This window comes from Pauljensenia sp. UMB3104 (assembly GCF_030217285.1).
Classification (GTDB): Bacteria; Actinomycetota; Actinomycetes; order Actinomycetales; family Actinomycetaceae; genus Pauljensenia.
The window spans coordinates 57,672-115,342 of record NZ_JASONN010000001.1 but is presented as its reverse complement, the minus strand read 5'-3'; the positions used below and the strand labels follow the sequence as shown (position 1 = coordinate 115,342).

Below are 57,671 nucleotides of genomic sequence, written 5' to 3'. Positions count from 1 at the left end.
ACCTCGGAGCCGGAGGCCAGCAGGATCACGTCGGGTGTGCCCTCGGTGTCGGCCAGGACGTAGGCGCCGCGGGCGAGGTCCTCGGTGGTGGCTAGGCCGGTGCCTTCGCCGCGTGCGGGGTTGGGCAGGTTCTGGCGCGACAGGACGATGGCTGCCGGGTGGGACTGCTCGAGGATGGCCTTCCAGGATGCGGCCGTTTCAGCGGCGTCAGCGGGACGCACGACAGCGAAGTTCGGGATCGCACGGTAGGAGGCGAGGTGCTCGATCGGCTGGTGTGTCGGGCCGTCTTCGCCGACGCCGATGGAGTCGTGGGTCCACACGTAGGTGACCGGCAGGTCCATGAGGGCGGCGAGGCGCACAGCGCCGCGCATGAAGTCGGAGAACACGAAGAACGTGCCGCCGTACGCGCGGGTGAAGCCGTCGGCGGCGATGCCGTTGAGGGCCGCGCCCATCGCGAATTCGCGCACGCCGAAGTGGAGGTTACGGCCGAACTCGTTGCCGCTGAACGCCGACGAGGAACGGTGCGCGGGCAGGAACGAGGGCTCGCCCTTGAGGAACGTGTTGTTCGAACCGGCGAGGTCGGCGGAACCGCCCCACAGTTCGGGCAGCACCGGGGCGATCGCGTTGAGGACCTGGCCGGAGGCGGCGCGGGTCGCGATGGCCTTGCCCTCTTCGAAGGTCGGCAGCGCGGTCTCCCAGCCGTCGGGCAGGCGGCGTTCGAGGAGGCGCTCGAGCAGGGCGGCCTGTTCGGGGTGCGCGGCCTTCCACGCCTCAAAGCGCGCGTCCCAGTCCTTGCGGTACTCGGCTGCGCGAGCGGCGGCGCGGGCGCGAACCTCGTCCACGACTGCCGAATCGGCATCGAACATCTTCTCGGGATCGGCGCCCAGGGCCTCCTTCAGGCCCTTCAGGGCCTCGGAGCCGAGCTTGGAGCCGTGGATGCCACCGGTGTTCTGCTTGCCGGGGGTCGGCCAGCCAATGATGGTGCGCAGCGCGATGAGCGAGGGCTTCTTTGTTTCGGCCTTGGCGGCCTCGAGTGCGTCGTTCAGAGCCGCCGTGTTCTCCTCGTAGGAGCCGTCCTCGCCGAGCCAGTCGACGCGCTGGACGTGCCAGCCGTAGGCCTCGTAGCGGGCCAGGACATCCTCGGTGAAGGCGATCGAGGTGTTGTCCTCGATGGAGATGTGGTTGTCGTCCCAGATGACAGTGATGTTGCCGAGTTCCTGGGTGCCTGCCAGGGAGGAGGCCTCGGCGGAGACGCCCTCTTCGAAGCAGCCGTCGCCGGCGATGACGTAGACGTTGTGGTCGAAAACGGACTCACCGAGCGGAGTCTCGGGATCGAGCAGGCCGTGGACGCGGCGGGCGTTCATGGCGAAGCCGACGGCGGACGCGATGCCGGTGCCCAGGGGGCCGGTGGTGATCTCGACGCCTTTGGTGTGGCCGTACTCGGGGTGGCCGGGGGTGAGGGAGCCGGCGGTACGCAGCGTCTTGATGTCGTCGAGTTCAAGACCGAAGCCGGAGAGGTAGAGCTGGACGTACTGGGTCAGCGAGGAGTGGCCGGCCGAGAGGATGAAACGGTCGCGTCCGATCCAGCGCGGGTCGGCAGGATCGACGTTCATGACCTTGTTGTAGAGGAGGTAGGCGGCGGGGGCGAGCGAGATCGCAGTACCGGGGTGGCCCGATCCTGCCTGCTCGACGGCGTCGGCGGCGAGGAGCTTAGCGGTCTTGACCGCTTCGTCATCAATGTGATCCCAGTGAAGTGACACGGTGGTCTCCAGGTGTTGGGCCCCAGCGTTGGGGCGGAAATGGTTTACCGCGTCACAGTCTAGCGAATATGTGCGAATGCCGATAGCGCTCACGCACATATGTTGCACAGTCGCTTACCCTGTCACCATGACGTCTCTGGAAGCTCTCGTCCGCGACTGGGTGGATTATCTGCGCGTTGAAAAGGGGGCATCCGCGCATACAGTTTCAAACTATCGCCGGGACGCCATCCGATACGCGTTTGACATGAAGGATCGCGGAAAAATTGATATTGGGGACGTCAGCGTGCGCGACATCGAGGACTACATGATGCGTCTGGCATCTGGAGCGGTCACGGGAACTCCTGCCGCCGCATCGTCCGTGGCACGTGCGTCGGCTGCGATCCGCGGGCTGCACAAGTACGCGCTGACCGAAGGAGTGGTCGCGACGGACGCGGCCGCTCAGCTGCATGCCCCGCGTCAGGGGCGTCATCTGCCCAAGGCTCTCTCCATCGATGAGGTCGGGCGTCTGCTCGATGCTGCTCACGCCGACGATTCACCGATCGGCCTCCGTGACGCGGCGCTGCTCGAGCTGCTGTACGCAACCGGGGCGCGCGTCTCTGAAGCGGTGTCCCTGAGCGCGGATGACCTCGATCTCGATGGCGACGTTCCCGTTGTGCGCCTGTTCGGCAAAGGGCGTAAAGAAAGGATCGTTCCGGTCGGTTCTTTCGCCGTCGACGCGCTCCACGCATACGGGGTGCGTGCTCGACCGGCTTTGGCAGCACGAGGCAGGGGAGAGACGGCATTCTTTCTGAACTCACGCGGTGGTGCGCTGTCGCGACAGAGCGCATGGACGGCTATCCGACGCGCGGCTCAGGCCGCTGATCTGGGGGATCGTGTTTCTCCGCATACGTTGCGGCATTCGTTCGCGACGCACCTGCTCGAGGGGGGCGCGAGCGTACGCGAGGTTCAGGAGCTTCTCGGGCATGCGTCGGTCGCAACGACGCAGATCTACACCCAGGTGACCGCACAAGCGCTGCGTGAGGTTTTCACCCTGTCGCACCCGCGGGCGCGTGGCACCGATGCATCCGCGCGGTGATGAATTAGGATGGGGGCGTGACCACGAACTCGCATCCTACGCTGACGCCCGACCTGCGCGAAGAGCCGGTCGATTTCCCTGTGCCCGCGCCGCTGTCGGGGCACGGTCCCGCTCGCGTGATCGCGATGTGCAATCAGAAGGGTGGCGTCGGCAAGACGACGACGACTATCAACTTGGGCGCCGCGCTGGCCGAGTACGGTCGACGGGTCTTGATCGTGGACTTCGATCCCCAGGGTGCCGCCTCCGTCGGCCTGGGCATTAATGCGCTCGACATGGAGCAGACGATCTACACGCTGCTCATGAACCCGAAGGCGGACGTCAAGGCGACGATCTGCCACACATCGACGGAAAACCTCGACATCATTCCAGCAAACATTGACCTGTCCGCGGCTGAAGTGCAGCTCGTCAATGAGGTTGCCCGCGAGAGCGCGCTGGCCCGCGTTCTACGGCATGTCGAAGCCGATTACGATGTGGTTCTGATCGACTGTCAGCCGTCCCTCGGTTTGCTCGCGGTCAATGCCCTGACCGCGGCTCATGGAGTGATCGTCCCGGTGGAGGCGGAGTTCTTTGCACTGCGTGGCGTCGCGCTGCTCGTCGAGACCATCGAGACGGTGCGCGATCGCATCAATCCGCGTCTCAAGATTGACGGCATCGTCGCCACGATGGTTGACTCGCGCACGCTGCATTCGCGTGAGGTCCTCCAGCGCCTGCAGGAGGCATTCGGCGACCTCGTGTTCGATACGCGCATCGGCCGCACCATCAAGTTCCCGGACGCGTCTGTGGCGACCGAGCCGATCACCTCCTATGCTCCCAACCACGCGGGCGCACACGCCTACCGTCGACTCGCGCGGGAAGTCATTGCCCGTGGTGACGCGGCCTGACAGTCTCGAGGTCCAGGGGGAGTTTGACCTTTTCGCCGTTTCGCTCCCGGTTTTTGAAGGCCCCTTCGATCTTCTCCTGTCGCTGATCGCCCGCAAAAAACTCGACATCACTGAGGTTGCACTCGCCCAGGTGACCGATGAGTTCATCGCCTTCATGCAGGCGTCTCCGGACTTATCTCGTACGACGGAGTTCTTGGTCGTGGCAGCGACACTGCTCGACATGAAGGCGTCTCACCTGCTGCCGGTTATCGACGAGGAGGAGAATGCCTCGCAGGCCGATCTGGAGGCCCGCGATCTGCTCTTCTCCCGGCTCCTTCAGTATCGCGCGTTCAAGGAAGCAGCGAAATACCTTGATCAGCGGATGGGGGAGTACAGCTCGTACGTCGCCAGGGATGTGCCCCTGGAGGCGCATTTCGCAACGCTTCTTCCCGAGCTGCGTTGGTTGACAACGCCCGAGGACCTCGCTCGGCTCGCCGCCGATGCGTTATCTGCCGCAACGCCGATGGTGCAGGTCACGCACTTGCACGATCCTGTTGTGCCCGTGCGCGAGCAGGCGCTCCTCGTCAGTGCGATGCTCGCGCAAGCGGGTTCTATGACCTTCCACGAACTCGTTGAGGACGCTGCCACGCGTGCCGTGGTCGTCTCACGTTTCCTCGCCCTGCTTGAGCTCTATCGGCGAGGCGCTGTTGAGTTCGATCAGGAGAACGCGCTCGGGGCGCTCACGATTCACTGGACTGGCACACAGGGCCGCATCGATATCGATGTGGATGACTACTCGGGAGCGGGCGACGAAGACCTTGCCCCGGCCTCGTCGAACAGCGCCACACGATCTGACGGCGAAGGAGATAACGCTGATGAGTGAGCACATGCTGCGCGGCCCCATCGAGGCGATTCTGATGGTGGCATCGGAGCCGGTTGATGCATCCGAACTCGCCGACGTCCTCGGCGTCAGTGCTGACGACATTGATGCCGAACTGCGCGCGCTTGCCTCTGAGTACCTGGGCGAGGGGCAGGATCACCCGCGCGGTTTTGAGCTGCGCGAGGTGGCGGGTGGCTGGCGCATCTATTCCGCTCGCGCATACGCCGACGTCGTCGGCCGCTTCGTCGTCGGATCGTCTCACGCCCGCCTGTCGCAGGCCGCCCTGGAAACATTGGCCGTCATTGCCTACCGCCAGCCCATTTCACGGACTCGGATCTCCCGTATCCGTGGAGTCAACGTGGATGGTGTCGTGCGCACCCTCATGGCTCGAGGCCTTGTAGAAGAGACGGGACTGACACCATCCGGTGCGCGCCTGTACGGGACGACCGGCGAATTTCTTGAGAAAATGGGATTAACGAGCCTGTCGGAGCTGGTACCGTTGGCACCCTACCTGCCAGACGCCGACGCGCTGGATGAATTGGAGGAAGAACTATGAGGGCTAACCCCTACACCGAGGGTGGAGTGCGCCTGCAGAAGGTGCTCGCCCAGGCCGGCGTCGCATCCAGGCGCGCATCCGAACAGATGATCGCCGACGGTCGCGTGAGCGTCGACGGCACCGTTGTGCGCAGCCAGGGCGTGCGTGTCGACCCCACAAAGCAGGTCATTCACGTGGATGGTGAGCGGCTGATCCTCGACGAGACCAAGCACATCGTCCTGGCGGTCAACAAGCCGATCGGCACCGTGTCGACGATGAGTGACCCGGAGGGCCGTCCCACGATCGCGGACCTCATCGCTGACTATCCGGAGCGTCTGTACCACGTCGGTCGCCTGGACATCGACACCTCCGGCCTCCTCCTGCTGACCAACGATGGTGAGCTGGCGAATCGCCTGACTCACCCGTCCTACGAGATTCGCAAGACCTACGTGGCGCGTCTGCACGGCGAGGTGAAGCCGGGCGTCAAGCGTGCCCTCATGAACGGAATTGAGCTGGAGGATGGCCCGATCAAGGTTGATTCCTTCCGCATCGTCGATACCTACGGCGACATCACGACCGTCGAGATTGTTGTGCATGAGGGGCGTAACCGACTGGTGCGCCGCATGATGGAGGCCGTCGGATACCCGGTGCGTGAGCTCGTGCGCACCGGTTTCGGCCCTATCACGCTTGACCACCTCAAGCAGGGGACGACTCGACGCGTCAAGGGCAATGCTTTGACTGCGCTGTACGGAGCCGTCGGACTGTGAGTGGCGAGAGCGGGGCGCTCGGGCAGCGAGTCGTATCGACTGTCGGTCCGGTTCTCATCATCGGCTCGGGTTTGCTCGGTGCGTCGCTTGGCCTTGCGCTGCGGGCCGGGGGAGTGCGCGTCTACCTGGAGGATGCCTCCCCCACGTCGCTACGCTTGGCCTGCGATGTCGGTGCGGGTGAGGCTTTTGGTGACGTTCTCGCCGAGGCCGGGGTGCGCCGCTCCGGGTGCGGCTCGGATCGGCTCGGCTACGAGGCTCCACGTCTCGTCATCGTCGCGACACCCCCGGATGTCGCCGACCGCATCATCGTCGAGTCGTTGCTGCGTTTCCCCGACGCGATTGTCACCGACGTTGCGTCGGTGAAGGATGCTGTCGTTGCCGATGTCCTCTCTGGTTTGCGCTCTGAGGGATGTCTTGACGCGGCGTCGCGCTACGTCGGTTCGCACCCGATGGCGGGTCGCGAGCGCAGCGGAGCCGGGGCTGCCGATGCGGACCTGTTCTACGGACGCCCGTGGGTGATCGTCGCTCACGAGACGACGTGGCCGCGCGCGGTGCTGACTGCACGAGCGTTGGCGACGGACGTTGGAGCCGTGCCGCTCGAGATGAACGCTGGAACGCACGATCATGCGGTTGCCCTCGTGTCGCATGTCCCGCAACTTGTGTCGTCGATGCTCGCCGCACGCCTTGTCGATGCTCCCGCCCAGGCTCTCGGCCTGGCCGGCCAGGGATTGCGTGACACTGCGCGTATCGCGGGCTCTGACCCTCGTCTCTGGACCGCCATCTTGGCGGGCAACGCAGGGCCCGTCGCATCGATTCTGCGCGATCTGAGAGGCGATCTTGATGACCTTCTCACGCACCTGGATGCTGCCGCCGACTTGGGGCCGCTACGCGGTGGGAGCGTTGGGGCCATCAACCGCGTCATGACCGCTGGTAACCAGGGGGTGTCCCGTATTCCTGGTAAGCACGGCGGTGCTCCGTCGCGCTACGCGGAAATTGAGGTTCTCATTCCCGACGAGCCGGGCGCGCTTGGGCGACTCTTCAGCGAGCTTGGCGAGTCTGGCATCAACATTGAGGACCTCGTCCTTGAACATTCGGCGGGTGCACAGGCTGGTGTTGCCCGTGTCATGATCGACCCCGCGGTTTCCGACCGCTGCGTCGCAGACCTGCAGGAGCGGGGCTGGCGACTCATCACCCACTCAACACCTCGATGAGGAGAATGCAGCAATGAACGACTCGATGCGTCAGGACGCCATTTCGCGCGTCGGTATCACGATCGCTATCGACGGCCCGGCGGGCTCTGGCAAGTCCACGGTCTCGAAGGCTCTGGCGGCCAGGCTTGGCATCGGATATCTCGACACGGGCGCGATGTACCGTGCGCTCACGTGGTACTGCCTGGATCGCGGCATCGACCTGGCCAACAAAGCCGCAGTTGCGGCTGCGGCAAACGAGATGCCGCTGCGCTTGGTCTCTGACCCGTCGGATCCACACGTGTGGGTGGAGGAGCGTGAGATCACTCAGGAGATCCGTGAACCGCGCATCGCGCTGGAGATCAAGCACGTGTCGACGAATCTTGACGTGCGTGCGTGGATGGCGACGGAACAGCGCAGGCGCATGATGGAGGCCCGAGAGCAAGGCTCCGGGATGATTGCGGAGGGACGCGACATCACGACCGTGGTCTGCCCTGACGCTGACGTGCGTATCCTTCTACTTGCCGATCAGGAGGCGCGTCTACGTCGCCGCACGCTCGAACTCTATGGTGATGCGACCGAGGAACACATGGAGATTGTGCGCGCTCAGGTAGAGGGACGCGACAAGGCGGACTCCGCAGTATCAGAGTTCATGGTCGCGGCACCCGGCGTCGCGACTGTCGATTCCACGGGTCTCGATATCGAGGGTGTGTGCGAGGCTGTTCTCGCCTACGTCGATGAGGACCTGGTGCGCCGCGACGCCCAGTAATACGCGCAAGTGAGCATGAGTGTGCCCCGCACGATAGGTGCGGGGCACACTCATGCTCTGCGTCAGTAGCCGGGTTGTTCTATCCCTGCGAGATTCCTCTGGGGGGTTGCGTGCCGTAGCCATAGGTCGGTCCCTGGTCGGGCGCTGTGCCGTATGCCGGACCTTGAGCTGTTGGCATGCCGTAGCCCTGTCCCTGCGTCGGATTGGTGCCGTAGCCATAGGTCGGCCCCTGGTTGGGCGCTGTGCCGTATGCCGGACCTTGAGCTGTTGGCATGCCGTAGCCCTGTCCCTGCGTCGGATTAGTACCGTACCCGTTGCCGGGGAACGATCCGGGTGAGCTCTGCCGTCCGGTGTAGGGATGCTTGTACGACCACGGCGGGCTGAATCCCGTATACCACGAGCGACCGGGGGCCTCGGTGCCTTGAGGATAGCCCGTGACACCGTACTGGGGGCCGTTGGCGCCGGTGTAGTTCGGCATGTCGTGGATATCCTTGCGTGCCCGTCGGTAGACGATCACCTGGATGATGCAGGCCGGTAACAAGATGACGAAGAAAACCCCGATCATGATGAGGACCGCGATGGCGGTCGCCCCTGATTCCGAACTCGTCGAGGTACTACGGCGTGCGGGAGCAACGGTGCTTGAAGTCACGCTAACTGGGGGAGTGCGGGGGACAGATGCCTCGTTGCGGTCGCTCGTGCCACCAGGTGCAGGCATGACGGTACTTGCGACGGTCGATGTGTGTGGTTCGGCAGACGCGTGCGTCGCAGGACCGATGAGAGCGGTCGTCGCGCAGGCGAGGGTGGCTCCGCAGATGAGGAGCCGATGAGACAGCATGTGGTGTTTCCTCCCAGCGTGATCTGGCGGTCCAGCGCGATGGAGCGGTCTAGGACCCCGCCTAGTGTAGTGCGTGACGGAAGAATCGACGTGGACTCTGTTGCGTGGTGGATACTGACGACTCGAGGTGTGCGCGTGCACCGGCTTCGCAGATCGTCGAGCGGTCGAGGCAGACGCGAGACGTCAGTAGCCGTTTCCGTACGTGCCGTTTGTGCCGGTTGGCGGGTAGCCGCCCTGCTGATTGCCGTAGTAGTTGCCGTAGTCGCCCGCCGGATAGCCGCCTCCCGCCTGCATCGGCGTGTTCATGGGAGCTCCGGTTTGTGGATACTGCGGGCTGCCATAGCTTCCGGCCGTGACGCCGTACTGCGGTCCACTGGGGCCGTTGTAATTCATCATCCGTGATTGCCGACCCCCGTTTTGGGAAGAAATGTATCGGAACAGGTAATAGCCGCCGGCGAGCAAGGCGAAAATAATCAAGGAGATGAGGAGCGCTACCGGGTCATGGGAGGTCGTCCGTGAGCGGAAACGTCGACGTGTTGGTGCTGGCGCCGATGAGCTTGCCTGCGCTGCATGACCGGTAGTTGCAACGCTTGAGGGGGCGCTCTGAGTGGCGACGATGACTGAGCTTGCCTGTGCTGACGAGGCATCCCAGGTCCCAGCAGATGGTGCCGCGATACCCGTGAGAGCGAGTGCGAGGGAAGCTGAGATTGTCAGAAGGCGACGGGTAGCCATAAGGGGTACTCCCACGATGCTTGTTGTCGGTAGATAAGTATCAGTGTAATCGCGTAGACACGTCAGGACCGCTTGTTCCGTGTGGTGATACGTGCACGCAGTCTCAGAAGACGGGGTGCGTGTCCTCGTTCGGTGGCGGTGTGTCGTGGCGCACGCCTGTCGGCTTGCTTCCTGATCGCCGGGTGCGCTATAGTTCTACAGGTCGCCACGGCGACGAATTAAATACGGGCTGTGGCGCAGCTTGGTAGCGCACTTGACTGGGGGTCAAGGGGTCGTGGGTTCAAATCCCGCCAGCCCGACGAAAGAACCGTGAGGGTATGTCCCTCACGGTTTTTTGTCTGTCCGAACAGGTCTCGCCTGCATTGTTTGCGACGGAAGGGACCTCTGTCCTTAGTGGTGTGCGTGCCCACAATTTGTAACCGAAATGTGATCCACATTTAGTCGCTTTTATTTCGCCCGGTAAAACGTGTTTTTCGGAATAGATCGGCCGATTTTCGCAGGTAGAGGATGGTCGTTCGATGTGCGTGGGCAGTCACAAGTACTTCAACGCCTGGAGTAAACTGTTTCACAGGTCGAAGTCGTCAACGGGGATGATTTCGACCTGCTTACTTTCATCGGGCGCGCAGTGGATACCTGACCGCGGGTGGCTTCCGTGTTTGTTCGTCAGCTGCCGCTTGTGAGTGCGCGGATGCGTGATCTTTCCTCTTCGGGCGAAGAACCCCGGCCTCGTTCGGGGTGGAACGAGGTCGGGGCTACGCTGCGTGCAGGGCTATACGACAATCATTCAGAGCCAGGAGTGGCCTTGTCCGTGCCATCCACGGCGAAGTCCTCGAGCGCGGGAGTCTGAGAATCGGGATTTTGAAACTCGGTCACTGTCGTCACCTCGTGGACGGCCGGATCCGAAACCGTCAACCCAGTTGTGTTCCCCGCTTGATCGACGATGTTGAGGCGGTTATCGGCGTCGAGCTCAACGATGAACAGGTCTTCGAGCTCACCAGCACCAGCTGAGGAGAGTTCACCGCGCAGCCATTCCTCATCGCGATGAGCCAGCTCGAGGTTGTCGGCCACCGCCTGACCGTTAGAGACAAGAACGTAGTTAACGCCGCCCTCGCCCTTGCGGCGCACAGTCAGGGAGCCGTTTGCTTCACGCTGAACGAGCTGGAGATCGTGGAGCGAGAAGATGCCCATCCCGCGCAGCTCAGCCAGAAACTCGACCGGGTCAAGCTTGTGATCAGTGCTGTCGAGCGCATCTTGGGTGAATCGTCCACCTTCGATAATCGTGTATGCCTTTCCCATGACGAGCGAGCGCGTCGACATGAATTTCGACGTTAGGTAATTGAGTCCGGAAACGATCGCGAAGGTGATGAGCAGGAAGCTGATGTACTCCGCAAATGAGATGGCGTGATTGTAGATGACGCCGCCGATAGTGCCACCGAGGATAAAGTTCCCGATAAAGTCGATCGGCGTCATCTGGACCGTCTGCTGCTTGCCCGTGAGGCGCAGGTGGAGGACGATCAGGATGATACCGATCAGGAGCTTAAAGACCGTCATTTCGAAACCGTGAATATCGAACATGACATCACTCTATCCGCAGGTGGGAACCTTTAGTCCCACAGTGTGATTAGCTCGTCGGATCTGCGTCGATTGCGCCCTGAATGTCGTGGAAGATCAGATTAGAAATCTCCACCTGCACCTTCTCAACCTTCGGCACGTCACGCAGGAGCAGCGGGTCGTCTGCGGAGGTCTGGAGGGCAAGCGTGCCGCAGCCGAAGATGCGGTCGTCGAAGTCCTTTTCGATTTGGATGTCGGAAATGCGCGTGAGGGGCAGATCGTGGCCGGTGCGCTTGATGACGCCCGTGCGGGTGATGACTCGCTTCGTCGTCACCGTGTAGGTCGTCGTTATCCACTTGATCCAGGGAACAAGGATGAGTGGAATCGACAGGAGGAGCACAGCGATCCAGATGGTCGCGAGTGCCCAGTAGCGCGCGTTCTCGGGGACGTAGAAGGAGCCAACTGCGGCGGCGATCACGAGGATGGACTCGACGATGATCGCGGGCAGCAGCTTCTTGATGTGAGTATGCATGTGGCGGACGACGATCTCGTCCTGGCTGAGAAGCTTCTGTGACAGTGCCATGGGACCATCATGCCAGATAGAGCCAGCCAGTGAGTATGTGCGAGTGATAGGTGTGCCTGCCGTGTTTCGATGCTAGACCGGGCGCCGATGCGTTCCGACGATGTCCGTGTTGACGATGCCGATCGCGGCCATGAGCGCGAGCATCGTGGTCGGACCGACGAATCGAAATCCTCTGCCTTTCAAGTCGGCGGCCAGAGCCTGCGACTCCGGCAGCTGCGTGGGCACCTCCTCCTGCGAGCGGGGACGCGGATCCTGCACAGGACGGTAGGACCAGACGAGGTCACCGAGATGCGACGGACCGTTCGGATCGGCGTCGCCGCGCAGGGCGACTGTCGCACGGGCATTCGTTATCGCCGCCTCGATCTTCCGACGGTTGCGAATAATGCCCGGCTCGGTGAGGATGCGCTCGATGTCTGCGTTGTCGAACGCTGCGACACGATCGGGGATGAAACCTCGAAAAGCAGCGCGAAATGCGTTGCGTTTGGCCAGTACCGTGCGCCAGGAGAGCCCAGCCTGGAAGCCTTCCAAGACGAGGCACTCAAACACTCCGACCTCGTCGTGAACGGGGAGTCCCCATTCACGATCGTAATAGTCACGGATGAGTTCGTCGTGGGACGCCCACGTAGGACGTACGAGGCCATCGTTGCACCGTACGAGCCCATCGGGAAGGGGGAGGACAACAGGGCAGTGGTGTGAAGTAGTCATAACGCGATCCTGCTCCTCGGCGAGGGGTGCGTCAACGCGTCAGGGCAGACCTGTGGATACTCGCACGGATCAGTCATGGCCTGTGGATAACAGCGTAGACGGGCACAACTGGGCGCGACAGATAGCGGGGCGGGATACCACCGATGTGGTATCCCGCCCTTACTTGTGACCTGTCGTGAAGACTACTTGCGACGCCTCTCGCGCACGCGCACCGAGATCTGGATCGGTGTCCCGGCGAAGCCGAAGGTCTCACGCAGACGACGCTCGATGAAACGACGGTATCCGGGGTCGAGGAATCCGGTTGTGAAGAGGACGAAGCGCGGAGGTTTGCTCGACGCCTGTGTGCCAAAGAGGATACGAGGCTGCTTGCCGCCGCGAAGCGGGTGCGGATGAGCGGCGACGAGCTGACCGAGGAATGCATTGAGCTGCCCCGTGGGGATACGGGTCTCCCAGCCTTCGAGCGCAGTGTCCAGAGCACGCACGATGCGATTCGTGTGCCATCCCGTCTTAGCGGCGAGGTTGATGCGCGGCGCCCACTGGATCTGCACGAGCTCACGCTCAAGCTCGTTCTTAATCTCCTTTTGGCGCTCCTCATCGACGAGATCCCACTTATTCGTGACGACAACGAGAGCCCGTCCTGCATCGATCACCTGCTGAACGACGCGCACATCCTGCTCGGTGAGAGGGGCCGAGCCATCGATGAGGACCAGCGCGACCTCCGCCTTTTCGATAGCGGCCTGAGTGCGGATCGACGCATAGTAGTCGGCACCCGTCGTCCGGTGCATCTTTCGGCGGATGCCAGCGGTATCGACGAACCACCACGAGCGGCCATCCAGCTCGATGAGCTCGTCAACGGGGTCGCGAGTCGTACCTGCAAGCTCGTTGACGACGACGCGCTCGCCGCCGGCAAGGGCGTTAAGAAGAGACGACTTGCCGACGTTCGGCCGCCCCACTAGGGCAACGCGCCGCGGGCCGCCAGAGGGTAACGCCGTGGCGACGGCAGACTCGGTGGGCAAGACCTCCATGACGACATCGAGGAGGTCGCCGGTACCCCGTCCGTGCAAAGCAGAAATGGGGTAGGGTTCGCCCAATCCGAGGCTCCACAGGTACGCAGCGTCTGCTTCCTGCAGCGGCGAGTCGACCTTATTCGCGGCGAGGATAATCGGCTTCTTCTTCGACCGAAGCATCTCGACGATGCGTTCATCGGAGGCGGTCACGCCGACGGTCGCATCAAGGACGAGCACGACAGCGTCCGCTAGGTCGACCGCAATCTCTGCCTGCTCAGCAACGGAACGGTCCAGACCTTTGACGTCAATCTCCCAGCCGCCTGTGTCGACGAGCGTGAAGTCGCGACCCGCCCATTCGGCCGGGTAGGAGACGCGATCTCGAGTCACGCCGGGCGTATCTTGCACAACGGCCTCGCGCCGTCCAAGAATACGGTTCACGAGCGTGGATTTTCCAACGTTTGGGCGACCGACGACAGCGAGAATGGGAAGCCCTGCGGCCACATCGCCTGCTTCCGCGAGCGCGGCTTCACCGGCCAGAAGCGCCAGGTCCTCCTCATCGAGGTCGAACTGATCGAGGTTGGCGCGCATGACGCGAGCACGCGCCTGCGTCTCCTCGTCGCTCAGGTCGAGCGCGAGAGACGAGGCCACGGCCTCGTCAGCACTGTAGTTCTCGAGGCTGTCCGCCTCGAATGCGGCGGGCGCGTCGGGCTGATTGTCAAAGTCATTCACCCGCCCAGTCTACGGCGTGGCGCGCCGCAAAGGCCCGATGGGAGCCCCGGCGGCGCGCCAGTTCACAGATAACGGTGCGTTACTCGTGCGCGCGCACGTCGCCTTCGAGGACCTCGGCGGCGACGGGAACGTCGTTGTAGCGGTGGTGGATCCTTTGGATCTCTTGATACCACTCAGCGCCCTTGCCTGTGATGATGACGGTGTCACCGGGCTGGGCAGCGAGGATAGCGCGGCGCACGGCGTCGCGTCGGCAGGTCGTGACCTCGGTGACGTCGGCCATGTCTGGGCGCACGGAGGCGATGCCTCGGAGGAGATAGTCGCGAATCGACTGGGGATCCTCGGTGCGTGGATTCTCATCCGTCACCCACAGGACGTCTGCCTCGCGGGCAGCGATTGCAGCGAGCTCCTCACGTTTCGAGGCATCGCGGTCGCCATCTGTGCCGAAGACGATGACAACCTTGCCCTCCGTGAGCTCACGTGTCGAGCGCAGCGTCCACTCGAGCGCCTCCGGCGTGTGCGCGTAATCGACGATCACGAGCGGTTGTCCACCCGGCGTGGGGTTGACCTTTTCCATGCGGCCGGGGATCTGGGGAGCATCCTCGATGGCGGAGATGACATCGGCGAGTTCGATGCCCAGGCTGACGGCGCTGACGATCGCGACGGCGGTGTTTTGGATATTGACCTCGCCGAGGATAGGCATCGCGACGCGATGGCCGACGCCCGACGGGTCGACGAGGGTAAAGACGGTGCGACCGATCGCCTTATCGGGCGTCACATCGCGAACCTGCCAGTCGGCGTCGTTGTCTGTCAGTGCGGACACCGTCGTCACCGGGACGGTGGCCTGCTGGGCGAGACGACGGCCCCACTCATCGTCGACGCACACGACGCCACGGCGAGAGTGCTCAGGAGTAAACAGCAGAGCCTTCGCCTGGAAGTAGTTCTCCATGTCGCCGTAGTAGTCGAGGTGGTCGTGCTGCAGGTTTGTGAAAGCCGCAACGTCGAAGACGATTCCGTCGACGCGGTGCAGCGAGAGAGCGTGAGCGGACAGCTCAATGACACCGGCTCCGCAACCGTACTCCTCGGTGGCTGCCAGGAAACGGGCGATGACGGGGGCCTCGGCGGTCGTACGGACGGCCTCGAACGAAATTGGGCCGACGTGCGTTTCTACGGTGCCGCACAGTGAGGCGTTGGGGAAACGTGACGCGATGGCTGCGCGCATCAGATACGAGGTTGTGGTCTTGCCGTTCGTGCCCGTGACGGCCATCGTCGTCAGACGCGTCGCAGGGGATGCGTAAACGTTGGCACACAGCTGCGGAACGACTCCTCGCGGGTCGGCCACCTGCACGACGGGCACGCCCAGGCCTCGTTCACACGCCTGCGTGCGCCCATCCTCATCCGTGAGAATCACGCTTGCCCCGGCCTCGATCGCCGCGTGAGCGAAACGGATGCCGTGTTGCTTGAGGCCGGGAATCGCGACGAACAGCCAGTCCGGCTCGCAGTCGTCGGAGGACACGGTGATGCCGCGAAGGCGCAGCGCCGAGTCCGCAATCGACGCGGGGCTGCCATCAGGGGCGAAAAATCCGTGGATCTCCAGGCCCGACAGTGCGGTCGCTAGTGACACGGGGGCAACCGTGGGGCGAATATCAATCACTGAAGTCATGTCCCTACTGTAGTTCGTCGCTGCGGCGGCGCGCGCCACACGGAGCGGCCGTGACACAGTAGGATAGGTGTCATGCAGATTTTGACACGCAACGAAGCAACACATCGCGCTGCCCATCTACACGTCTCAGCCATCGACGTCGTGGTCGATATCCGAGCCGCCCAGGACACGACGATTCCCACCTATCCTGTGACGTCGACGCTGACGATGACGTCGGACGAGGAGCGCACCTTCATCGACATCGTGGGTGATGTCACCGAGGTGCTTCTCAATGGCCACCCTCACCCGTTCGAGGATGACGAAGACCGAGTCTGGGTCGCTGGACTTCCTGTAGGGGAGCCCATCACCCTGGAGGTGCGCGCCCTCGCGCGCTACTCGCGCAGTGGTGAAGGCCTGCACCGCTACACCGATCCCGAGGACGGCGAGGTTTACCTCTACACCCAATTTGAGCCCAACGATGCTCACCGCGCATGGCCGTGCGTTGACCAGCCGGATGTGAAGCCTGAATGGACATTCCACGTCATCGCACCGGCGGGCTGGGTTGTCTCCTCCAACGGGATTGAGACAGGCGTTGAGTCCGTGGATGAGACGGGCGCGCTCCGCCATGACTTCACGGCGACCCGCCCGCTCTCCAGCTACATCACGGCGATCGTTGCTGGCCCGTGGGCGGTCATCGAGGGAGGCACCTGGAGCGGAGGCGCGTCCGATGGCGGGCATGCTGAGCTGGCGCTGCGACTCCTGTGCCGTCGTACGCTTGCGCGTTACCTTGACTCCGATGATGTCTTCGAGGTGACCCGCGCCGGACTCGACTTCTACCACGCGCGCTACGGCGTCACGTTCCCGTGGGGTTCCTACGACCAGGTCTACGTGCCCGAATACAACCTCGGTGCGATGGAAAACCCGGGCTGCATCACCTTCAACGAGAACTACATTTCGCGTTCGGCGCCCACGTTCTCCGAGCGTCAGCGCCGCGCGAACACAACGCTCCACGAGATGTGCCACATGTGGTTCGGAGACCTCGCCACGCCCTCGTGGTGGGACGACCTGTGGCTGAAGGAATCGTTCGCGGAAAACCAGGGGGCCAGCGCTATCGCCACCGCCACGCGGTACGTGGGCGAATGGGCGAACTTCGCGATGAACCGTAAGATCTGGGCCTACACGCAGGACCAGATGCCGACCACGCACCCGATCGCCGCAGACATTCCGGACGTCGCAGCTGCAAAGACAAACTTCGACGGAATCACATACGCCAAGGGCGCGTCCGTTCTCAAGCAGCTGGTTGCCTGGGTCGGTGAGGACGCCTTCTACGAGGGAGCGCGCCGCTACTTCGCCGAGCACCAGTTCGGTGCGACCAACCTCCAGGACCTCCTTGTCGCGCTTGAAGGGGCCTCGCGCCAGGAACTGTCCTCCTGGAAGAACGCGTGGCTGGAGACCTCTGGTCCGTCGACGCTGTCCGCTTCGTGGACGACGGATGCAGTTGGTGCGATCACAGACTTCACACTGCATCAGAGTGGCGAGGCCTGTGGGGGAGTTCTGCGCCCCCACCGCGTCACGGTGTCCACGTGGCGCGTCGCTGCCAGTGCTCTTGAACGTACGCACAGCTTCGACGTGCGCATCGAGGGGGAACAGGCCCCGATCGATCCCGATGGAGTCCTTGCAGTTCCCGGTGGCGCCGCCTCCGCTGACCTTGTCGTCATCAACGATGACGACCTGACCTACGCGATCTCGCGCCTGGATGAGCGTTCGACAGACGTCGCGCTGACCTACGTGGCGTCGATCGATGTTGCGCTCACGCGTGCGGTCATCTGGGCGTCGTTGTGGAACGCGGTTCGCGACGGCTTGCTCGACCCGCGCCGCTTCATCGTCGCTGTCCTCACGGCCGTTCCCGCGGAGACTGAGCCAGCCATCCGCGACCGTCTGCTTCTCTTCGTCGCCGAAGCGATCTCGTCATTCCTGCCGGGTAGCCTGCGCACAGACGTGCACGATCAGGTCCTGGCGACCACGATCCGGCTGTCTCGTGAGACGCAAGATGCTGATGCCTGGCGCTCCTACACGCGTGCCTTTATCGCCGAGTTTGCGGCACGCGGTGGCGATGAGTACGAAGCGACGGTGCGCGGCTTTGCGGCCAGCGATAACCCCGACATTGCCTGGCGTGCGCGCCGAGCGTTGGCGGCACGAGGCCTCGTCGATGCTGGCGCGGTCGAGGCGTGGCGCAGCGCCGACGGCTCGGGCGAAGCAGCGCGTATGAGCGTCGAAGCGCTCGCCTCCCTGCCCATTGAAGAAGCTCGTTCCCACGCGTGGGACTCGGTCTACTCAGAGACCCTCTCAAACGATTTCCTAACGGCGACGCTCGCCGGTCTGCAGGCCTCGTCGTGGGATGGCGAGACAGGTATTGAGGCCGCCGTTGATCGTCTGCGTTCCTACTGGGAATCCCACACGATTGGAATGGCGCTGCGCTACGCCAATGGGGTGCTTGCGTACGGACTCGATATCGATCGAGACGGCAGCGTCGAGCGCTCGGTGGGTCTGCTGCGCTCGTGGCTCGACACGAATGGCGATGCGCCCGCGCAGCTGCGCCGCATTGTCATCGAGCATCTCGATGCTTTCGAGCGTGACGAGCGCGTGCAGCGCCGTTGGAAGCAGGACCAGTGACACGCGGGGGACATCGAGGCGACGCGGCGGGGGAGGCAACACGGGCCACCCAGGCCGTCCCTGTCGACCCTGCTGCCTCGATGTCCCTCCTGAACTCCCTGCTCGCCAATCCTCTCGATGCCGGCTACGAGCACTATCGCGCCGATCATGGTTCGAGGCCGACGAGCCTCGCCGGCAAGATCGGTGTGTTTGCGGTTGCCGTCGCACTCGGTTTCGGGTCGATCGTTGCGACCTCATCGCTGCGCGCGCCGGCAGGGGACGTGAAGTCCGATCTCAAGACTCAGGCATCCCAGCGTTCGGCGACCGTCGAAGCCTTGAATGACGACGTGCAGTCGCTGGGACGCGCCATCGATCAGTACTCCCAATCAGGCTCGGGCGCAGCCTCCGACCCAGCGCAGGACATGGTGACCGCAACGACCCCGGTACACGGCCCCGGTATCACCGTCACGCTCACGGATCGCAGCGGTCCCGGCAAGGGGAGTGGAACCGTGCGCGACCAGGATCTCGCGATGGTCGTTAACGCCCTGTGGGCTGCCGGCGCTGACGCTATCTCCATCAACGGCCAACGGATCGGCCCCGACACATTCGTACGCACAGCCGGTTCCGCCATCCTCGTCAACGTCACCCCCGTGTCCTCGCCCTATGAGGTCCGCGCGATTGGCGACTCGAACGCTCTGTCCGTCTCTCTCGTACGGGGTGCCACGGGTGACTACCTGTCGGCTGCGCAGTCGGTGACCGGTATGACCGTCTCTTCGAAAGTCTCCGACAACATCACAATGGAGGCGCTCACGCTCACGGACTCCCACTACGCAACACCGGTGGGGGCATCCAACGAAGGAGGTTCTTCATGATTGCCGTCATCGGCTTGATCATCGGCATTGTCCTCGGTGTGCTTCTCGATCCGACGGTGCCAGCGTGGCTTGCCCCGTTCCTGCCCGTGGCCGTTGTTGCGGGTCTCGACGCTCTTTTCGGCGCCGGGCGGGCATGGCTTGAGGGCCGCTTCGCCGACAGAGTATTCGTCACATCCTTTTTCTGGAATGTTGTCGTGGCCTGCCTCCTTGTGTTTCTGGGGACACAGCTCGGTGTTGGCTCGGCAATGACGACGGCAGTTGTTGTCGTTCTTGGCATTCGTATTTTCTCCAACACGGCATCGATTCGCCGCCTACTGCTGAAGGCTTGACATGAACGAGGAACCCACGACAGCTCCCTCAAACGACGAGATAGCTAAGGAACGCACTCGCGCGCATGGCGCCCATCGCGAAGAACGCGTCCACCCCCGTTTGTGGACGCGCGCTCGCCAAGCATTCTTCGCGCTTCCCCGCGGACTCCATGTCGTGATGCTCGTGATCTTCATGATTCTTGGATTTGCCCTGGCGACTCAGGTGCGCGCACAACGCTCGGATCCGCTTGAGGGCCTCTCGGAACAGGATCTCGTGACTGTTCTCGATGAGCTCAGTACGCAGGAGCAAAACCTGCGCAACCGACGAAGCGAGCTGAGCAGTGAACTTGACGACCTGCGCAGCGCGGCCAGCGATGCCGACGCTCGCGAGCAGGCGACACGTAAGGCGCAGACTCAGGCGCAAATTGCAGCAGGCACCGTCGCTGTGCACGGTCCCGGTGTGACGGTGGGCGTGACAGATCCCGGCGCGAACCTGACAGCTACGCAGTTCGTTCAGACTCTGGGGGAGCTGCGCAACGCCGGGGCCGAGGCCATCGAGCTTAACGGCGTGCGTCTGTCAACGCGTTCGGCCTTCACCGGCCAGGCTGGCGCGATCGTCGTTGACGGAACCCCGATCGCCTCACCATATACGTGGAAGGTGATCGGCGATGGTCAGACGATCGCGACGGCACTCGATATTCAAGCGGGCTCAGCGGCGCAAATGCGCGCCAAGGGGGCGACGGTGACGATCACGCCTGTTGATGATCTATCGATTTCGTCGACCGCCACTCCGAAGCCCCCGCAGTTTGCTACCTACGGATGAGGACGTTGGTTGTGGGCGTTTCACCCTGGCGTTCCCGCGCCTGATACAAGGCAAACGTTTACACTTATCAGAGTCCATCTTCTTACTTATTGGAGCGCACAATGTCTGACAACCAGCCGTTCGATCCGACTGCAACCTCAGTTTTCGGCTTGGCGCCTGTGGTTGATGAGGTCGAAGAGGCACCCGTTGCGCTGTCCGCTCGTGATCGCGAAGCAGTGGAGGCGCTGCCTGCAGGCTCGGCGCTGCTCATTGTTCAGCGCGGGCCGAACACGGGTGCGCGTTTCCTCCTTGATCCAGAAGTGACCAATGCCGGTCGCTCTCCCAAGGCTGACATCTTCCTTGATGATGTCACCGTGTCGCGTAAGCACTGCCAGTTCATCGCATCCGAGGGCGGGCACATCGTGCGCGATTCGGGTTCCCTCAACGGCACGTACGTCAACCGTGAGCGCGTCGATTCCATCGCGCTGCATGCCGGTGATGAAGTGCAGATCGGAAAGTACCGCTTGACCTATCAGCCGTCGACCAAGCAGGCCTGACGTGTCCGCAGCCGTTGCGCATGCGCGGGCGGTGCCCTCATCTCGTGAGGCACGCTCATGGCCGCACGACGTCGATCACAGCCCTGAGCTGTCGATCGGCCGCGTTGTCGACGCGCTGAAGGAGGAGTTTCCTGCGATCTCGCTGTCTAAGGTGCGCTACCTGGAGAGCGAGGGGCTAGTGACGCCCGCGCGTACGGGTTCGGGCTACCGCAAGTACTCGGCCGCTGATGTGGAGCGGTTGCGCTACGTGCTGACGGAGCAGCGTGACTCTTTCACTCCGCTCAGCGTGATCCGCACGCAGCTCGATGCTCTCGATGCTGGGCATACACCGGCCAAGCGCAGGGTGGCCCAGGTCGTCTCGTCTGAGGGACAGACCGTGTCGCTGGGCGGACGTCGGGCTATCCCTGCTGCCGACTTGGCTGACTTGACGGGCGTCGATATGGAGACGCTCGAACGCTACACGCGCCTGGGGCTGATTACGCCGGATCTGGCTGGATACTTTCCTGCGCGCTGCGTTCAGACAGTGTCTGCAATTGCGCGGCTGGAGTGCGCTGGTGTCGACGTGCGCGTGCTGCGTGCGGTTCGTCAGGGTGCCGAGCGTAGCGCTGACATTATCGATCAGACCGTTTCCTCGCAGCGGGGACGAGGCCGTGGCGCGGACCGCGAACGGGCGCGTGCTCGGGCGGTTGAGCTGGGAGAGCTGTTCGCCGAGCTGCATCGTGAAATGTTGACGGTTGCTGTGTCAGCACTCGCGGACGATGGTGACTAAGTCTCATGTTGAACATGAAGGTTAGACTCGCCGCTTCGGTCATTGACCACCGTTCATCGGTGCTCTACCGTAGTCCTGTTCTCATCAAGTACCACCTGCAAGGAGCCCGACAGTGAGCGCAGAAGCGAACGCCGTTAGCCGGCAAGGCATGCTTTTCGGCGACCCGCTCGAAGGCCTTGATACCGACGAGATGGGCTACCGTGGCCCGGTTGCATGTAGCGCCGCTGGTATCACCTATCGTCAGCTCGACTACTGGGCTCGCACCGGCCTTCTCCAGCCGTCTATCCGCGCTGCACGCGGTTCTGGCTCCCAGCGCCTCTATTCCTTCCGTGACATCCTCGTTCTGAAGGTCGTGAAGAAGCTTCTCGACGCGGGCGTGTCGCTGCAGCAGGTGCGCGTCGCCGTGTCGTCGCTGCAGAACAGGGGAGTCGACGATCTCGCATCGATCACCCTGATGAGCGATGGGGCCTCTGTGTACGAATGCACGTCGACGGACGAGGTGATTGACCTCCTTCAGGGCGGCCAGGGCGTTTTCGGCATTGCCGTCGGTCGTGTCTGGCGCGAGGTTGAGGGGTCTCTTGCCGAGCTGCCGCTTGAGCGTTCGGAACCGGCTTTCGTCGACGAACTGGCGGAGCGACGTCGCTCCAAGCTTTCTGCATCCTGACGAGACCGAGACGACGAGAAGGTGTGGGGGCCAGGCTGAGCCTGGCCCCCACACCTTTGTCTTGCGTCGGTGAGGATTAGCGGCGCCCGAGCGGGCGGCTCACCGTGTACGACGACTCGACGTCGGTAATCTCAACGGTGACCAGACCGTTCTCGTCGACGATGTAGGACTCTTCGATGAGGGGCCCATCATCGGTGCGTACGACGGGGATCGTGGTGAGGTCGATATCGTCGCGACGCAGCGCGCGATCGAAGGGAACGATGACCTCGCCGTAGGGCTGTAGGTCGCCGCGCGGCACCCCGGCCTCGTCGAACGACGAGTATTCGACGAAACGGAAATAGCCGATGTTGTGTGCCGCCCGGTAGCGGCGCTTGATGGTCAGCGTTTCTCCCGGGGCTAGCTCTGTGTTGGGCTCCAGGAGGGTATCGAAGGAGATGAAGCTTCCTGCCTCGCGCTCACGGAACACGCCAACGCCGCGCGAGAGTTGTTCGCGCACGGTGTAAGCGGCCTCGGGATCAGCACCGATGGCAAGTCCAATTGCTGTTGACGCTGCGGTGTGTGGCGACCGGTGGACACGGCGCCCAAAACGCGACCGCAGGACGCGCGCCACGAGCGGAAGCTGCGAGCCACCGCCCACAACGTAGAGACCGGCGATATCTCCGCCCAGCTGACCGACGCCTGAAGCGTCAGGGACCAGGAGGGGTTCCATGGCGGCGACGGTTGAGTCGACCAGGGGAGTGGCAGCCTCGTAGAAGTCAGCGACGGGGATAGTGACGGGTTCGCCGTCGACGGAGACGGTAATGAACTTCGTCGAGGGGGAGAGGGTCTCCTTCGCATCGCGCGCGTCCTCGACGAGGCGTTCCCACGCCTCGTCGCCGAGCTTGCCGGAATCAGTGCCAGCTGCGGCAGCGAGCCGGTTAGCGAGCACGACATCGAAATCGTCCCCGCCGACCATATTGAGTCCACGCGATCCCATGACCTCGTGCAGGGTTCCTGTGGCCGATACGATCGACGCGTCGAATGTGCCGCCGCCCAGGTCGTAAACGAGGATCGCGGTGCGCTTCGAGTTGAGCGTTCCCGCGTGACGGTGGGTGTACTCAAAGCCTGCGGCGGAGGGCTCGTTCACCATTGCGAGGACGTCCCAGCCAGCGCGTCGGAAGGCCTCGAGGGTCAGGAAGCGTTGCGCAGACCATGCGTGTGCGGGGACGCCGACTAGAGCCTCAAGTGGCTCGGACGCAGGCAGGGAAGCAACGGAAGAGTTGGTGCGCAGCTGACGTGCGACGTAACTGAGGAAACCGGTGAGCGCGTCGAGGATCGAGATGCTGTGGTTGCCCAGGCGCAGAGTGGATGTGTCAGTCACCGACGGGTCGGAGAGCAGGCGCTTGAAAGAACGCAGGTGAGGAGCGCCCTCGCGGGCTGCATCTTCTGCGTCGAAGCCGTAAACCAGGTGGTCGCCGTCAAGCGCGATAATTGACGGAACAAAATCGACCGTATCGTCGTTGTTGTTGACAAAAGAGACGATGGGATAGTTTCCCCGGTCAACGATAGCGATCGCGGTGGTTGTGGTGCCAAAATCAACTCCGAGTCTCATGACATCCACCCTAGCGTTTATTGAGGGGCGCTCCTAGGACGTCTCGCCGGTCGTTCGCACATTCCTGGGTAACGCCCTGTTCGTAATGGTGACAAAGAGCCAGGCAAGCAGGAAGTACATGCAGCCGGCAATGGCGTCAACCACATAATGATTGCCAGTTGCGACGATTGTCACGATCGTGATCGCTGGATGAAAAGCGAGAAGGAGTCGCGCCCACCACGAGCGCCACACGTATGTTCCGAGCATGACGGCAACCCACACGGACCAGCCGGTATGCATCGATGGCATCGCACCGTAGGGATTGGCGAGCGTACCGAACAAATGCGAATAGGCTGATGTATGGGCGGCGACGGCGTCGACGAAGCCGAGATCGGGGACGAGGCGTGGGGGAGCCAAGGGGTAGGTCCAGTATGTGATGAGCGCACCGATCGTCATGATGACGAGCGTCCAACGAGCCCGGCGGTAAGAGGCTGGGGCCTTACGCCAGAGGACGACCAGGGCGAAGCCGGTCATAGCAAGGAACGAAACCGCGTACTGTGCAGATGCGAGCGAGGCGAGCAGCGGGTGGGCGGTCAGCCATGCGTTGGCCGAACTTTCGATAAAAAGGCCGATGCGCGACTCGAATGCGGCGACGTCATGCGCGTGGGTCATTGCGACAGACTCGGGAGCCTTAGCCAAGAATGAAAGGACGGAGTAGGCAAGGCACGCCAGTGAGAGAGCGATGACCTCGCGAAGAGCGGGTGGGTGCTGGGAGCGTGCTTGTCGGTCCGTCGTCATGACAGCAACTGTACCGCGTGCTCGGAGAGGGGTCGATAAAGAAAAACGGACATAATGTACATTATCGGATCGTGGGGATGGGGCGGCGACGAGGCCGTGAGCGCATTCCGCTTGACGTGTCAGATAGAATGGTCCCGTTTCTTATCTACGTCCAGGAGGCTGTTATGGCTGACCGCGCACTGCGTGGCATGCAGATCGGTGCGAAGTCCCTCGAATCCGAGGATGGCGTTGTCTTCGCCGACCGTTTCATTGTTCGTTATGCGTGCCCGAACGGTCATGAGTTTGAGGTCACGCTCTCCAGCGAGGCAACGGCCCCTGCAACCTGGGAATGCAAGTGTGGCCAGCAGGCCGATCTGATCGGCGAGACCGTCGAGGACGAGGAGAATAAGCCCGTTAAGCCTCAGCGCACCCACTGGGACATGCTGCTCGAGCGCCGTTCCATCGAAGAGCTTGAGGTCGTTCTCTCCGAACAGCTCACCGCTTACCGTGAGGGCCGCCTGCGGCCCGAGGGCTCCTATCGGAAGGGCTGATTACTTCGAGAACACTTGACGGGCGGCTTGGGTCACGCGACCCAGGCCGCCTTTCGTGACCATCACGAGCTCCTCAACGAAGATGGATGAATCCAGCTTCGACTCGCCAGCGATGCGCTCGTCGAAGGTGATGGGCACTTCGGCGATCACCGCTCCCAGAGATCGTTCGAGTTCGGTCATTTCCACCTGGAATCCAAAGCCGGTGGTCGCTACCCGATTCAGGACCTCGTTTTCCTGTAGGAAAGCGGCGCGGTGTAGGCGTAGGCCCGCTGTTGCGTCCTTGACCGGTGTTCCCAGGCAGAATCGGACATAATAATTGCCCGCCTTTGAGAGCGCGACGCGCTTGTGAGACCAACCGTTAATACGTCCGCCCGGGACCCATCGTGACCCGATGACGAGGTCCGGTTGATCGGGTCCGGCCATGCGTGTCAGCAGCTTCGGTAGATCCACCGGCCGGTGTGAACCGTCCGCGTCCATCTGGAGAATGAACGGGTACTTGTGCTTAATGCCCCAGCCCATACCGTCAACGTAGGCGGTGGCGAGGCCGGATTTGGCAGGTCGATGGAGGATGTGTAGGCGGTCCTCGTTCTGTCGGCGAGAGTCAACCCACTCCCCCGTCCCATCCGGCGAGGAGTCATCGACGATAAGGATGTGCGCGTGGGGCACATGAGACCAGATCTGCGTCAGAATGCCTGGAAGCGTCTCCATTTCGTTGTATGTCGGGATCACAATCAGGGTGTGGTCCCCCTGCGGAGAAGGAACGAGGCGCTCAGAAACAGTCATGGGTCACATTTTGCCGAACTTAGTCGTGCGATGCACGCCTGGCGCGCGCTCTGGCCCTGATACGTCGCCCGACAACCGTGCCAAGGGCGGACAAACAGATGACCAGTGTGGCAGCCATGACGATGTTCGGGATCCTCTCCCCCGCTCGCGCGGTCAACGTCAGCGACGTACGAAGTGGAATATCGGCGGTGAGTGTTGCCGCCTGCTCGGTGCCGGTTTGCTCCAGGATCGAACCATCGGGACGAATAACGTAGGAATGGCCCGTCGTCGATGCCTGAATAGCGCTGCGCGAGTACTCCATCGCTCGCATGCGTAGGAGCTGGCCCTGCTGTGCGGACTCTCCTGAAGACTGGAAGTGATAGTTGTTTGACGGGACGATGATGGCTTGGCCGCCGCGAGCGACACCGTCGCCAATCACCATGGGATAAGCCGCTTCGAAACAGATGCCGACCGCGAGGGGGACGTCGCGTCCGTCGCGTGCGTGCACTGTCATGAGGGGTGGCTCTGCCCCCGCTTCCATGTCTCGGCTTGACTGTGCCACTTCGGTCGCGAAGGACGCGATGACTGCACGGAACGGGATGAATTCACCAAAGGGCACGGGGACGTGTTTCGAGTATCGAGCCGATTCCTCCAGCCCCTGACCGGGCTCCCAGATCGCGAGCCAATTTTTGACGCGATCGTATTCGTTGAGATTGGTGTAGCCGATCAAGACAGGTGCGTCGAGCGCCGTGGCTGCACGATCGACTGCCTGTCCGATGGCAGGGAACGCGATGGGATCACGGTCGACGGATCCCTCGCCCCAGATCGCCAGATCAAGTGGGTGATCGACCAGCTCCGGGGAGCTCGCGAGCTCGAGGGAGGCGCGAACGTTGTTGCCAGTCACCTCGCCCTCGTGCTTGTAGGCCTGTGCACCCGGCAGAGCGATATCACCTTGGACGACACCGATCCGTAGCATTCCGTTCTCTGCCTGGTTCGGCAGCGTCAGAGCGAGGGGCGCGGCGTATGCAGCCACAACGATAACGGCGAGTGCTGGGCGCGAGAACCAGTGCTCGCGAATCACTGACGCATCGCGAGCCGCGAATGCGCGGCGAACGAGAACTGCGAGCACGATGACGACCGCAGTGATCAGTGTCGTTCCGCCGTACGGGGCGAGGTGCCCGAGGGAGGAATCCACCTGAGGCAACGCCACGGAGCCCCAGGGAAAGCCTGACCAGGGCCACCGGGAGCGCGCGGCATCGACACCGGCCCACGTGAGGGCAAAGAGCAGTGCCTGGATGATCGGACCACGCGCCCATGCCCACAGCTGCGTCCACCTCGCGAAGAGCGCCCAGGCCATCAGGAACAGCGTCTGCACGAACGCAAGCACAAACCACGGGGGCGTCGTACCAACGGCGAGCGGAATCCAGTCGATGAGCGGAAGCCAGAAACTCATACCGAACACAAACGTGACCGTCAACGCCCGTGGCGCCTTGGCCTCGTCGATGCGCGAGATGTACAGCGCCAGTGCGGGTACCGACAGCCACCACCATCCCACCGGCGCAAATGACGCGTACAGCGCGAGGCCCGCGATCGCAGCGATGAGCGAGTCACCGCACACGTGCGCAAACGAGGCGCGCTGCAAGATATCGTGATGCCCCACAAGCCCTCCAGCTCTCTAGATAGTCGACCAGGCCACGATACCGCGACCGATACGGTCCTTCGCAGCCTCGGCCTTGCGCGTCAGTTCGTTGCTCGACGCGGCGGACGCGATCTGCCCGAGACAATCCATGACCTGGCGCATCCAACGGACGAAATCGCCGGCCTGAATCGGCGTTGCATCGATCGCCGTGGCCAGCGTCGACCCGTGCGCCCAGGCGAGCGTCGCCGCCATGAGACCCGCGTCCAAACTCGGGGTAAGCTCGCATCCGCATGCTTTCTCAACACGATGCACGCGCTCAAGGATCGCGAGGCTCTCATGCCAAGCCTCCTGAAGGCGAATGCCAACCCCTGAAGGTGCAAGCTGCTGAGCATCGTCGTCGGAGCGAGAATCGTAGACAAGCGCGGACACCATTGAGGCAAGCTCTGCCTCGTCGAGCTCGTTCCACGTGCCCTCATTCATCGACATGGCCACCACCAGGTCACGCTCGCCAAAAATCCGACGTAAGCGCTGGCCCGCATCGGTGACCTCATCTCCAGTGAGGAAACCGAGGCGTTCGAGTACCCCGCAGACGCGGTCAAACTGAGCTGCGACCGACCCTGTCTGGGAGTCGATGGATGAGCGCAGACGGTCAATCTCGCGCGCCACGCGTGCCCACTGGGCGCCCGCCCGAGCGTGTTCCTCGCGATGCGGGCAGCGGTGGACCGGATGCTGGCGCATCGCAGTGCGGAGTGCACTCACCGGATCAGAAGCATCCGGCGAACCGGTGGGGATCTCATAGAGTCCCTTGGACGACCCGGAACGCAGCTCACCAGCGATACGCGTACGTTCCTTTGTACGGCGCAGTGCGGAGCCCCCCGGGATCGACATGTGGCCGACGACGACAATCGTCCCTCTCACGTCTTCGGGAGCAAGGGCACGCCACGTGGAATCCTCACCGATGACGGATACTTCCACACGGCCCGAGGCGCTGGTGGCCTTCGCGCCGACGACGCACAGGCGGGACTTGCGCCCTCGCGTCAGGGCGAGAATGTCTCCCGGGCGCACCCCGGACAGGACGCGTCGAGACTCGTCGCGCGTCTCGCGCTTGCGCGCTCGTGCCCCCGATTTTTCTGCCTGACCGAGCTGGTCACGCAGGGTGAGGTACTCGCGGACGTCACCGTGCGTGCACGACAGGTCCTCGACCATCGCGTCTCGCTGCGCCTCCAGCTCGGACAGCCGCGACGCGAGCGCAACGACGGCGGAATCCGCCTGATACTGCGCGAAAGACGACTCCAACACTCTGCGTGTTTGGGCGCGCGTTGAGCGTGCGAGCAGATTGACGACCATGTTGTAGGTCGGCGTGAACGCAGAAATCAGGGGGTACGTGCGCTTGGAAGCAAGGGCAGCGACTTCCTCGGGTGCCACTCCCCCGCGGTGCGAGACGACCGCGTGTCCTTCGGTGTCGATGCCGCGGCGACCCGCACGTCCGGAGAGCTGCGTGTATTCACCGGCGGACAACGACACGTGCGCCGAGCCGTTCCACTTCGTCAGCGACTCGATGACGACCGTTCGGGCGGGCATGTTGATTCCGAGCGCGAGCGTCTCAGTCGCGTACACCATTTTGACGAGGCCCCGCGAAAACAGATGTTCGACGGTCTCTTTCATGAGGGGCAGCATGCCGGCGTGGTGGGCTGCGATGCCACGCATCAGACCACGTTTCCAGGACTCGGCTCCCAGCACGATGGCATCCTCTGGCGGCAGCAACGCAATGACCTCGTCGACGTAGCTCTCGATCTCAGCTGCCTCGGAACGTGTGGTGAGGGTGATACGGGTGGAGAGGATCTGGCGCACCGCATCCTCGCATCCTGCCCGTGAGAAAATAAACGTGATGGCGGGCAGCAGCCGCGCACGATCGAGCGAAATCAGGGTCGAGGGACGCGACTCGCGACGCACCCGGACCTCGCGGTTCCACGAGCGTGAGCCGCGCCCGCCGCGCATCCCGGAGTCTCGCGTCGCCGCCACGAGCTCGGGATTGAGCTTTCCTTTCCCGGTGGGCGCGTACAGGTCGAAAATGTCCTCGCCGACGATCATGTGCTGGTAGAGCGGGACGGGGCGCTTTTCGGAGACGATGATCTCGCAGGTGGAGCGAACCTCACGGATCCACGCGCCGAACTCCTCGGCGTTCGACACCGTGGCCGACAGCGCGATGATCGCGACGTGAGCGGGCAGGTGGATGATCACTTCCTCCCACACCGGGCCGCGCATCTTATCCGCTAGATAGTGGACCTCGTCAAGGATGACGACGCCCAGGTCGGTGAGGGGCGTGCCCGCATAAATCATGTTGCGTAGCACCTCGGTTGTCATGATGACGATCGGCGCACTGGAGTTCACCGACGTATCACCAGTTGCGAGGCCGACGTTGTCCGCACCGTACAGGTCGCAGAGCTCCAGGTACTTCTGGTTCGACAGCGCCTTGATGGGAGTCGTGTAGAACGCGCGCATGCCCCGCTCGAGGGCGACGTATGCACCGAACTGCCCGACGATGGTCTTGCCTGCACCGGTGGGTGCGGCGACGAGGACCGAATTGCCGGCTTCGACGGCATCCAATGCCTGAACCTGGAATGGATCAGGAGTGAAGCTGAGCGTCGACACCCATCGGGCACGCAGCGAGGCGGCCGCCTGAGCCTCGGCTTTGTAGGCGGCGTAGCGCTGGGCTGCGCTGCCCACCCCCAGGCCGACTTCCTCCTCGTGCTGTGCCACGCTGTGCGTATCACGGGTACGGTGTCGACGTCGTTTCGGGCTCACGATGCATCCTCTCGGGTCCACTGCGACAAGACGGTGCGCGCGTACTGCGCGGCGGCCGAACGCATATCCGGCGTGACAGTGCGCAGGTGCGGGGCGATGTCAATAAGGAGACTCAGGCCCCACTGTTCATTCCAGACAGGCAGGGTGATGCGGGCTCCCCCACTGGTAAGCTCTGCCGTGATGCGACCGTCATATTCATCGGCGATCCAGCGTGCGTCGCGATCAACCTCGAGCGTCCAGGTCGGTGCTTCTTGACGCACACGACGAGGCTCCTCAACGCGTCGACCTTCCCCGCGCACGTCACTGATCGACGCGACAGCGAAGCTACGCGCCTGCCCAGCACGCGTACACCAGCCGCGCAAGAGCCATCCGGTCGCGGTCGCCTCGAGCGACCACGGATCCACGACGCGCCGCGTCTGGACGCCCGAGGCAGACACATAGGTGAAAGACACGCGTTCTTCGCGCATGAGCGCATCACGCAGGGTCTCCAAGCTCGCACTCGACGACGAGGGAGAGGAAATCGCTTCCAGGTATTGTTCCCCGTCCGATTCCTTCAATCCGCCCAGAGCACAGACAACGAGGGCGGCGTGAGGGACGTGGGCGGCAAGATCGGCACCCAACAACGGTGTCATCGCAGACAGACCGATCAGGAGAGCCTGTGCCTCAATCGCGGACAAGCGCAGCGGGGCTGAGGCACCCAATGTCGAGCGAAGCGTCACACGTTGTTCTCGCTCGTAGAGCTCCCAATCCACCTCAAAGGAAGCGCCGGGCAGCGAATCGCCGACGGAGGCGAGATACTCGACATCGCGACGCACCTGTCGGCGGGTGCGGTGGAAGTGCGCAGCGATCTCATCGACGGTCGAGCCGGAGTGCTCGCTCATCCAGGCCACCATCGACGCCAGACGGACGACTGCTAGCTGAACGTTCTCAGGCATGGTCGTCCCCCCACGCGGCGGCTGCGTGCAGGCGCGTAAAGACGGCCTCGCGCAGAATCTGTGGAGAAATGACCACGACGTCGGCAGCCAGTGGGAGAATCCGAGCGATCCACGTGCCCAGCTCGGCGCCTTCCAGGCAGACACGCTCCCAGCCTCGCCGAGGCAAGCCCACTTCCTCGGGCACTCCCCCGGCCTCGTAGCCGTGAAGAATCGTCCGTGCGGGGCAGCCCGCGCGTACGTCGACGACGGGAGAGACGAACGAAGAGACACGAGGAGGGGTACGTCCCTCGGGGGGAAGCGATGCGTCCCCCGGCTCCCCCACGAAGGACACCTGTGAGCGGATGCGTGAGACGCGGAACGTACGCTCGGCGTTGCGGTCGAGGTCCCAGCCCCACAGGTACAGTGCTCGGCCCTGAACCGACAGTGCCCACGGGTCCACCGAACGCTCCGTCAGCTCCCCAGACCCCGGGTACTCGAAACACACCACTCGGCGTTCACGGATGGCCTGCGACAGGGTGGTCGCAGCTCCGAGGCCAGTGAGCCCAAGGCGAATCATGGGAGCGGAGACATCTTCACAGGAAGCAGCAGCAGCTTTTGCGTCGATAGCGTCGGCGAAAAACTCGCTGCTATCCCACGCGCGCGCGGCCAGTGACATGAGAGCACGGTCGGCGCTCGTCACTTCAATTCCGGGCGCGAACGAGTCCCACGCAATGGAGTAGCGCTCCCCCGCGTGAATCGTCATGTGGGCGCCGGCGTCGCGCAGCGCATCCTTATCGCGCTGGAACTGGGTCTCAAACGCGTCGTCAGCAAGCCCCTGATAGCCCGGAAGGGCCCGCAGCTGTGTCTTGGTACGCCCGGGACGCGCGCCGAGGAGCTCCACGAAAAGCTCAAGGACGCGCACGTTGGCGTTGACGGCGGTACTCACCCGCCTACCCTACGCGAAGCGCGCGCGTCCCGAGCGTGCGGCGCACCGGTTAGGACTGAGGCGACGGTGAATCGTCGGCGCTCACGTAGTCGTTAGTCGCCAGGGCTGTCGCATCCACCGACCCCTCGAGCTCACCGAGGGAGGCAAGGAAGGACACCATCTGCGCCCACGTGGCGAGATCCTGCTTGCCCGTCGCGCGGCCGGTATCGCCCAGCCAGAGAGGAACGGTCGCGGTCAGAACAGCGTTGGCTGCGGACAACGTGGACTCATCGGTCAGCGAGGTGTCCCACGGCTTCGTCGCCTCGATGGCGATCTGTGGATCAGCAGCGATATCGTTCATCGCCTTGGTCGTCGCCGCAACGACTGCGCGAGCCTGATCCGGGTGCTCCTGCGCCCACTTGTGCGTCGTGATGAAGGAGGCGCTCACCAGCGGCGTCGACGTGGGATTTAACGTGATTTCGCGGATCTCGAGGCCAGCAAGACGCATCTGCACTGCATCATTATTCGTAAAGCCCACAACCGCATCGACCTGGCCGGAAGCGAGGGCGGCCTGCTGCGTGTAACCGATCGGCGAGATCGTCACGTCCGACTCACTGAGTCCAGCTTCCTGCATAGCGGCGCGCGTCGCGTAGTAGTTCGCGCCGTGCTCGCCCGGGATGCCCACCGTCTTACCCTTCAAATCGGCGAGAGAATTGATGTCGGAATCAGCTGGAACGATAACAGCGCCGGGATAAGACGCGTAGTACTGGCCGATCGACACGATATCGAGGCCCTGCGAGGCGGCAACGGCTGCTTCGTCACCCGAGGCGATGACGACGTCCTCCTCGCCAGCCAGGAGCGCCGTGAAAAAGCCTTCGTGGGATCCGTGGTGACGAATCGTCGCGCTGATACCGTTATCCGCGTACGTTCCCTGTGCGTCGGCTACGTACACGGGAGAGAACTGGATGTTGGGAATGTAGGTCAGGCCAATCGTCACGTCTGAATTGCCCGACGCGCCCGACTGGTTCGCAGAGCCGCTCGGCGTGCATGCCGCGAGGACAAGCGAGGCACACGCGCCGACGACCGCGGCACGAACAATGGTAGAAAGCTTCAAGAGATTCTCCTTCACTGCGTGATCTCATAACGCTTCGACCGCTCGATCCTGTACACGATCACGTACAGGAGAGTCGCCATCGAGCACAAAATAATAATGATGACGAACATGCCGGCGGTGTCTACGTTGTTTCTCATCTGAGTGAGTACCTGCCCGAGCCCGGAGCCACCCATCACCATCTCCCCGACAACAGCGCCCGTCACCGACAGGGCGAAGCCATTACGCAGGCCACCCAGGATCGCAGGTGCTGCCAGGGGAAGCTCCATGTACACCGCCATCGTCCATCCTGTGGCCCCGTCCAGTGCAGCAGCTTCGAGAAGCTCACGATCGATATGGCGCAAGCCAACGACCGTCGAGACGAGGATTGGAAAGAAAACCATCAGAGCGCACAAGACGACGATGGACATGAATCCATAGCCGACCCACAGCACCAAGATGGGCGCGACAGCGATCGCGGGCAACGCCTGGGTCGCCCCGAGGAAAGGCTCGACGGCAGCGGCCAAAAGACGCGAACGATAGATCACATACGCGGAGGGCAAGGCGACAAGCGAACCGAGCAAACACCCGGCGACGGCCTCGGCACCCGTCACCGCGACCTTATGCCAGGTCGACGGAAGTGCCAGGATCACCGAACCCTTGGAGATGACAGACATGGGGTTTGGTAGGCGCCAGGCCTCGATGCCGGTCAGCGCGGTCGACAGCCACCACCCCGCCAGCAACAGGGCGAGGAAGATAATCGGTGCCGCGACGGTGAGAGTACCGCGAGGCTTGTTCCGAGTTGCCACGACTTACTTTCCGACACCGGGGGTACGCGCAGCACAGCAGACGCACGAATGCGCCTCATGCACTCCTCCCATCCGGACTTTCACCGTCGGTGCCGGAATTTCACCGGCTCAACCGTCCTCGTTCTGTGAGGGCGGGTCGCGGACTATCACCGCCGGTTCGGACTTTCACCGACCCCGGAGTACTCGTGTGCCATTGTGCCACCGCCGGGCGCACCGCGCGAGGCGTATCCGCTAGAGAAGAAAAGAGGCGGCCGGTCAGTGGCTATGCGCGTTGGCGAGTTCGCGCAGCACCTCAACCTCGCGGTGCGCGTCTTCCGCGCGGAACACTGCGGAGCCCGCGACGAAGTTGTCGGCACCGGCCTCGGCCGCTCGCTCAATGGTCGCGCGGGAAATGCCGCCGTCGACCTGGATCGAGACCTGAAGCCCTGCGGCATTAATCGCCGCACGCGTTCGCTCAATCTTCGGAATCATCTGTTCGATGAAGGACTGTCCGCCGAAACCAGGCTCAACCGTCATGATGAGAATCATGTCGAATTCGTTCAGGATGTCCACGAAGGGCGCGATATCGGTTGCTGGTTTCAGCGCAAGGCCGGCGCGCGCACCGATGCGGTGCAGCTCGCGTGCGAGGCGCAGTGGTGCCGCAGCTGCCTCAGCGTGGAAGGTGACGGACTCGCAGCCGACCTCCGCGTACTGCGGCGCCCAGCGATCCGGATCCTCGATCATGAGGTGTGCGTCAACAGGCAGGATGCCGGACTTTACGACGGCTTCTGCGACGGGCAGACCCCACGAGAGGTTGGGGACGAAATGGTTGTCCATGACGTCGACGTGAGCGATATCCGCTCCTGCGATCTTGGTGAGCTCACCGCGCAGATTGGCGATATCGCAGTTGAGGATCGACGGGCTAATTGTGGCGTTCATAACGCATATGCTAGCGCCTGCGCAGGCAAGCCACAAACATAAGATCCGTACCGAAACGGTGGTCCCACAGCTGCAGCGTACGGCCGTCGTAGCCCTTGATGATACCCGCAGAGGCCGGTACATCCAGCGCCTCGGGTGCGCATTCGTTAGCCAGTGCGACGGTGTCAAGCAGCTCGACCTCACCGCTTTCCAGTGAACGCGCGACCTGGTCACGTGTCTCGGCTGCATGGGGCGAGCACGTGATGTAGGTGAGGACGCCACCGGGGCGCGTCAGGGCGATTGCCCGGTCGAGCAGTTCGCGCTGGAGGACCGTTAGTTCTTCGACGTCTGCGGGGGTGCGATTCCACCGGGACTCCGGACGGCGACGCATGGACCCCATGCCCGAGCAGGGGGCATCAACGACGACACGGTCGAAGGACGCCAGCGGCCATGCACTGCGGCCCCCACCGAACGAGCGACCGTCTCCGCTCACGACCTCGATGGAGTCGAATTGGCGCGTCGTGCGCTCCACGAGGCGGGCTCGGTGCGGGTGGACTTCGTTAGCGGTTACGCGCGCACCCACGGCGGCGGCGAGGCCAGCCAAAAGCGCGGCCTTGCCGCCGGGGCCCGCACACAGGTCGAGCCAACGTTCGTCAGACCCACCCACCAGTGGTGCTGATGCGGCGATCAGCGCCGCGAGCTGCGAGCCTTCATCCTGGGCGCCAGCGCGTCCATCACGAATCGAGGGCAGACGCGCGGGGTCGCCGGATTCGAGGAGGACCGCGTACGGAGACACGGCGCCCAGGGCAACGCGGGTGTCGAGGATATCCTCGGCCTCGTCGGCGAGCTCGTCAACACTCATCAGCGACGGGCGGGCTACCAACGTGACCGTGGGAACCTCGTTATCGGCCTCAAGGACGTCGATAAGCTCGTCCTCGGGATAACCGTGGGCCTTGAGGGCGTCGCGGAACGCGGCAACCATCCACGCCGGGTGTGAGTAGCGCACGCCAAGAGCCTCGTCCTCGTCGGCAATGGCGTCCATGGCTGCCTCGCGCTCGCCAGGATCCTCGCGGGTGATCGAGCGCAAAACAGCATTGACGAAGCGGACGGGGCCGTCCGTCAGATGTTCGCGCGCGACATCCACGGTTGCCGACACAGCCGCGTGGTCGGGCACACGCATATCGAGAAGCTGGTGAGCACCCATGCGCAGGATGACGAGGGCGCGGGGATCGAGATCTGCAAGAGGACGATCGATGTGGCGTGCAATCACCCAATCGAGGCGCCCGATCGCGCGCAGTGTACCGTGGACGAGCTCGGAGGTGAAAGCGGCATCGCGGTCAGAAAAATGTCCGTCGCGCCGGGCCTGGCGCAGTGCCTTCGGCAAGATGATGTTCGCGAACGCACCCTGCGTCGCGACCTCGTGCAGAACCTCGTAGGCAATGCGACGAGGTTCGTCGGCTTTGCGTAGCTTGCGGTAGCCGTCCGCGTAGCGCCTCTCACTCATCGCTGATCCTCCAGGTCTCCACCGAGGCGCAGGTCGTCGGAAGGCCGCGCTCCCCTGGCCCAGGCGGCAGCGTCCATCCAGGACTTACCGGCTGGTGCCACCTTGCCGAGCACGAGAGCACCGCTCGTGCACCCCACGGTGACCTGCTTCTTCGTGACTTCAAGCTGCCCGGGTGCCAGATCATCTCGGTCCACGGGTGTTGCCTTGTCGAGCTTCATGCGGGCCCCACCGGGCAGCACCGTGTAGGCCCCGGGGTTTGGAGTCACAGAACGGATGACACGATCCTCGTGCGTGGCATCGTGCGTGAACGACACATAACCGTCGACGTGCTCGAGGCGACGCGCGTGCGTCACACCTTCCGAACGCTGCGCAGTAGCGGTTGCGCTGCCGTCAGCGAGCGCATCGACGACACTGAGCACCTGGGGCGCTCCAGCCTCGGCCATCGATGTGAGCAGCTCTCCCGCGCTCTCGTGTCCAATCGGAACTTCGACGCGTGAGTACACGTCGCCAGTGTCCAGTCCCTCCTCGAGATTGAAGACGCACGAGGCGGTCGTCGTATCACCTTCGCGGATCGCCCACTGGACGGGCGCCGCACCACGCCACCTCGGCAGGTCCGAGAAATGTAGGTTTACCCAGCCATGCGTGGGCATCGCCAGCACGTTCGGAGGAACGAGGCCGCCGTAGGCGACGACGACACCGAGGTCAGCCTGGACGCCCTCGATGCGCCGCGCGATGTCGGGAGTCTTGAGCGTGGTTGTCTCCAACAGTTCAACGCCACACGCTGCGGCTACTTCCGCCACCGGTGAGGGGTACATCGTCTTTCCGCGACCGCGTCGAGCCGGCGGACGCGTAATAACGAGAGCGACCTCGTGGGACGACGACAACAGGGCCTTCAGCGTGGGGACTGCGGCCTCCGGGGTACCAGCAAAAATAATGCGCACGGCCGCCAGTTTACGGCACTGGGCAGGCCCTCACTCAGAAGAGCTCCGGTGGGTTCACGCTCATTTTGACGAGCGGAACCTTACGTGCGCTGCGGGAACGTCGAATATCGGCAAGAACAGCTAGCATCGCCGGAGCTCCAGCCAACGGGGTACGAACGAGCGTGCGCACCTCGTTCTCCTCGCCCTCGCGCGTCGCCGGGCGCACGACCGTACCCACCAGTTCCGCGCCGCCCTCACGAATAACTTGCTCGGCAACTTGGCGTACCTGAGCTGACGGTCCGTCCAGAGCGACCATCGTCGTGGCCGGGAAGAAGCCAAGTGCCTCACGCTCATCGAGGAGCCGGTCAGCGTAGTCAGTGGGAGCCCAGCGCACGAGCGCCTGACCCAATGCGTCGGGAATCGTCCCCACGATGAGGCCGGGGTGACCTGGCCGGACGAGGGACAGCGCGTTGAGCCAGCGCCGAGCGGCCTCCTCCGGCGCCCATAGCTCGGTACGACCGGCAAGGGCATGGGCATCAAGGATGATGGCGGCAGCGTATCCCCCATCAACGTCTGGCTCAGCACCCGGTGTCGCAACGACGACCGTCGGACGTTTCGGCAGCTGGCGGCTGATCCTATGCGCGGCAGAGGATTCGAGCACGGAGGCATCAGGAAGGTTGCGTGCAATCTCCTCAGCTGTGCGCGTGGAGCCGACACGGGCTGCACGTAGCTCCGTGCCGGAGCAGTACGGGCAGCGCCACGAGACGGACGCGCGCGCACACCACGAACAGGTCACCTCTCCCCCGCGCACCACGGCGAGAGGGCCGGAGCAATGGCGGCAGCGTGCGCGCTCGCCGCAGCGGCGGCACACAACCGTCGGCCAATAGCCAGATGCAGCGACCTGGATGAGCACGGGGCCTTCGCGCAGACCCTGACGGATAATGCGCAGGGCGGCCTGGGGGATACGCAGATGGCCGCTCGCCCCCTCGCGTGCAGCCTCGGTCACCCCGTGCAGGTGGACGCGTGGCGTTGCGTCGCGCAGCGCATGCGGGAGCGGATCGAGGCTGACCGCCCATCCGGAGCGAACAAGGGCCTGGGCCTTGACGGAACGAGCGTACGAGGTGACGAGAAGTCCCGCGCCCTCCACAGCGCAGCGCTGCACAGCAACATCAAGGCTGTCGCAGCGCGGGAACCGCCGCTCACGTAGTCGATCATCACCATCATCGCAGATGATGATGAGTCCGAGCTTCGTGCACGGGACCCACACTGCGGAGCGCGTACCGACGACGATGGGAACATGACCGAGTGTTGCGGCTGCGTGGATACGGTAACGCTCTTCGGGCGTGACTTCGCCGCCCGTCACCGCGACAGGCACGCCGAGGTCCTCCTCGAGATTTCGGGCGTATCGTGAGGCTTCCTCACCGGTGGACGTGACGATAATGACGCTACGACCTGACGAAACCGTCGCTGCAACGGCATCCGACAGACAGCGGCGCATGAGAGGGCGCAGAGCGGTCACGACCGCGCGAGGCGATTGACCAGACGAGAGCCGGTTCAGCAGGGCCTGGCCAGCAGAGTATGCTCCCCAGCCAGCGGAGACTGACGGAGCCTCCAGAGAAGGCCATGGTGGGGGTGTTTGCTCCAATACGTGCTTTTCAGCCCGTGCGTGCCGCGGAGGAATCGCGAGAGAAAGAACCTGCGAAGTCGTGGCAAGGAAACGCCCGGCAATACGCCGAGCAGTCTCATAGAGTGCGGGCGTCAACACCGGTATCGACGAGGCGACGGACTCAATATGGGCACTATCGTCGAGCATCTCGCGCTGGGTGCACTCAACGATCCAGCCGTCAACGCGCGCGCCGGAGAAGCGCACCCGAACGAGTTGCCCGACCGTGGCCTCATCGATCAACTTGTCCGGGACGACGTAGTCGAGCGGCCGGTCCATGTGAGGCAGATCGACGTCAACGAGCACGCGAGCGATCTCCACGCTGCGAGAGCGCGGCGGATCGAAACCGTCAAGCATGCCCTGTTGGGAAGTCATGATCCTAGTGAATCACGGCCCGCACTCATCTGTGTCCCGCGCTCAGCCGAGAAGCTTCAGGCCGTACTTCGCGACCACCATGGCGAGGACACCGAACACGATGAGACCCCATAGGGCCCAGTCGAGTCCCTGGGCGACAGCGCGCCGCAGCCCCTCGGGCGCCTGGATGACGCCGTCACGGATATTGATGCGGGTAATGCCGCCAAACACGAGCGTCGTCGTCAGGGTGATGAGCAGGCACCACGGGCACAGCACTTGAATGATGAAATACGACTGTCCGAAGAGCCAGAACGCGAAGAACAACGCGACCGTATACAGCAGGTTCGTGCCCAGCATGTACCAACGCGGAAACTTCACGCCGGAAAAAATCGCTACCGAAATAGCGAGAACAACGGCCTCGAAAAAGATGCCAAGGAAGGCGTTCGGGAAGCCGAGGATACGAGCCTGCCACGTCTGAGCAACCGTCGAACACGACAGGACGGACGAAATGTCACAACCGAAGCGCGTCGATGAGTCGGCGGCAAGCTGCCACGCCTCGATCGACAGAACGAAAGACGTGAGGAGACCAATGCAGCCAGAGATGATCATCTCCAGGCTTGTGCGCCGACGCCATGCCCGGCGAGCGTCCTCGGTCTCGTACGAGGGCAGGTAGTCCTCGGCTTCCCATGCCTCGCTCATGCGAGCGCGGCCTTGAGCTGCTCGACGCGGTCGGTGGCCTCCCACGGGAACTGGCCGCGACCAAAGTGACCGTAGGCAGCAGTCTCGCGGTAGATCGGACGCAGCAGATCGAGGTCCTCAATCATGCCGAGGGGACGCAGGTCGAAGACCTCGCGGATGGCATCCGCGATGCGTTCCTCGGGCACCGAAGCGGTTCCAAAGGTATCGACGTACAGGCCAATTGGGCGGGCACGCCCGATCGCGTATGCCAGCTGAATCTCGCAGCGCTGGGCGATACCTGCGGCCACGACGTTCTTGGCGACCCAGCGGGCAGCGTAGGTTGCGGAACGGTCGACCTTTGACGGATCCTTGCCGGAGAATGCGCCGCCTCCGTGGCGTGCCATGCCACCGTAGGTGTCGACGATGATCTTGCGGCCAGTGAGACCGGCGTCTGCCGCGGGGCCTCCCAGGACGAAGCGTCCCGAGGGATTAATGAGAGTATTCATCGAACCCGTCGCAAGCGCGAGGTCCGACTCCTCAACGACGGGGGTAATGACGTAGTCGCGCACGGCATCGTAGATCGCCGACTGAGACAGGGCTTCGTCGTGCTGGGTGGACACAACGATTGTGTCGATACCCACCGGGCGGCCGTTCTCATAGGCAAGAGTCACCTGAGTCTTGCCGTCGGGTCGCAGCCCCTCAACGATGCCCTGCTTGCGCACGTCGGTCAGGCGCTTCGCAAGGCGGTGAGCGAGCCAGATGGGGGCAGGCATGAGATCGGGGGTGTCGGAGGAAGCGTAGCCGAACATGATGCCCTGGTCGCCAGCGCCGAGGCGGTCGCGGGGGTCGCCGCCCTGGGTACCGCGCACCTCAAGGGCCTCGTCGACGCCACCGGCGATGTCAGGGCTCTGGCCATCAAGCGACACAGAGACGCCACAGGACGCGCCATCGAAGCCAACACGCGACGAGTCGTACCCGATCGAGAGGATCTCGCGGCGCACGATCTCAGGGATCTCAACGTACGCCTCGGTCGTCACCTCACCGGCGACGTGAATGAGGCCGGTAGCTGCCATCGTCTCGACGGCGACACGCGAGCGAGGGTCGGCGGCGAGTAGTGCGTCAAGGATTGCATCGGAAATGCGATCACAGACCTTGTCGGGGTGACCTTCGGTAACGGACTCAGAAGAAAAAAGCTGTTGACTCACCGCTTTAGATTATCAAGGAATGAGGCCATATGGCCGACGAGACCTGCGGCTACTTCATCCTTCGAGCCGACGTAACGGCCGACGATGTGACCGTTGGCATCGAGGATGTGGATGTCGTTCGAAACATCGCCGAACCCGACGCTCTCCCCCACCCGGTTCAGGCAGATGAAATCGGCTCCCTTACGCGTCGCCTTATCTGCACCGTACACGAGAATCTCCTCATCTGTGCCGGTTTCAGCCGCAAAACCAATGACGAGGGGTGGGCGCTTCTTGCTGTGTCCGATTTCAGCGAGGATGTCGGGGTTGCGCACCAGGCGAATAGTGGGTGCTTCCTCGTTTGTTGGGTCTTTCTTGATCTTTGACTGCGATGCGGCTTCGGGACGGAAGTCAGCGACGGCGGCCGTCATGACGAGAGCATCGGCGTCTGCGACCTGGTTGACCGTCGCTTCTCGCATTTGCAGGGCGCTACCCACACGAGTGACCTGTACGCCTGACGGAAGTCCGGCGAGGAGCGCCGACTCGATATTGGCAGCAATGACCCTGACCGCAGCCCCAGCTCGTGCTGCCGCCGATGCGATTGCCAGCCCCTGGCGACCTGACGACTGATTTCCCAAGAAACGAACAGGATCAATCGGCTCGCGAGTACCACCGGCCGTGACAACGACGGTGCGACCGGCAAGCGCGTGGGATGCCTGTTCGTAGGCAGAGAGCACCTCTAGGGCCTGGTGTGCGATCTCCTCAGGATCCGGAAGGCGACCAATGCCGCTGTCACCCGAGCCAAGTGCACCAGAGGAAGGATCAATAACATGGATGCCGCGCTCACGTAACGTGCGCACGTTGGCCTGCGTGGCAGGCGCCAGCCACATGTTGGAGTGCATCGCCGGGGCAACGACGACGGGCGCATGGGACGCGAGAACCGTCAGCGACACCATGTCGTCCGCGAAGCCAGCGGCAAGACGCGCCAGGGAATTCGCGGTCGCAGGCACAACAATAATGAGGTCGGCAATGCGGGCGAGCTCCACGTGCTCGGCACGCCCCTCGCCCGCGATCTCCACGGCGACAGGGCGCGACGTGATGCCCTCCCAGGTCGAACGGCCGACGAACTCTAATGACGCGCGCGTTGCAGCGACATACACGTCGTGGCCCGCGCGTTGACACTCGCGGACCACGATGGGTGCTTTGAAAGCTGCAACGCCGCCGGTCACTCCGACGACGACAGTTGCCATGTCAGGCCTCGGGGTTGGCTTCGAGAGTCAGGAGGCCTTCGTTGATCTCTCGCAGGGAAACCGCCAGCGGCTTCTCATCCGGCTGCACGTCGACGACCGGACCCACGAACTGGATCATGTTCTGCTGAAGCTGCAGATTGTAGGAGTTAATCTGGCGCGCGCGCTTCGCAGCGAAAATCACCAGCGCGTACTTGGAATCGACGTGCTCCAGCAGATCGTCAATGGGCGGGGACGTGATGCCGACGGGCTGGGCAACAATTCCGGACATGCGTGTTTTCCTCTCAGTGGCGGATTCAGATAGATATTACTCCAGGCCAATGAGCCGGGCCAGCTCATCCACCGCGCGCTCCACATCGTCGTTGATCACAACATGATCGAACTCCGAGGCAGCCTGCAGCTCGACGCGAGCAGTGGCCAGGCGTCGCGCCTGCTCCTCCGGGCCTTCAGTGCCGCGGCCGATGAGGCGGCGCTGAAGCTCCTCCCACGAGGGAGGCGCAAGGAAAATAAACTGGGCATCGGGCCTGTTGGCTCGTACCTGCCGGGCGCCCGCCAGGTCGATCTCGAGGAGAACGGGGTGACCGGCGTTGAGAGCCTCGTCGACCGGGCCGCGAGGGGTCCCATACTTGTTTTTCCCATGAACAAGCGCCCACTCCAACATGTCTCCCCGTTCGATCATCGCATCGAACTCTTCGGGGGAAACAAAGTAGTAGTGGACGCCGTTCAGTTCACCGGGTCGAGGATCGCGAGTCGTTGCTGAGACCGACACCTTCAGTGCCGGGTAGCGCTTCGTCAGCGCAGCGACAACAGTTCCCTTTCCAACGGCCGTGGGTCCAGCGAGGACAGTCAGTTGAGCCTTAGTCATGACTCAAGTGTGCCACGCTTGGACGCGTCACCCGAAACGCTCGACGAGCGCCTTCCGCTGGACGGGGCCAAGGCCACGCACGCGCCTGCTCTGGGCGATCTTGTACTCGTCCATCAGGACAGCGGCCGTGTTCGTGCCGACGCGCGGCAGCGACTCCAGTAGCGAAACGACTTTCATCTTCGCCACGGCCTCGTCTGAATCAGCGAGTTCCAAAACCTCAGACAGGTTCATCGAGCGCGCCTTCAGCGCGTTCTTCACTTCGGCGCGACGCCTCCGTGCCTGCGTTGCCTTCTCAAGAGCTTGTGCCCTCTGTTCTGGCGTGAGATCAGGTAGTGCCATTCTGATCATCTCCTCCGTTGGGATCTTCGGTAAATAAACTATGTCACCTTCCCGACCATTAATGCCAGACCAAAACGCTGCTTCTTATGTAACAGAGCAGATTATTGCAGCGAATCGACGGTCGCACGATAGGCGTCTCGAAGGCCGGTGATGGCGGGGCCCGAACGCAGAATTGCGCGCGAGGATGAGGCAAGGACAGCATCCGTCGCTCCGGCGAAAACCTCCCTGACCTGCGCTGGACCGGCGCCCTGTGCGCCCACTCCTGGCGCCAAAAAAGCGCCATTGAGGGCGGCTAGGTCAATGCCCAATCGCTTGACAGCATCGCCGACGGTGGCTCCCACGACGATGCCAGCAGGGCCAAGGTGTTGTTTATCACACTGACTGTTAAAGTCCGCCAGTTGGGACACGACATGACCGGCAACGCTGACTCCATCAGCGCCACGGGCATGCTGAACGGACGCTCCCTCGGGGTTCGAAGTGAGTGCAAGGACGAACACACCCCTGCCAGTCTGACGCGCAAGCTCGAGTGCGGGGGTCAGAGAACCCACACCCAGATAGGGTGACAGAGTCACCGCATCGCCGGCAAGCGGTGACGAATCGGAGAGGAACGCGTGCGCATAGCCATCCATCGTCGAACCGATGTCGCCGCGTTTGGCGTCCACGATGCAGAGCGTACCGACCTCGCGACAGGCCGCAATGACCTCTTCGAGAACGGCAACACCACGCGAGCCATGCCGTTCGAAGAAAGCAGCCTGGGGCTTGAAAGCAGCGACGCGCCCCCCGAGGGCCTCGATGACGCGGAGGGAGAACTCTCGCACACCGTTTGCGTCGTCGTCAAGTCCCCATTCCTTCAGCAGGCCGGCATGAGGGTCGATACCCACGCACACCGGTCCATATGTCCGCATGGCGGTGTAGAGACGATCGCCGAAGCCGAGAGAAGATGCGGGTTTAATGACAGACGTAGTCATCGTGTTTCCTTCGATCGGATGGAATCCCATTCCTGCAGGGATCGCACGGAATAGGCTCCGCGCATACGAACTTCGATGGCCTGCACCATTGCGTTAAACGCTTGGAGCGTTGTGACCGCGGGGCGGTCCTGTGACGCTGCCGCGGCACGGATCTGGTAGCCGTCATTACGCGGCGCACTGCGCTGCGGCGTGTTGACGACCATATCGACCGACCCCTCGTTGATGAGGTCGACGACCGTCGGCTCTCCCCCATCGCCTCGGCCCTCAGAGGACTTACGGACGGCCTGTGCTTCGATACCGTTGCGGCGCAGAACGGAAGCCGTCCCCGAGGTCGCCAAAATCTTAAAGCCCATCTCGTGCATACGAGCCGCCGGCAGAACAATTGCTCGTTTGTCAGTATCGGCAATCGAGATGAAGACAGTTCCCGAGGTCGGCATGTCAGTTGAGGCGCCAAGCTGCGACTTGGCGAACGCTGTCGGGAAGTCACGGTCGATACCCATGACCTCGCCCGTTGAACGCATCTCGGGGCCGAGGACGGTATCAACAATCTCGCCGCCTGCGGTGCGGAAGCGCTTGAAGGGCAGGACGGCAGCCTTGACGGCAATCGAGCCACCGTCGTGAATCTCGCGGGCGTCATGGGTGGGCAGCAGCCCCTGCTCGCGCAGCGATGCGATCGTTGCGCCCACCTGGATGAGGGCTGCAGCCTTCGCCAGCTGCACACCAGTTGCCTTCGACGCGAAGGGCACGGTGCGCGACGCACGCGGGTTAGCCTCAATCACGTACAGCGTGTCGGAGAGCAGCGCGAACTGGATGTTGATGAGGCCGCGCACACCGACGCCGCGAGCAATCGCCTCGGTCGAAGCGGTGATGCGCTCGAGTTCGCGTGCGGACAGCGTCATGGGAGGCAACACGCAGGAGGAGTCACCCGAGTGGATGCCCGCCTCCTCAATGTGCTCCATGATCGCGCCCATGAAGAGTTCGTCGCCGTCGTACAGCGCGTCAACGTCGATCTCGATGGCTGCGTCCAGGAAGCGGTCGATGAGGAGCGGGCCGCGGGAGAAGAGCAGCTCGGAGTCGTGGCTCGCGAGGTATTCGCGAAGCGCAGGCTCGTCGTTGATAATCGCCATGCCGCGTCCGCCTAGCACGAACGAAGGACGCACGAGGACGGGGTAGCCGACCTTTTCGGCGACGGAAATGACCTGCTCAGGCGTGTGCGCCGTGTCGTGCGCGGGTGCCGGGCAGTGGGCCGCCTCGAGCACCTTGCCGAACTCCTCACGGTCCTCGGCCAGGTCGATGGCGCGCGGGCTCGTTCCCAGGATTGGCACGCCGGCGCGCTCGAGGTCGGCAGCCAGCGACAGCGGGGTCTGTCCGCCCAGCTGCACGACCATGCCCTTGACCGGGCCTGCCTCGCACTCGGCACGGTAAATCTCCAGCACATCCTCGAGGGTCAGAGGCTCGAAGTACAGGCGGTCCGAGATGTCGTAGTCGGTCGAGACCGTCTCGGGGTTGCAGTTGACCATGATGGTCTCGTAGTGGTCGCGCAGCGACATGGCAGCGTGCACGCACGAGTAGTCGAACTCGATGCCCTGGCCGATGCGGTTGGGGCCTGCACCCAGGATGATGACGGCCTCGCGCTCGCGTGGGCGGACCTCGTTTTCCTGGTCGTAGGTCGAGTAGTGGTAGGGCGTGCGGGCAGCGAACTCTGCGGCACAGGTGTCAACGGTCTTGAAGACTGGGTGGATGCCAAAGGCGCCGCGCACCTCGCGCACCGTGTCCTCGGACAGGCCGCGCATGGCAGCGATCTGGCGGTCGGAGAAGCCGTGGCGCTTTGCCTCGGCGAGCACGTCGCCCGTGAGCGCGTCGGCTTCGCGAATGCGCCTTGCGACCTCGTCGAGGAGGAACATCTGGTCGAGGAACCACGGGTCAATCTTCGTGGACTCGTGGAGCTCCTCAAGCGTCGCACCGCCGCGGATCGCCTGCTGAACCTGGACGAGACGTCCTTCGGTGCCAACCGCCGCAGCCTCTACGAGCGCGCGGGTTTCCTCGGGGGTGGGTGCCTCGCCGTCCCAGTGGAACTGCACGCCGCCCTTGTCGATCGAGCGCAGGGCCTTCTGGAGGGCCTCGGTGTAGGAGCGGCCGATCGCCATGGCCTCGCCGACGGCCTTCATCGACGTGGTCAGCGTCGGGTCAGCGGCAGGGAACTTCTCGAAGGTGAAACGCGGGACCTTGACGACCACGTAGTCGAGCGTCGGCTCGAACGAGGCCGGGGTCGAGCCCGTGATGTCGTTCGGGATCTCATCGAGCGTGTAGCCGGTGGCCAAGCGAGCGGCGATCTTCGCGATCGGGAAGCCGGTAGCCTTCGAGGCCAGGGCGGAGGAACGCGAGACGCGGGGATTCATCTCGATGACGATGATGCGACCCGTCTCCGGGTGGATGGCGAACTGGATGTTGCAGCCACCCGTGTCCACGCCAACCGCGCGAATAACGGCGATGCCGATGTCGCGCAGTCGCTGCATCTCGCGGTCGGTCAGGGTCAGGGCCGGAGCGACCGTGATCGAGTCACCCGTGTGCACGCCCACAGGGTCGACGTTCTCAATCGAGCACACGACAACGACGTTGTCCGCCTTGTCACGCATCAGCTCGAGCTCGTACTCCTTCCAGCCGAGGATCGACTCTTCAAGCAGAACCTCGGTCGTGATCGAGGCTGCCAAGCCCTGGCCGGCGATGCGCTCGAGGTCCTCGGGGGTGTAAGCAAAACCGGAGCCGAGGCCGCCCATCGTGAAGGAAGGACGAACGACAAGGGGGTAGCCGAGCTCGGCGGCGGCCGCGTGGCACTCCTCCATCGTGTGAGCGATGAAAGAGCGAGCAACCTCGGCGCCCGAACGCTCGACGATCTCCTTGAACTCCTCGCGGTCCTCGCCGGCGCGGATCGCGTCAATCGACGCGCCGATCAGCTCGACGTTGAAGTGCTCAAGAACGCCCATCTCGGACAGGGCGACGGCGGTATTGAGGGCCGTCTGGCCACCGAGGGTGGGCAGCAGGGCGTCGGGGCGTTCCTTCTCGATAATCGAAGCAACGACCTCCGGGGTGATCGGCTCGACGTAGGTGGCGTCGGCGATACCCGGGTCGGTCATGATGGTGGCCGGGTTGGAGTTGACGAGGATGACACGCAGGCCCTCCTCCTTCAGGACACGGCATGCCTGCGTGCCCGAGTAGTCAAACTCGCACGCCTGGCCGATGACAATGGGGCCCGATCCGATGACGAGGACGGACGACAGATCGTTCCTGCGGGGCATCAGTGGGTCTCCTTAGCGGCAGTCATCAGGGAAATGAAGCGATCGAACAGCAGCTCGCCGTCGTGCGGGCCGGCAGCTGCCTCGGGGTGGTACTGGACGGAGAAAGCGGGGATGTCCAGGGCGCGCAGGCCCTCGACAACGCCGTCGTTGAGGCCGATGTGAGAGACCTCGACGCGGCCGTATCGACCCGAATCGAAGGGGGCGACCGACGGCTCCCCCACCGGGGCGTCCACCGCGAAGCCGTGGTTATGGGCAGTGATCTCCACGCGGCCCGTGGCGACATCCTTCACCGGCTGGTTGATACCGCGGTGACCGTAGTCCAGCTTGTACGTACCGTAGCCGAGGGCGCGGCCGAACAGCTGGTGGCCGAAGCAAATACCGAAGTACGGGATACCTGCATCCAGGACGGCGCGCAGGACGCTGATCTCACGGTCGGCCGTGGACGGGTCACCGGGGCCGTTGGAGAAGAACACGCCATCCGGCTTCAGCGCCTCAATGTCGGCGAAGGACGCCGTCGAGGGCACCACATAGACGCGCACGCCGCGCGCCGCCAGATGGTAGGGCGTACGCGACTTAATGCCGAGGTCAACGGCCACAACGCGCGCAATGGGTTCCTTGCCTGCGAAGTCACCGAGGGGTTCCACCACGTAGGTCTCGTCAGTCGACACCTCGGCCGCCAGCGCTTGGCCGCTCATCGCGGGGGAATCGGCGACGATACGCACGAGCGAGGCCACGGCCTCCTCCCCCAGGTACTGCGCGCCCACGGGTAGTGCGTCGCCCGAGAAGATGCCGGCGCGCATGGCGCCGCGTTCGCGGATGTGGCGGGTGATCGCGCGCGTGTCAACGTCGGCGATGCCGACGATCCCCTGAGCGACGAGTTCGTCTTCCAGTTCGCGGCGTGCACGCCAGTTGGAGGCCCGGCGGGCCGCGTCGCGCACGACGAAGCCAGCGACCCAGATGCGCGAGGACTCAGGATCCTCGTCGTTCACGCCGGTGTTACCGATGTGCGGGGCCGTCATCACGACGATCTGACGGTGGTACGACGGGTCGGTCAGCGTCTCCTGGTAGCCGGTCATGCCGGTCGAGAAAACGATCTCGCCGAGCGTGCGGCCCTTCGCGCCCCATGCGCGGCCCTTGAAAACGGTGCCGTCCTCAAGGACGAGCAGGGCGATATCAGACGTGGTCATCGGTCCTCCTTGGCAATCGGGGTGGCGTCGACGACCGTCGGGACGCCGTTGAAAATCGTGTAGCGCACCTGTCCGGTCAGTTCCATACCGCGGAAGGGGCAGTTCGTGGAGCGGGTCCACTGCTTGGCGGGATCGACCGTGACGCGCGCGGTCGCATCCACGAGGGTGACATGCGCGGGTGCGCCGACGACGAGGCCCTGGCCCTGCGAATCAACGCGGCCGATGCGGGCGGGAACCGTCGACATGACGCGCGCGATGTCCGCCCAGTCCATGCGTCCCGTGTTCACCATCGTTTCGATGAGGATCGGCAGTGCGGTCTCCAGGCCGGTCATGCCGAAGGCGCCGGCCTGCCACTCGCAGTCCTTCATCTCGAGCGGGTGGGGTGCGTGGTCGGTGCCGATGCAGTCGATGGTGCCGTCGGCGAGGCCTTCGCGCACCGCCTCGACATCCTCCGCGCGGCGCAGCGGCGGATTCACCTTGTAGAGCGGATCGTAAGTAGCGGCGAGCTGCTCGGTGAGCAGCAGATGGTGAGGCGTGGCCTCGGCTGTGATGTCCACGCCCTGGGCCTTGCCCCAGCGCACGAGGTCAACCGAGCCCGCGGTGGACAGGTGGCACACGTGCAGGCGCGAGCCCACGTGCTTGGCGAGCAGGATGTCGCGGGCGATGATTGCTTCCTCTGCGACGGCGGGCCAGCCGGCCAGACCGAGCTCACCGGACAGTGCCGATTCGTTCATCTGTGCACCCTCGGTGAGGGCCGGATCCTGGCTGTGCTGGGCGATGACGCCGCCAAAACCCTTGACGTACTCCAGCGCGCGGCGCATGAGAACGGGATCGGAGACACACTTGCCGTCGTCGGAGAAGACACGAACCTTCGAGCGCGAACGAGCCATCGAACCGAGCGAGGCCAGATGCTTGCCCTCCAGGCCCTTGGTCACCGCGCCGACGGGGCGGACCTCCACCCAGTCAGCCTCCTCGCCCAGGCGCAGCACCTGGTCGACGATGGCGGCCGTGTCCTGCGTGGGCGTCGTGTTCGCCATGGCGTGAACGGCGGTGTAGCCGCCGACCGCAGCAGCGCGGGTGCCGGTGAAGACGGTCTCGGCATCCTCGCCACCGGGCTGGCGCAGGTGGGTATGGATGTCAACGAGGCCGGGCAGAGCAATGAGCCCCTCGGCGTCGATCACGCGAGGGTCGCGCACACTGTCGCGGGCATCTGCGCCAATGGCAACGATCGTGCCACCTGACAGCGCGATGTCGGTGGGTTCCCCGCCGAGGAGCGACGCTCCGGTAATCAGGATGTCGCGGGTCTGTTCAGTCATTGCTGTGTCCTTCCGAAGCGAGGAGCAGGTACAGAGCGGCCATGCGGATGCACACGCCGTTGGACACCTGTTCGACGATGACAGATTGGTCTGAATCTGCGGCCTCAGCGCAGATTTCGAGGCCTCGGTTCATGGGGCCGGGATGCATGACGACGGCGCTGGGTGCCAGCGTGGCAAAACGTGCGGGTGTCAGTCCGTACTCAGCGTGGTAGGCACCAGGCGACGGGAAGAAACCCCCACCCGCGCTCGACATGCGTTCGCGCTGCACGCGCAGCATCATGACAGCGTCGGGGCCGGTGGCCAAGGCCTCGTCAAAGTTGTAGGAAGTGTCGCAGTTCCAGGTCTCCACGCCGATCGGTAGGAGCGTCGGGGGCGCGACAAGGGTGACGCGAGCACCCAGGAGCGTCAGAAGATCCACGTTGGATCGCGCGACGCGCGAATGGAGGACATCACCGACGATAACGACGTGCGCGCCGTCGAGGCCAGATCCGGGAGTGGGGGTGCCGTCCTCACCAAGCGACGGAGCGTAGTGGCGGCGCAGCGTCATGGCATCCAGAAGTGCCTGCGTCGGGTGCTGGTGGGTGCCGTCACCAGCGTTCAGTACCGGCAGATTCATCCAGCCGGCGTGCGCGAGACGGTGAGCAGCGCCCGAGGACGAATGACGCACAATGACGGCGTCCGCACCCATGGCCTCGAGCGTCAGGGCGGTGTCCTTGAGTGACTCGCCCTTCGAGACGGAGGATCCACGCGACTGGAAATTGATGACGTCGGCGCTCAGGCGCTTCGCGGCCGTCTCGAAGGAGATGCGGGTGCGCGTCGAATCCTCGAAAAAGAGGTTGACGACCGTCTTGCCCTGGAGCGTGGGAAGCTTCTTCACGCCGTGACTTTGCGTTGCGGCCATCTGCTCCGCCGTGTCGAGGATGAGGATCGCCTCCTCGCGCGTCAGATCGCGGATCGAAATGAGGTGATTCAAGCTCATCGTTTACAGGCCTTTCCCGAGAAGGACGCCGTCGCGCCCATCTGTTTCGTCGAGCAGGATAGTGACGGTCTCGTCGCGGGAAGTCGGCAAGTTCTTGCCGACGTAATCCGGACGAATGGGGAGCTCGCGGTGTCCCCGATCAACGAGGACGGCGAGCTGAACGGCCGCAGGTCGGCCGATACGGGTGAGAGCATCAAGCGCCGCTTTAATGGTGCGGCCCGTGTACAGGACGTCGTCGACGAGGACGACGGTCTTGCCGTTAATACCGGTGCGAGGCACCAGGGTCTCTTTCGGAGCCCTCAGCGGCTGCGAGGCGAGGTCGTCGCGGTACATCGTCGTGTCGATGATTGCGAGTTCGGCATAGGTGCCGGAAACCTCTTTGATTCGATTGACAAGCCGTCGCGCGAGAGTCGCACCCCGCGTCGGGATACCTGCGATGACGAGATTGTTGCTGCCGCCATTGCGTTCAACGATCTCATAAGCGATGCGTGTCAGGGAGCGTGCGACGTCGCCAACTCCTAATACTTCTTTGCCGCGCGATGCGCGATCTGCGTGCACTTCGGCCACGCTTACTCCTTCCCCGCCTCACAGGACGGTCATTAAAGGATTTCTCGTGCTTCCATCCTACGCCCCTCGTGAAGTGCCGGTGTGACCCCTCCACGTGTGAAACCCCACGTGGGAAGCAGGAATGGATGCCAGTTCGGCGGGGTGGTTGGTCTGTGCGGGCTGTCAGGAAGGACGCTCGCTGATCGGCTTCGAACTCGGATGATACCCGGTAGGGGTATGATGATATACCCCTACCGGGTATGGTGTGCTCCAGTGCGAGACGTGCCGACGTTGGCACTGCAATGAAAGGGGTTATCCCGGTAAAATTCATTGAGCGCCGACAGCGCATATGAATAGTGACGATAGAAAGGCTTCCCCATGACCATCGAACAACTGCCCCAGCCCGAGGTTCGCGGCGGCGGCTGCGGCTGCGGCGAACACGATCTCCCCGAGCCGACCATTGATGCGACCGCTATCCCCCACCGTCTGCGTCATGCGGCCGTTCTCGGCGCCGCCCAGTCGATGAACGCCGGCGAGTCCTTCATCATCCGCGCTCCCCACCTGCCCCGACCGCTGCTCGCACAGATCGCGCAGCTGCCCGGCGAGTGGACCTTCGAGGTCATCGTCGACGGCCCTGAGTTCTGGGATGTGCGAACCACCCGCCTCGCTCTCTGAGAGCAGGCAGAAAAGGGGGCAGGATCGTGGTGATCCTGCCCCCTACTGATATGCCCCAGATCCCATCGAGACAGCCATCCTGGTCGGCAGCATCTGCACTCGTCGCGGGCATTGAAGGAAAAAGTGGGGCCGACTCTCGGGAGAGTCGGCCCCACTAGGCATGTAGAGCGAGCGCTCAGTACTCCTCGAGGAGTTCATCGAGCTCGTCTTCGACGCTGCCGCCATCCAGCGGCTTGGCACCAGCGGGCAGCGACCGTGCGGGCGCTTCCTGCGCGGGCAGCTCATTATCAGACGACGACTCGGCCTCATCGGGAGCGTGCACATCCTCCTCATCGAAGCTGCGACGAGACCACGCGGGTGACGCGAGATCCTTGCGGATTGCGTCGAGGACCGCGTTCACAAACGACGGCGACGTGTCGGTCGAGATCGATCGGACGATCGAGATTGCCTCGTCGATAACAATGATCGGCGACACCTCGTCGTTCTCGAGCATCTCCCACACCGCCACGCGCATGACCGCGAGGTCGACGGCGGCGATGCGATCCAGGCCGGGCACGCGTGCGTGCGCCGAAATCAGCGAATCGATGCGACGCAGATTGTCCGCCACACCGGCGATGATCTGGATTGAGAACTCCGGGAGTGGAGTCTGAGCCGCGGTGATGACGCGACGCTCGCGCAAGAGGTCGCGCAGCACGTCGGGGTTGGACCCCATGCCGCGCTGGTCGGCCTCGTAGACAACGTCGGCCGCGCGCTTGCGGGCCTTGGTGCGCGAGGTGAAGCGGTGTTGCTTCGACATTACTCGGTCACGCGACCCGAGTACGAGCCGTCGCGGGTGTCAACCTTGACGCGGGTGCCTTCCTCCATGAAGAGGGGGACCTGGATCTCGTAACCGGTCTCGAGGGTCGCGGGCTTGGTGCCGGCGGAGGAACGGTCGCCCTGCAGGCCGGGCTCGGTGTGGGTGATCGTCAGGACGACGGTCGCGGGCAGCTCAACGAAGAGGACGGTGCCGTCGTGCTGGGAGACGATGACGTCCTGGTTCTCCACCATGAAGTTGCGGGCGTCGCCCACGGTCTCGGCGGGAACGTTGATCTGCTCGTAGGTGGACTGGTCCATGAAGACGTAGTCGGTGCCGTCCTGGTACAGGTAGGTCATGTCGCGACGGTCAACGGTCGCGGTCTCGATCTTCAGGCCCGCGTTGAAGGTCTTGTCGACGGTCTTGCCGGATAGGACGTTCTTGATCTTGGTGCGCACGAAGGCCGGGCCCTTGCCGGGCTTGACGTGCTGGAATTCGACAACCTGCCAGAGCTGGCCGTCGATGACCATAACCAGGCCGTTCTTCAGATCATTGGTCGTTGCCACAGGGGTACCTCACTTGTGAAGGAATCAGTAATCAGGGGTCAGTTTACACGCGCGCGCCACCAATTCCGCGACTTCTTGCGGGGTGCGCTCACTCGTATCGACTGTTGCATCGGCCACGGAGGCGTATGCCTCCCGTGCTTGCTTCATCAGCTGTGTGAGCACGGCGCGGGGTGCACCAAGGCCAACGGAGCGAGGGGCCCCTAGGCCTTCTCGGCGCGATACTGCGGAAAGATCGGCGCTCAGCTCGACGACGATCGCGCCGTTTGCGCGTGCTCGCTCGATGGACGAGGCTGTGGCCGGGTCGAGCGGTTGAGAGGCGCCGAGCGTGACAATGCCCTCGTCGAGGCTGAGGAGGCGGTCGGCCTCCTCACGGGCGGTATCGGGCAGACGCGGATCGCGCTGGACAATGAGGCTGTGCATGGATGCTCCGAGGCGCGCTTCGACGGCCGCGTCGGTTTCGAGGAGGGCGAGGCCATATCGCTCCGATAATTCCCGAGCGACGGTGGATTTACCCGATCCCGTTACCCCAATCAGGACGATCAGGCTCATGCGCCGATACCGATCTGTGCGGCGGGTGTCACCAGCTCCGAGGGATCCACGGAGAAGGTACTGGGCTTCGCGATCCCGTCGAGGAGGACAAAACGCAGAATCCCACGCCGCACCTTCTTGTCAGAGAGCATGATGCGCGTCAGCTCCTCGATGGTGTGCCCCTCGTAGCGCGTGGGCAGTCCGACGCGGGAGAAGAGGTCGTCGTGGCGCACAACATCCTTGGCGCTGAGCTGCCCACGGGCATGAGCGAGTCGCGCGGCGAAGCAGCAGCCGACGGCCACGGCGTCACCATGTCTCCACGTGTAGTCGTTCGCGCGCTCGATCGCGTGGGCGAGAGTGTGCCCGTAGTTGAGAGTCTCGCGCAGGCCTCCTTCTGTCAGGTCTGCCGACACGACTCGTGCCTTGACGGCGATCGCTCGGGTCGTGATTTCTGCAAGTTGTGGGCTGTCGGCACGGAGCAGATCCTGCGGATCAGTCTCCTCGACGATCCTCAGAATCTCAGGGTCAGCGATAAATCCACACTTGATCACCTCGGCGGCACCCGCCGCCAGATCGGGCGCGGGAAGGCTCTCGAGGAGATCCATGTCGGCAACCACGGCGGTTGCCGGATAGAACGAACCGACGAGGTTCTTCCCAACGGACGTGTTGATTCCCGTCTTACCGCCAACGGCCGCATCAACCATAGCGAGTAGCGTGGTGGGAACGTTGATGAGCGTAATGCCCCTGAGCCACGTGGCCGCGACGAACCCCGCCATATCGGTGGTCGCTCCCCCACCCATAGCAATAATCGCATCCTTGCGCCCAAGTTGGAGGCGTCCGCACTCATCCCACAGGGAGGCCACAACCTCAATCGACTTGCCGGCCTCGGCGTCGGGGTGATCAGCCGTCGACGCGTTGATTCCCCGGTCGTGCAGGTACTGCGCCAAGGAAGCAGCGCGCCGAGCGAGCGGACGAGCGTGAATGATGAGCACCTTGGTGGCTGCCTCGTCGAGGGCCTGATAGATCGGCTCGAAACCAAGTCCGTGTCCGACGGTGATGGTGGAGGGGTGCTCTCCGGTGACGCGGATAATCGTGCTCATGAGTGCTCCAACTGCTGTGCAATGGCGGTGACGACGTCATCGACGGGGCCGGGCCCCGACTCAACGACGATGGTGGCGACAGATCGGTAATGAGGTTCGCGCTCGGTGCGCAGCCGCGCGAGCGTCCCGGACGGATCCTCAGCCAGCAGCGGCCGATGCGTCTTCGAGGCGGTGCGACGAACGAGTTCTTCGTGGGGAGCATCAATGTAGACGACCGTGTGCCCAGACAGGAGCTCCCGAACGGCGGGAGTTGCTGCCGCTCCCCCGCCCAGGGACACGACGGCCTCGTGCGTGAGCGCCTCGGCGACTGCTTCGGTCTCCATCACGCGAAAGGCTGCTTCGCCGTCGGTGGCAAAAATATCCGCAATCGGACGGCCAGCGCGTTCGACGATGAGAGCATCGGTATCGATATGGTCGATGCCCAAGTGCCCGGCGAGGAGGCGCCCGACCTTGGATTTGCCAGCGCCGGGCAGGCCGACGAGAACGATTGGACCGCGCACGCTCATGCGCGTTCCCCCACGGCGGCGAGGTAGGACGCCAGGTTCCTGCGCATCTCAGTCACCGACCGGCCACCTGCGTGGTCCGACAGGGCATCTGCGAGCACCAAGGCCACCTCGGCCTCAGCGATCACAGCGCCGGGTACAACCTGGCACGTATCGGAACGCTGGTGCAGGCCAACGGCCTCCTCACCCGTTGCGAGGTCGATGCTGCGCAGCGCGTGTGGAACGGTCGAGATCGGCTTAAAAGCAGCGCGCGCGACGATCGGCGCGCCGTTGGACGTGCCGCCTTCGATGCCTCCGGCGTGGTTGGAAGCGCGCCTCAGGTGTCCATCCTCACCTCGCTGGATTTCGTCGTGGGCCACGGAGCCGAGCAGTGCGGCCTGGGCGAAACCGTCGCCAATTTCCACGCCCTTCACCGACTGGATCGACATGAGTGCGGCGGCCAGCCGCGCGTCAAGGCGCTCGCGAGCGGTCACGTGAGTGCCCAAGCCCACCGGAACGTCGTATGCAATGACTTCTGCAACACCGCCGATCGTGTCACCCGCCTGTTTCGCTGCGTCAACCGCCGCCTCGAAGCGAGCGTTATCCTCCGGATCAAGCGTGCGCATCGATGCCTCGCACAGTGCCGCTTCGTCGGCAGGCGTGGGAGTCGATGAGGCCGTGGCGCGCTGCGGCCCGACGGAAACGACGTGGGAGACGAGGCGAACGCCGGCGACCTGCTCCAGGAGAGCTTCAGCGAGTACACCGAGTGCAACGCGCGCTGCAGTCTCGCGGGCACTCGCGCGTTCAAGAACAGGGCGCGCCTCGGGCAGGTCGTAGGACAGCATGCCAGGAAGATCCGCGTGACCGGGACGAGGCCTCGTCAGCGGTCGGTTTCGAGCGATCTCACGCTCGTCGCCCGTTCCCGCGTCGATCAGCAGGGCGGAAGGATCCACAGGATCCGCGCTCATCACCGTCTCCCACTTGGGCCACTCGGAATTACCGATGCGGATGGCAACAGGGGCGCCGGTGGTCACGCCGTGACGGACGCCGGCCAGGATTGATACCTCGTCGGCCTCGAACTTCTGCCGCGCGCCGCGGCCATATCCGAGACGGCGACGTGCGAGGCCTCGTCGCAGGTCCTCAGTCGTGACACGCAAGCCCGAGGGAAGCCCCTCAATCGTGGCGATCAGTGCGGGGCCGTGCGATTCTCCGGCGGTCATCCATCTCAGCATGTCTCCCAGTGTCCCACACGCCGCGATGCTCATGCCCGGCGGCTCTCACGGGATGGGCGATCAGGACTGAGGTGCGCTATCCCCTGCTGTCGAAGTGCCGGGCTCGGTACCGAGGATATCGATGACCACGCAGAGCGTGTCATCACCCGCAGCGAGGTCCGGTGGAATTGTGATCGCCAGGCGCGAGCCCACCTTCTGATCGACGAGCGCGTTTGTCAGGCCTTTCATCGCCGTGTTGAGATTCACCACGGCCGGCACGCCTGTTTCCCACGTGT

General features: G+C 63.6%; 56 protein-coding genes, 1 tRNA gene and 1 riboswitch (2 of these 58 cut by a window edge). Of the genes, 17 read left to right on the top strand and 40 right to left on the bottom strand.

Features of this window, described 5'->3' with window-relative positions; all coding sequences use genetic code 11:
* A protein-coding gene (gene tkt / locus QP415_RS00550) for a transketolase (RefSeq protein ID WP_285097872.1) crosses the window boundary here: on the bottom strand, nt 1-1,760 show its 5' portion. The gene continues 325 nt to the left of window position 1, outside the view; only the first 1,760 of its 2,085 coding nucleotides appear in the window; it begins with the start codon at nt 1,758-1,760; its stop codon lies beyond the left edge, outside the window.
* Between the two features lie 127 nt (nt 1,761-1,887).
* Between tkt and QP415_RS00545 the strand changes: the two genes are divergently transcribed.
* From QP415_RS00545 to cmk, 7 genes are read left to right on the top strand one after another with little or no spacing between them, the layout of a single operon-like run.
* Complete coding sequence (locus tag QP415_RS00545; RefSeq protein WP_016461692.1) at nt 1,888-2,835, top strand: site-specific tyrosine recombinase XerD; 948 nt, start codon at nt 1,888-1,890, stop codon at nt 2,833-2,835.
* A 17-nt stretch (nt 2,836-2,852) separates the two neighbouring features.
* Nucleotides 2,853-3,716 (top strand): ParA family protein, encoded by an 864-nt coding sequence (locus QP415_RS00540; protein WP_016461691.1) that lies wholly within the window; start codon nt 2,853-2,855, stop codon nt 3,714-3,716.
* Nucleotides 3,700-4,578, top strand: coding sequence for a segregation/condensation protein A (locus QP415_RS00535; protein WP_285097867.1), 879 nt, complete (start codon nt 3,700-3,702; stop codon nt 4,576-4,578). Before QP415_RS00540 ends, QP415_RS00535 begins: the two co-directional genes overlap by 17 nt.
* Nucleotides 4,571-5,131: an SMC-Scp complex subunit ScpB gene (gene scpB, locus QP415_RS00530; RefSeq protein ID WP_285097864.1), complete on the top strand. Its 561-nt coding sequence runs from the start codon at nt 4,571-4,573 to the stop codon at nt 5,129-5,131. The genes QP415_RS00535 and scpB overlap by 8 nt, the downstream gene beginning before the upstream one ends.
* Nucleotides 5,128-5,877 carry a pseudouridine synthase gene (locus QP415_RS00525; protein ID WP_285097861.1) on the top strand — a complete coding sequence of 250 codons (750 nt, stop codon included), beginning with the start codon at nt 5,128-5,130 and terminating at the stop codon, nt 5,875-5,877. Before scpB ends, QP415_RS00525 begins: the two co-directional genes overlap by 4 nt.
* A complete protein-coding gene (locus tag QP415_RS00520) occupies nt 5,874-7,088 on the top strand; it encodes a prephenate dehydrogenase (protein WP_048674917.1) in 1,215 nt (404 codons plus the stop codon). The genes QP415_RS00525 and QP415_RS00520 overlap by 4 nt, the downstream gene beginning before the upstream one ends.
* Nucleotides 7,089-7,101: 13 nt before the next feature.
* Nucleotides 7,102-7,833 (top strand): (d)CMP kinase, encoded by a 732-nt coding sequence (gene cmk / locus QP415_RS00515; RefSeq protein WP_048674920.1) that lies wholly within the window; start codon nt 7,102-7,104, stop codon nt 7,831-7,833.
* Between the two features lie 79 nt (nt 7,834-7,912).
* On the opposite strand, the gene QP415_RS00510 is transcribed toward cmk, so the two are convergent.
* Together QP415_RS00510 and QP415_RS00505 are read right to left on the bottom strand one after the other, a co-directional pair.
* Nucleotides 7,913-8,668, bottom strand: a complete 756-nt coding sequence (locus tag QP415_RS00510) for a hypothetical protein (protein WP_285097856.1) — start codon at nt 8,666-8,668, stop codon at nt 7,913-7,915.
* Nucleotides 8,669-8,851: 183 nt separating this feature from the next.
* Nucleotides 8,852-9,145, bottom strand: a complete 294-nt coding sequence (locus tag QP415_RS00505) for a hypothetical protein (RefSeq protein ID WP_285097854.1) — start codon at nt 9,143-9,145, stop codon at nt 8,852-8,854.
* A 480-nt stretch (nt 9,146-9,625) separates the two neighbouring features.
* Between QP415_RS00505 and QP415_RS00500 the strand changes: the two genes are divergently transcribed.
* Nucleotides 9,626-9,699, top strand: a tRNA-Pro gene (locus QP415_RS00500).
* Between the two features lie 481 nt (nt 9,700-10,180).
* On the opposite strand, the gene QP415_RS00495 is transcribed toward QP415_RS00500, so the two are convergent.
* The 5 genes from QP415_RS00495 to QP415_RS00475 form a co-directional block, all read right to left on the bottom strand.
* A complete protein-coding gene (locus QP415_RS00495) occupies nt 10,181-10,975 on the bottom strand; it encodes a DUF421 domain-containing protein (RefSeq protein ID WP_285097852.1) in 795 nt (264 codons plus the stop codon).
* Between the two features lie 46 nt (nt 10,976-11,021).
* Nucleotides 11,022-11,534 (bottom strand): PH domain-containing protein, encoded by a 513-nt coding sequence (locus tag QP415_RS00490; RefSeq protein WP_016461682.1) that lies wholly within the window; start codon nt 11,532-11,534, stop codon nt 11,022-11,024.
* 72 nt (nt 11,535-11,606) lie between these two features.
* Complete coding sequence (locus tag QP415_RS00485) at nt 11,607-12,239, bottom strand: DNA-3-methyladenine glycosylase I (RefSeq protein WP_285097850.1); 633 nt, start codon at nt 12,237-12,239, stop codon at nt 11,607-11,609.
* Nucleotides 12,240-12,421: 182 nt separating this feature from the next.
* Nucleotides 12,422-13,975 (bottom strand): ribosome biogenesis GTPase Der, encoded by a 1,554-nt coding sequence (gene der / locus QP415_RS00480; protein ID WP_285097848.1) that lies wholly within the window; start codon nt 13,973-13,975, stop codon nt 12,422-12,424.
* 79 nt (nt 13,976-14,054) lie between these two features.
* Nucleotides 14,055-15,635, bottom strand: a complete 1,581-nt coding sequence (locus QP415_RS00475) for a UDP-N-acetylmuramoyl-L-alanyl-D-glutamate--2,6-diaminopimelate ligase (protein ID WP_285097846.1) — start codon at nt 15,633-15,635, stop codon at nt 14,055-14,057.
* 72 nt (nt 15,636-15,707) lie between these two features.
* Here QP415_RS00475 and pepN point away from each other — a divergent pair, with 72 nt between their 5' ends.
* The 7 genes from pepN (at nt 15,708) to QP415_RS00440 (ending at nt 22,238) form a co-directional block, all read left to right on the top strand.
* The gene (gene pepN / locus QP415_RS00470) at nt 15,708-18,287 is read left to right on the top strand and encodes an aminopeptidase N (RefSeq protein WP_285097844.1); all 2,580 of its coding nucleotides are present in this window, start codon (nt 15,708-15,710) and stop codon (nt 18,285-18,287) included.
* Nucleotides 18,284-19,138: a DUF881 domain-containing protein gene (locus QP415_RS00465; protein WP_336619996.1), complete on the top strand. Its 855-nt coding sequence runs from the start codon at nt 18,284-18,286 to the stop codon at nt 19,136-19,138. Before pepN ends, QP415_RS00465 begins: the two co-directional genes overlap by 4 nt.
* Entirely contained in the window at nt 19,135-19,467 is a 333-nt protein-coding gene (locus tag QP415_RS00460; protein WP_003796681.1) for a small basic family protein, read from the top strand. Before QP415_RS00465 ends, QP415_RS00460 begins: the two co-directional genes overlap by 4 nt.
* 1 nt (nt 19,468) lies before the next feature.
* The gene (locus QP415_RS00455) at nt 19,469-20,269 is read left to right on the top strand and encodes a DUF881 domain-containing protein (RefSeq protein WP_016461676.1); all 801 of its coding nucleotides are present in this window, start codon (nt 19,469-19,471) and stop codon (nt 20,267-20,269) included.
* 101 nt (nt 20,270-20,370) lie between these two features.
* On the top strand, nt 20,371-20,805 hold the full coding sequence (locus QP415_RS00450; RefSeq protein WP_016461675.1) for an FHA domain-containing protein: 435 nt from the start codon (nt 20,371-20,373) through the stop codon (nt 20,803-20,805).
* 1 nt (nt 20,806) lies between these two features.
* Nucleotides 20,807-21,574, top strand: coding sequence for a transcriptional regulator FtsR (ftsR, locus tag QP415_RS00445; RefSeq protein WP_016461674.1), 768 nt, complete (start codon nt 20,807-20,809; stop codon nt 21,572-21,574).
* Between the two features lie 112 nt (nt 21,575-21,686).
* A complete protein-coding gene (locus QP415_RS00440; RefSeq protein WP_016461673.1) occupies nt 21,687-22,238 on the top strand; it encodes a MerR family transcriptional regulator in 552 nt (183 codons plus the stop codon).
* Nucleotides 22,239-22,314: 76 nt separating this feature from the next.
* Here the strand turns inward: QP415_RS00440 and QP415_RS00435 are convergent, their stop codons facing one another.
* Together QP415_RS00435 and QP415_RS00430 are read right to left on the bottom strand one after the other, a co-directional pair.
* Nucleotides 22,315-23,829, bottom strand: coding sequence for an Hsp70 family protein (locus QP415_RS00435; protein ID WP_285097836.1), 1,515 nt, complete (start codon nt 23,827-23,829; stop codon nt 22,315-22,317).
* Nucleotides 23,830-23,862: 33 nt separating this feature from the next.
* On the bottom strand, nt 23,863-24,606 hold the full coding sequence (locus QP415_RS00430; RefSeq protein WP_285097834.1) for a phosphatase PAP2 family protein: 744 nt from the start codon (nt 24,604-24,606) through the stop codon (nt 23,863-23,865).
* Between the two features lie 164 nt (nt 24,607-24,770).
* Here QP415_RS00430 and QP415_RS00425 point away from each other — a divergent pair, with 164 nt between their 5' ends.
* Nucleotides 24,771-25,136: an RNA polymerase-binding protein RbpA gene (locus tag QP415_RS00425; protein ID WP_016461670.1), complete on the top strand. Its 366-nt coding sequence runs from the start codon at nt 24,771-24,773 to the stop codon at nt 25,134-25,136.
* Here the strand turns inward: QP415_RS00425 and QP415_RS00420 are convergent, their stop codons facing one another.
* The 23 genes from QP415_RS00420 to pyrR all read right to left on the bottom strand — a co-directional run bounded on the left by QP415_RS00420 (nt 25,137) and on the right by pyrR (nt 52,041).
* Nucleotides 25,137-25,919 carry a polyprenol monophosphomannose synthase gene (locus QP415_RS00420; protein ID WP_048676902.1) on the bottom strand — a complete coding sequence of 261 codons (783 nt, stop codon included), beginning with the start codon at nt 25,917-25,919 and terminating at the stop codon, nt 25,137-25,139.
* A 19-nt stretch (nt 25,920-25,938) separates the two neighbouring features.
* Nucleotides 25,939-27,558: an apolipoprotein N-acyltransferase gene (lnt, locus tag QP415_RS00415; RefSeq protein WP_048676900.1), complete on the bottom strand. Its 1,620-nt coding sequence runs from the start codon at nt 27,556-27,558 to the stop codon at nt 25,939-25,941.
* Nucleotides 27,559-27,573: 15 nt separating this feature from the next.
* Nucleotides 27,574-30,342 (bottom strand): DEAD/DEAH box helicase, encoded by a 2,769-nt coding sequence (locus QP415_RS00410; RefSeq protein ID WP_285097831.1) that lies wholly within the window; start codon nt 30,340-30,342, stop codon nt 27,574-27,576.
* Complete coding sequence (locus QP415_RS00405; protein ID WP_016461666.1) at nt 30,339-31,277, bottom strand: helix-turn-helix transcriptional regulator; 939 nt, start codon at nt 31,275-31,277, stop codon at nt 30,339-30,341. The genes QP415_RS00410 and QP415_RS00405 overlap by 4 nt, the downstream gene beginning before the upstream one ends.
* Complete coding sequence (locus tag QP415_RS00400; RefSeq protein WP_048676896.1) at nt 31,270-32,202, bottom strand: helix-turn-helix transcriptional regulator; 933 nt, start codon at nt 32,200-32,202, stop codon at nt 31,270-31,272. The genes QP415_RS00405 and QP415_RS00400 overlap by 8 nt, the downstream gene beginning before the upstream one ends.
* A gap of 49 nt (nt 32,203-32,251) precedes the next feature.
* On the bottom strand, nt 32,252-33,295 hold the full coding sequence (locus QP415_RS00395; protein ID WP_048676929.1) for an ABC transporter substrate-binding protein: 1,044 nt from the start codon (nt 33,293-33,295) through the stop codon (nt 32,252-32,254).
* An 11-nt stretch (nt 33,296-33,306) separates the two neighbouring features.
* Nucleotides 33,307-34,080 (bottom strand): ABC transporter permease, encoded by a 774-nt coding sequence (locus QP415_RS00390; protein ID WP_048676894.1) that lies wholly within the window; start codon nt 34,078-34,080, stop codon nt 33,307-33,309.
* Nucleotides 34,081-34,136: 56 nt separating this feature from the next.
* A riboswitch (FMN riboswitch) is annotated at nt 34,137-34,266 on the bottom strand.
* A 69-nt stretch (nt 34,267-34,335) separates the two neighbouring features.
* Nucleotides 34,336-34,998, bottom strand: a complete 663-nt coding sequence (gene rpe, locus QP415_RS00385; protein ID WP_048676893.1) for a ribulose-phosphate 3-epimerase — start codon at nt 34,996-34,998, stop codon at nt 34,336-34,338.
* Between the two features lie 10 nt (nt 34,999-35,008).
* Entirely contained in the window at nt 35,009-36,481 is a 1,473-nt protein-coding gene (locus tag QP415_RS00380) for a transcription antitermination factor NusB (protein WP_048676891.1), read from the bottom strand.
* Nucleotides 36,478-37,422: a methionyl-tRNA formyltransferase gene (locus QP415_RS00375; protein ID WP_048676889.1), complete on the bottom strand. Its 945-nt coding sequence runs from the start codon at nt 37,420-37,422 to the stop codon at nt 36,478-36,480. The genes QP415_RS00380 and QP415_RS00375 overlap by 4 nt, the downstream gene beginning before the upstream one ends.
* A gap of 34 nt (nt 37,423-37,456) precedes the next feature.
* Nucleotides 37,457-39,439 (bottom strand): primosomal protein N, encoded by a 1,983-nt coding sequence (locus tag QP415_RS00370; RefSeq protein WP_048676887.1) that lies wholly within the window; start codon nt 39,437-39,439, stop codon nt 37,457-37,459.
* A 42-nt stretch (nt 39,440-39,481) separates the two neighbouring features.
* Nucleotides 39,482-40,117, bottom strand: coding sequence for a vitamin K epoxide reductase family protein (locus QP415_RS00365; RefSeq protein ID WP_016461658.1), 636 nt, complete (start codon nt 40,115-40,117; stop codon nt 39,482-39,484).
* Nucleotides 40,114-41,301, bottom strand: a complete 1,188-nt coding sequence (gene metK, locus QP415_RS00360; protein ID WP_048676884.1) for a methionine adenosyltransferase — start codon at nt 41,299-41,301, stop codon at nt 40,114-40,116. Before metK ends, QP415_RS00365 begins: the two co-directional genes overlap by 4 nt.
* Nucleotides 41,298-42,527 (bottom strand): bifunctional phosphopantothenoylcysteine decarboxylase/phosphopantothenate--cysteine ligase CoaBC, encoded by a 1,230-nt coding sequence (gene coaBC / locus QP415_RS00355; RefSeq protein ID WP_048676882.1) that lies wholly within the window; start codon nt 42,525-42,527, stop codon nt 41,298-41,300. Before coaBC ends, metK begins: the two co-directional genes overlap by 4 nt.
* Nucleotide 42,528: 1 nt before the next feature.
* The gene (gene rpoZ / locus QP415_RS00350; RefSeq protein ID WP_048676881.1) at nt 42,529-42,795 is read right to left on the bottom strand and encodes a DNA-directed RNA polymerase subunit omega; all 267 of its coding nucleotides are present in this window, start codon (nt 42,793-42,795) and stop codon (nt 42,529-42,531) included.
* 36 nt (nt 42,796-42,831) lie between these two features.
* Nucleotides 42,832-43,389, bottom strand: a complete 558-nt coding sequence (gene gmk, locus QP415_RS00345; protein ID WP_048676879.1) for a guanylate kinase — start codon at nt 43,387-43,389, stop codon at nt 42,832-42,834.
* 27 nt (nt 43,390-43,416) lie between these two features.
* Nucleotides 43,417-43,728 carry an integration host factor, actinobacterial type gene (gene mihF / locus QP415_RS00340; RefSeq protein ID WP_007589281.1) on the bottom strand — a complete coding sequence of 104 codons (312 nt, stop codon included), beginning with the start codon at nt 43,726-43,728 and terminating at the stop codon, nt 43,417-43,419.
* A gap of 101 nt (nt 43,729-43,829) precedes the next feature.
* The gene (gene pyrF, locus QP415_RS00335; protein WP_016461654.1) at nt 43,830-44,696 is read right to left on the bottom strand and encodes an orotidine-5'-phosphate decarboxylase; all 867 of its coding nucleotides are present in this window, start codon (nt 44,694-44,696) and stop codon (nt 43,830-43,832) included.
* On the bottom strand, nt 44,693-47,992 hold the full coding sequence (carB, locus tag QP415_RS00330) for a carbamoyl-phosphate synthase large subunit (protein ID WP_285097802.1): 3,300 nt from the start codon (nt 47,990-47,992) through the stop codon (nt 44,693-44,695). The genes pyrF and carB overlap by 4 nt, the downstream gene beginning before the upstream one ends.
* Nucleotides 47,992-49,179, bottom strand: a complete 1,188-nt coding sequence (carA, locus tag QP415_RS00325) for a glutamine-hydrolyzing carbamoyl-phosphate synthase small subunit (RefSeq protein ID WP_285097801.1) — start codon at nt 49,177-49,179, stop codon at nt 47,992-47,994. Before carA ends, carB begins: the two co-directional genes overlap by 1 nt.
* On the bottom strand, nt 49,176-50,495 hold the full coding sequence (locus QP415_RS00320; protein ID WP_285097799.1) for a dihydroorotase: 1,320 nt from the start codon (nt 50,493-50,495) through the stop codon (nt 49,176-49,178). Before QP415_RS00320 ends, carA begins: the two co-directional genes overlap by 4 nt.
* The gene (locus tag QP415_RS00315) at nt 50,488-51,474 is read right to left on the bottom strand and encodes an aspartate carbamoyltransferase catalytic subunit (RefSeq protein WP_016461650.1); all 987 of its coding nucleotides are present in this window, start codon (nt 51,472-51,474) and stop codon (nt 50,488-50,490) included. The genes QP415_RS00320 and QP415_RS00315 overlap by 8 nt, the downstream gene beginning before the upstream one ends.
* 3 nt (nt 51,475-51,477) lie before the next feature.
* Nucleotides 51,478-52,041, bottom strand: a complete 564-nt coding sequence (pyrR, locus tag QP415_RS00310; RefSeq protein WP_016461649.1) for a bifunctional pyr operon transcriptional regulator/uracil phosphoribosyltransferase PyrR — start codon at nt 52,039-52,041, stop codon at nt 51,478-51,480.
* A 357-nt stretch (nt 52,042-52,398) separates the two neighbouring features.
* On the opposite strand from pyrR, the gene QP415_RS00305 reads away from it, so the two are divergent.
* On the top strand, nt 52,399-52,695 hold the full coding sequence (locus tag QP415_RS00305) for a DUF2249 domain-containing protein (RefSeq protein ID WP_016461648.1): 297 nt from the start codon (nt 52,399-52,401) through the stop codon (nt 52,693-52,695).
* 175 nt (nt 52,696-52,870) lie between these two features.
* On the opposite strand, the gene nusB is transcribed toward QP415_RS00305, so the two are convergent.
* The 7 genes in view from nusB to QP415_RS00270 are tightly spaced (at most 60 nt apart) and all read right to left on the bottom strand, a layout consistent with a single transcriptional unit that may run on beyond the window.
* Nucleotides 52,871-53,491 carry a transcription antitermination factor NusB gene (nusB, locus tag QP415_RS00300; RefSeq protein ID WP_285097798.1) on the bottom strand — a complete coding sequence of 207 codons (621 nt, stop codon included), beginning with the start codon at nt 53,489-53,491 and terminating at the stop codon, nt 52,871-52,873.
* The gene (gene efp / locus QP415_RS00295) at nt 53,491-54,054 is read right to left on the bottom strand and encodes an elongation factor P (protein ID WP_009055954.1); all 564 of its coding nucleotides are present in this window, start codon (nt 54,052-54,054) and stop codon (nt 53,491-53,493) included. The genes nusB and efp overlap by 1 nt, the downstream gene beginning before the upstream one ends.
* A 24-nt stretch (nt 54,055-54,078) precedes the next feature.
* Nucleotides 54,079-54,603, bottom strand: a complete 525-nt coding sequence (locus QP415_RS00290; RefSeq protein ID WP_285097793.1) for a shikimate kinase — start codon at nt 54,601-54,603, stop codon at nt 54,079-54,081.
* Complete coding sequence (gene aroB, locus QP415_RS00285) at nt 54,600-55,682, bottom strand: 3-dehydroquinate synthase (protein ID WP_285097791.1); 1,083 nt, start codon at nt 55,680-55,682, stop codon at nt 54,600-54,602. Before aroB ends, QP415_RS00290 begins: the two co-directional genes overlap by 4 nt.
* A complete protein-coding gene (locus QP415_RS00280) occupies nt 55,679-56,188 on the bottom strand; it encodes a shikimate kinase (RefSeq protein ID WP_016461644.1) in 510 nt (169 codons plus the stop codon). The genes aroB and QP415_RS00280 overlap by 4 nt, the downstream gene beginning before the upstream one ends.
* Nucleotides 56,185-57,396: a chorismate synthase gene (gene aroC / locus QP415_RS00275; protein WP_285097788.1), complete on the bottom strand. Its 1,212-nt coding sequence runs from the start codon at nt 57,394-57,396 to the stop codon at nt 56,185-56,187. The genes QP415_RS00280 and aroC overlap by 4 nt, the downstream gene beginning before the upstream one ends.
* 60 nt (nt 57,397-57,456) lie before the next feature.
* A protein-coding gene (locus tag QP415_RS00270) for an FKBP-type peptidyl-prolyl cis-trans isomerase (RefSeq protein ID WP_285097787.1) crosses the window boundary here: on the bottom strand, nt 57,457-57,671 show its 3' portion. Its footprint extends 826 nt past the window's final position; only the last 215 of its 1,041 coding nucleotides appear in the window; the start codon falls outside the window, past its right edge — the gene reads right to left on this strand; the stop codon is at nt 57,457-57,459.

Coding starts and splice junctions, on each gene's coding strand:
- QP415_RS00545 (WP_016461692.1), top strand. CDS start 1,888: ATGACGTCTCTGGAAGCTCTCGTCCGCGACTGGGTGGATTATCTGCGC.
- scpB (WP_285097864.1), top strand. CDS start 4,571: ATGAGTGAGCACATGCTGCGCGGCCCCATCGAGGCGATTCTGATGGTG.
- QP415_RS00525 (WP_285097861.1), top strand. CDS start 5,128: ATGAGGGCTAACCCCTACACCGAGGGTGGAGTGCGCCTGCAGAAGGTG.
- cmk (WP_048674920.1), top strand. CDS start 7,102: ATGAACGACTCGATGCGTCAGGACGCCATTTCGCGCGTCGGTATCACG.
- QP415_RS00510 (WP_285097856.1), bottom strand. CDS start 8,668: ATGCTGTCTCATCGGCTCCTCATCTGCGGAGCCACCCTCGCCTGCGCG.
- QP415_RS00495 (WP_285097852.1), bottom strand. CDS start 10,975: ATGTTCGATATTCACGGTTTCGAAATGACGGTCTTTAAGCTCCTGATC.
- QP415_RS00490 (WP_016461682.1), bottom strand. CDS start 11,534: ATGGCACTGTCACAGAAGCTTCTCAGCCAGGACGAGATCGTCGTCCGC.
- QP415_RS00485 (WP_285097850.1), bottom strand. CDS start 12,239: ATGACTACTTCACACCACTGCCCTGTTGTCCTCCCCCTTCCCGATGGG.
- QP415_RS00475 (WP_285097846.1), bottom strand. CDS start 15,635: ATGACTTCAGTGATTGATATTCGCCCCACGGTTGCCCCCGTGTCACTA.
- pepN (WP_285097844.1), top strand. CDS start 15,708: ATGCAGATTTTGACACGCAACGAAGCAACACATCGCGCTGCCCATCTA.
- QP415_RS00460 (WP_003796681.1), top strand. CDS start 19,135: ATGATTGCCGTCATCGGCTTGATCATCGGCATTGTCCTCGGTGTGCTT.
- QP415_RS00455 (WP_016461676.1), top strand. CDS start 19,469: ATGAACGAGGAACCCACGACAGCTCCCTCAAACGACGAGATAGCTAAG.
- QP415_RS00450 (WP_016461675.1), top strand. CDS start 20,371: ATGTCTGACAACCAGCCGTTCGATCCGACTGCAACCTCAGTTTTCGGC.
- QP415_RS00435 (WP_285097836.1), bottom strand. CDS start 23,829: ATGAGACTCGGAGTTGATTTTGGCACCACAACCACCGCGATCGCTATC.
- QP415_RS00430 (WP_285097834.1), bottom strand. CDS start 24,606: ATGACGACGGACCGACAAGCACGCTCCCAGCACCCACCCGCTCTTCGC.
- QP415_RS00425 (WP_016461670.1), top strand. CDS start 24,771: ATGGCTGACCGCGCACTGCGTGGCATGCAGATCGGTGCGAAGTCCCTC.
- QP415_RS00420 (WP_048676902.1), bottom strand. CDS start 25,919: ATGACTGTTTCTGAGCGCCTCGTTCCTTCTCCGCAGGGGGACCACACC.
- QP415_RS00405 (WP_016461666.1), bottom strand. CDS start 31,277: ATGCCTGAGAACGTTCAGCTAGCAGTCGTCCGTCTGGCGTCGATGGTG.
- rpe (WP_048676893.1), bottom strand. CDS start 34,998: ATGAACGCCACAATTAGCCCGTCGATCCTCAACTGCGATATCGCCAAT.
- QP415_RS00380 (WP_048676891.1), bottom strand. CDS start 36,481: ATGAGTGAGAGGCGCTACGCGGACGGCTACCGCAAGCTACGCAAAGCC.
- QP415_RS00370 (WP_048676887.1), bottom strand. CDS start 39,439: ATGACTTCCCAACAGGGCATGCTTGACGGTTTCGATCCGCCGCGCTCT.
- QP415_RS00365 (WP_016461658.1), bottom strand. CDS start 40,117: ATGAGCGAGGCATGGGAAGCCGAGGACTACCTGCCCTCGTACGAGACC.
- coaBC (WP_048676882.1), bottom strand. CDS start 42,527: ATGGCAACTGTCGTCGTCGGAGTGACCGGCGGCGTTGCAGCTTTCAAA.
- rpoZ (WP_048676881.1), bottom strand. CDS start 42,795: ATGTCCGGAATTGTTGCCCAGCCCGTCGGCATCACGTCCCCGCCCATT.
- gmk (WP_048676879.1), bottom strand. CDS start 43,389: ATGACTAAGGCTCAACTGACTGTCCTCGCTGGACCCACGGCCGTTGGA.
- mihF (WP_007589281.1), bottom strand. CDS start 43,728: ATGGCACTACCTGATCTCACGCCAGAACAGAGGGCACAAGCTCTTGAG.
- pyrF (WP_016461654.1), bottom strand. CDS start 44,696: ATGACTACGTCTGTCATTAAACCCGCATCTTCTCTCGGCTTCGGCGAT.
- carB (WP_285097802.1), bottom strand. CDS start 47,992: ATGCCCCGCAGGAACGATCTGTCGTCCGTCCTCGTCATCGGATCGGGC.
- carA (WP_285097801.1), bottom strand. CDS start 49,179: ATGACCACGTCTGATATCGCCCTGCTCGTCCTTGAGGACGGCACCGTT.
- QP415_RS00320 (WP_285097799.1), bottom strand. CDS start 50,495: ATGACTGAACAGACCCGCGACATCCTGATTACCGGAGCGTCGCTCCTC.
- QP415_RS00315 (WP_016461650.1), bottom strand. CDS start 51,474: ATGAGCTTGAATCACCTCATTTCGATCCGCGATCTGACGCGCGAGGAG.
- QP415_RS00305 (WP_016461648.1), top strand. CDS start 52,399: ATGACCATCGAACAACTGCCCCAGCCCGAGGTTCGCGGCGGCGGCTGC.
- nusB (WP_285097798.1), bottom strand. CDS start 53,491: ATGTCGAAGCAACACCGCTTCACCTCGCGCACCAAGGCCCGCAAGCGC.
- QP415_RS00290 (WP_285097793.1), bottom strand. CDS start 54,603: ATGAGCCTGATCGTCCTGATTGGGGTAACGGGATCGGGTAAATCCACC.
- aroB (WP_285097791.1), bottom strand. CDS start 55,682: ATGAGCACGATTATCCGCGTCACCGGAGAGCACCCCTCCACCATCACC.
- QP415_RS00280 (WP_016461644.1), bottom strand. CDS start 56,188: ATGAGCGTGCGCGGTCCAATCGTTCTCGTCGGCCTGCCCGGCGCTGGC.
- aroC (WP_285097788.1), bottom strand. CDS start 57,396: ATGCTGAGATGGATGACCGCCGGAGAATCGCACGGCCCCGCACTGATC.